Source organism: Rhodohalobacter sp. SW132, assembly GCF_003390325.1.
In the GTDB taxonomy this organism is placed as follows: Bacteria; Bacteroidota; Rhodothermia; order Balneolales; family Balneolaceae; genus SW132.
Map to the genome: position 1 here is coordinate 519043 of NZ_QUOK01000002.1, position 41143 is coordinate 560185.

Consider the following 41143-nt stretch of genomic DNA (forward strand, 5'->3'; position numbering starts at 1 on the left):
CGGTTGCATCAAATTCAAACCATAACGGCAGCCTGAATGCCCAATCGTACGCATCTTGATTTGTTACGTGCTCTCCGCTATCAACCTTCTGAATCACGTCTGTTCTGTAGATATAGGCCATTTTTTGAGTTTGAGTGATATAATCCGCCCAAAATCCATCGTATCCTTCGAGGCTGTCCACCAGTGCAAAAAACCGCTGTTCATCGGCAATTTCCTGAAGCGCATACAGGTCCGCATCGATCGTACGAATCACTTCAATCACATTATTCATCTGCAGATCCAGGTCATCCGGTCCGTTTCCGGAGTTACCAAACCACTCAATATTCCAGGTAACAACATCAAAGGTCTGATCTTTAGAAATATCATCTCCAACAGGTTCATACACTTCAATGGCAATATCTTCACTATCGCGGGGTTTCAGCTGATATGTGCCTGAAAAGCGATCAATCACACCGGTAATTTCAATGACTTCCGTTGGAATTGAAGCATTTACAAGATCAGTTGCATTTTGGTCAATTCGCAGTTGTCCGTTATCGGTTGGGTCGGTAATTTCATAATTCTGACCACCCTGGAATACTCCATCGTCAGTAAAACTCACGGCATTAACAGTAACAAGCTGAGATTCGTACCCTCCGGCATTCATATCTGCAAGGGTGATCACTTGTGGTTCTATTTCAACGGGATCTGTGTCAATAATATCAAACGAGATATCAGAGTCCCCATCATGGGCAGCAATTTGCATTAAAAAAGTGCCTTGATTTGAACCGGTAGGATTAAATTCCGTAACAGGACCTGTTACGACTACAGAGTCTCCTCTTTGGACAGCAGAGTGCATCGGTACATAATAAACAGCAATTCCTGCAGTTTGATCCTGGATAAACACGGGGCCTGAAAACTCATCAGCAACCGTAACACGTCCTGAAACCGTAACACGGGTTCCAAAATCAAGTTCACGCGCAGAAGCAATTGTGGAGATATCATCTTCTGAAACCGATGTACCGCTTACATGAATTGTAAATTCAGGTGTGCTGGGATCATTCGTAGAGATCGTTAACGCATCCACGAAATCACCAACAGATTGTGGTTCAAAAGCAATGGTAAAGGTTTCAGTTTCGCGTGATGCGATTGATCCTTCAAGGCTTGAAACGGAAAATGCCTGCCCGTCAGATAACGTAACCTCTTCAATTTCAAGGTCAGGAACTCCGTTATTGGTAATTTGCAGTTCAACGGAGCGGGAAGATCCGATCGCGGTAGATGAAAACTGAATCTCTTCGTTATCCGATACGGTATCATTTCCTCTGCGCACAGAAATGGTTGGGTCGTCAGATAACTCAATAAATGGCTCGATCAATATATCATCGACATTGACCCGGTTGCCCTCTTTTTTTTCAATTCTAAATCGAATATCTCCTGTCTCCTCAACCAGAACATTGTACTCCTCAAGCGTATCAGAAAGGGTAAACTCATCACCAATTGCAGACCAGTTCCCGCCTGAATCAGTTGAATAGTAAACTTGTAATACACCACCAACATCATTAGAAAAACCGGAATTAGAAGCTAAAAACTGGAAACCTGAAGCTCCATCCGGGAAATCAAAATTCATTTGAATATACCCTCGAATACGGACAGACTGATTTCCATTTTTTCGATCTCTTTCATCGGTTCCAATCAGAGCATCATCTAAATACCAGGTACCTGAAGCAAAATCTGTAGTGCCAGCAGCATAACTGTTCTTAGTCCCATCTTCAAAATCCTCAAACAGCTGTCCAAAGGCTAGAGCTGTAAGCGTAAAACTAAATATCGTGAGTAGTAGTAACCTTTTTATCATATTGTGAGCTTATTTTTATAGATCGTGTGCGGCATTTTGTTCACCGTGTGATGTTTTCACCTGCGCACCGCAGTTCTTCGAGACTCGAAACATACGGAATTAAATGTCAAATGGTGTGACTTCTGTGTTAACAGGCTGCGCATAATTACCAAAACTTCTCTTTTTCTTTTAGCTGTTGAGGGGATATATTCCACGCATAATTTGATCTGATTGGATACAATACGTTTACTATGATAAATGAGCCATGGTTTGTGCCCGCCAACGTCGGCTGGATTGAAGTTGTTTGTGGCGGAATGTTCAGCGGTAAAACTGAAGAGCTGATCCGAAGGGCTAAACGCGCCCATATTGCCGGACAAAAAGTGGTAATTGTGAAACCTGCCATGGATAACCGGTATAGCGAAACCGATATCGTATCTCATAACGAATCTGCCCTTCCCGGAATCCAGGTGGATACCGCCGACCAGATCATCCTTCTCACATCGTCCGCCAAAGTGGTCTGTGTATTGATGAAGCCCAGTTTTTTGATGACCGCATTATTGAGGTAGCCAACACCCTGGCCAACGACGGCAAACGGGTGATTATCGCCGGACTCGACATGGATTTTGAAGGCAAACCGTTTGAACCGATGCCCCAGCTCCTGGCCATTGCCGAATATGTAACCAAACTGCACGCCATCTGCGCCGAAAGCGGCGTGATGGCAAACTACTCCCAGCGTATTGTTCAAAACGAAGACCAGGTGCTCGTTGGCGAAAAAGATGCCTATGAACCCCGTGCACGACACTGTTTCCGTCCGCCATCAGATAAAAAACGCGGAACGACTCTCCCTCCTCTTGTACCGGCAGAATCCAAACAAATCACAGAACAAGATAAATAATCGTCTATGAATATTATTCACGGCATTTTTGGGATGATCGGTCTGATCGGTATAGCCTGGCTGTTCAGCAACAATAAAAGAAATGTAAACTGGAACCTGGTGGCCCGGGGGATGGCACTGCAGATTGGGCTCGGTATTTTTATCATTAAGGGATCTGACATGGGAGAGTTTTTTGCCCCGCTCGGATGGCCTCAATGGGTTTTCAGCCAGATCAGTTCATTTTTTGTGCTGCTGCTGGGGTACACAACCGAGGGAGCTCGCTTTATTTTTGGTGATCTCGCTCTGAGTCCCGGCATGGAAGGCAGCATGGGTTCATTTTTTGCGTTCCAGGTTCTGCCGACAATCGTATTTTTTGCTTCCATCACCACCATATTATATCACTACGGCATCCTGCAGAAAATTGTGGCCCTCATGGCCAAAGGGATGCGAAAACTGATGGGCGTTTCCGGTGCGGAATCTCTGTCGGTAACGGGTAACATTTTTGTGGGACAAACGGAATCGCCCCTGCTGATTAAACCATTTATCGAAGGGATGACCCGCTCGGAGCTTCTGGCGGTGATGACCGGCGGAATGGCTACCATTGCGGGTGGTATCATGGCCGTATACATTCAGATGCTCGGCGATACCTACGCTATGGTAAATGAAGTAAGTATTGAATACGCCCGGCAGATGTTTGCTGAACAGCTTTTGGGCGCAAGTATTATGGCAGCCCCGGGAGCCCTCGTTATCGCTAAAATATTCTATCCGGAAGATAAAACTCCCGAAACGATGGGAGATATTGAGGCGGACGTCGAACGCCCGGATGAAAATGGAATCGAGGCGGCCGCTTCGGGTGCTACCGAAGGTTTGAAACTGGCCCTGAATGTTGGTGCTATGCTGCTCGCTTTTATAGCCATCATTGCGATGATCAACTCCTTTTTGAGCTGGTTTGGTGATGCAACCACACTGAGTTCCATCATTCCAGCTGATGACTTTACGCTGGATACCATCCTGGGGTGGCTTTTTGCCCCGGTTGCACTGCTGATTGGAATTCCGCTGGAGGATGTTTTAGCGACTGGCGGTTTGATGGGAATCAAAATCGTATCCACTGAATTTATCGCCTACCTGGGTCTGCTCGAACTGATTGAACAGCAGGCGATCGAACCAAAAACCATTGCGATGGCCACTTTTGCCCTGTGCGGATTTGCCAACTTCGCATCTATTGCCATTCAGATTGGCGGTATTGGCGGACTGGCTCCCGGAAGAAAAGCCGAACTGGCGGAATTTGGTATTAAAGCAGTTATCGCCGGTTCCATCGTGAACCTGATGAATGCAGCGATAGCGGGAATTTTATTCTGATCCTGCCTTTCTGAAACATTTCCCGTACATTCATGATTCATGTTTTTGACCTGATGCACATAATCAACAGGAACTCTGTACGTTTAGCATCACAATTAAATTTTGCTGACAACGGGTTCTTAAAAAATGTCGGATGTGGCATCAAAACTGAAACGTAGGTTGGGGTGTCATCAGATAAGTTTTAAGAAAACTCGTTTTGGCAAAATCATAGTACTTACTTTTTTTTATTCGTCATTTAACCTTAATCAACCGTTTCGAATCAAGCTCTAATGAATCGAATCCATTTATTCGCACTTCTTCTGGCGGCTGCATTCTTGAGTTCAGCCTGTTCTTCTACATCAAACACTTCCTCCTCCCAGCAACCTGACCCTGAGGATATCGTAGCTACGATCGGGAATCAGCCGGTTTTAATTGATGATCTCATCAGTTACTACGAACGGAACAACATGGAAACTGACTATACGGTGAAAGACCTCCGGGAATTCTTACCCTATTATGTAGAATATAAACTGAAACTGGCATACGGTGAAAAAAACGGAATGCTGGAGGATCCTGAAATACTGAGCGAATATGAGACCTATTCACGGCAGGCAGCACTATCCTACTGGCTCGAAAATGAAATCCGTCAATCGATGGTCGATCAGTTTATTGAGCGAAGCCGGTATGAATTAAAATCCAGCCACGTGCTGATTCAGCTCAATGAAAACAGCAGGCCGCACGAGGTTGAAGAAGCGCTGGTGAATATTACAGAAGCCCGTGACAAATTTTTGAATGGAGAAGCCACAATGGAGGAGCTGGATGCCGATTACTCCAGCCGTGTACAAGGCCGTTCTGTTGGGGGTGATCTGCCGTGGTTTTCTGCCGGAGTGACCGTAAAACCCTTTGAAGACGTTCTTTTTTCACTGGAACCCGGAGAACTCTCAGAACCGGTACGAACACAATTTGGCTACCACATTATCTACCTGGAAGAGAAACGGGAACGAACTCCCGACCGAATGACGAGCCACATCTTCTTCCGCAGCAATCGTGATAATCTATCTGCAGAGGAACTCTCAAACCAGGCGTATGAAGCACTTCAGGCAGATGAGTCGTGGAATGATGTTGTCACGGAATACAGTCAGGACGGAGCCTCCGCGAACCGGGGCGGTGAGATCGGATGGGTCGGTTACGGGAGCCAGTTTGCACAAGATTTTGTTGAAACGGTAATTGCCATTAATCCGGATCTGCCTTTTTCCGAACCGATTCAGACCGATTACGGCTACCATATTTTTAAAATAGATTCGGTTCGCACATTTGATAGTGAAGAGCAGCTGCGGGATGAGTTTACAGAGCGATTCCGTGACCTGCCGCGTGCTTCAGCCAGCCGTGAACAGGTATTTGAACACCTTGCAGACATTGGTCAGTTTACCCTGAACGATGATACATCCGATCAGCTGCGCAGCTCATTTTCTGCAGCGGATACCACCTCGCTTACTCAAATGAATCTGTCCGGCGACCTCCGGCAGGCACCCCTCGTATCTTTTGAAGGTCAAACCTACACTACCGGAGATTTTCTGAACTGGCTGATCGAAACGGATTCAAACCGACGGGCAAACAATTTTTCAGCAATCTGGTTTGATCTCTATGAAAACCACATCATTGAGGAGCACCTGGTGAAGATGACCCGTGAACATTTTGAGGATTTTGATGATGAAATTGCCGGTTTCCTGAACGGGCTTGTTGTTTTCCAAATCAGTGACGATAACATATGGAACGCACAAACTGCAGATACGACTGCACTCCAGGCGTATTTTGAAGAAAACCGTGAAAATTATCAATTTGGCGAGCGTTACGATTATACCATGGTGTCATCAACATCAGACAGTACACTGCAGGTTGCAATGGACCGGATCCGTTCGGGAGAAAACCCTCTCGACCTTACCGAAGAGTTCGAAAGACTTTTTGTTGCTCGTGATTCCGTTGCCTCGCCTGCAGAAGAAATTATTGAGCAGATTGATCAGCTCAGTCCGGGTGAAATCTCCGAAGCATTTCGATACAGAAACCGGAATTCTCACCTTATCTTTAACCAGATGCTGGAACCGCGTCAAATGGCGTTTGATGAAGCATTCTATCGTGTAAGCAGCGATTATCAGCCGGTACGCGAGGAGCAGTTCCTGGCAAAGCTCCGGGATGAATTTCCAGTTGAAACGTTCCCGCAACGAATCCGTTTATCTCATACGCAATGAAACCGTTTCACAGCATACTATTCGCAATATTTATAACGGCTGTATTTGTCGGCGGCTGTCTTCCGGACAGCGAAACGGATGAATCTGCCGTTATTGCATCCGTGGGCGGAGAAGAGCTTACCCTGGAATCGGCCCTTCGTCAGATTCCGGAAATTGCACTTCGTGAAGATACGCTTCAGGCAATTGAATCATTTAAAAGCCAATGGATCAATTCAAAAGTCACCGAAAAAGAGGCACGCAGACTTCAGCTACAAAATAATGCTGAATTCAGGGAGCAACTGAATAGAATGGAGCGTCAGCTTATGGAAGATATGCTCAAACAATATGTACTTTCCGAGCATGAAGAGGAGCTGAATGTTTCGCGTGATGAAGCTCAGGACTATTTCCAGGCCAACAGGGATCGTTTTGTTCTGGATGAGAGGCACATTCGGTTTCGGCACATCACCACAAATACCCGCACAGAAATAGATAATGCCAGAAGTGATTTGATGAGAGGGGTAGAATGGGAACGGGTTTTGGAAAGTTACAGCGTCAATCCCGACCTTCAATTGCGGGAATCCACACAATTCTGGCCTTATTCCATGGCCGTTGCTGATATACCGATGTTAAATCGTTATCTTGGCGTGATTGGGATCTCTGAGATCTCCCCGATTCACCTGTACCGCGGTCAATATCACTTTGTTCAGCTTCGGGAAGTGCGAAACGAAGGCGATCATCCTGATTTCGAATGGCTGATTCCTCAAATACAGCAATGGCTGAAGCTCGAAAAATCGCAAAGAATAACCAACGCTTTTATACGTAATCTTTACCTGCAGGCAGAATCGAATAACGAAATTGAACGACTTGGCAGTAACGAAACCCGATCTGCATTGATGGACTTTTACTCTAATACCGAATCCAATTAAACTCATGAAATTACTCAAATCTTCACTCCTGCTTATCATTGTTTCAGCAATAACCGCAGGCAGTGCCCTTTCGCAGCAACAGGTGGCAGACAAAATCGTAGCGATCGTCAACGACCGGATCATTCTGAAATCTGATGTTGACAACGAAATACGCCAGTATATGCAGCAGGCCCAGCTTGATGACCAGGAAGTTAACTTTTCTGAAGAACTCTGGTACTCCGCTCTCGAGTCGATGGTTGATAATTATGTAATGCTCGAAAAAGCTGAACTCGACTCCGTTGTAGTTTCGGATGATATGGTGAACCGGGCGATGGACGACCGCATTCAGCAAATGGTCCGCCAGGCAGGAAGTGAGGAGGCGCTCGAACGCGCTTTGGGAAACAGCATTATTCAAATCCGTGAGGAATACCGGGAGATGTTCCGGGAGCAGATGGTAACCCAGGAACTCCAGCGCCAGAAGATGGCGGGCGTTGAGATTACACGGCCGGAAGTTCGGGAATTTTTTGAAGCTATTCCGGAGGATCAGCTTCCAACCATTCCTGAACAAGTAGAGCTCTCACAAATTGTAGTCGTCCCCCCGGAGCTTGACGATGCCAGGAATGTGGCTCTGCAAAAAGCTGAAGCACTTCGCGATTCAGTTGTGAATCACGGCCGCGATTTTGAAGAGATGGCACGCCTCTACAGCGACGGACCCTCTGCCCCGCGCGGCGGTTTGCTGCCTATGATGCCGCTGGGTGACCTGGTATCCAACTACTCTGCCGCAGCTGCTGCGCTCGATCCGGGTGAGATTTCCGAAGTGGTTCGTACCGAATTCGGATATCACGTTATTCGTCTCAATCAGCGACAAGGCGACCGGATTGAAACCAACCATATTCTCATTGAAATTGATGATTCAAGTGTTGATGAAGAGTTTGCCATCAACAAACTGGAAACATTACGCGACAGTGTGATAAACCACGGAAAGAGATTCAGAGATCTCGCCCGTGTGCACTCCGATGATGACGCCACCGGCTCTATGGGCGGACGTATTATCAACCAGCAAACCGGTGAGCGGCGTATGGCCATCAGTCAGCTTGAGCCTTCACTCTATAGAATTGTTTTGTTACTGGATGAAGAGGGGCAAATTTCAGAACCCCGCCCGTTCACGATGCCGAGAAACAATCAGCGGGCGTATCGTATTGTGCGTCTCGACCGGCATATCCCAGAGCATATCGCAAATTTAGATGATGATTACGAGCAGATTCGTAATATCGCTCTTCAGCAAAAACAGATGCGCGAACTAAGCAAATGGCTGGAGGAGATGCGTGAAGAAGTGTATGTTGAATACAAAATTGAGATGCCCGACGATATCGAGCCGGAAAGGGATATGATGCTCCCTGATGAAGCACCAGTGGGGGCTGAATGAGCAGTAACGTTCCCCAGGATCCAAAAGCAGCAGCAGAATTTTTCGAGACATCATTTAACCGGATAAAAACAGAGATCGCTAAAACCGTTGTCGGGCAGCATGACGTCGTTGAACAACTGCTCATAGCGCTCTTTTCACGGGGTCACTGTGTTCTCGTTGGTGTGCCGGGGCTGGCTAAAACGCTGCTTATTCAGACCGTAGCCCAAACGATGAACCTCTCCTTCAACCGCGTGCAGTTTACTCCCGATCTGATGCCGGGCGATATCACCGGTACGGAAGTGATTGAGGATAACAAGAATACCGGCCAGAAATCATTTCGTTTTATCAAAGGACCGATTTTTGCGAACATTGTGCTGGCGGATGAGATTAACCGAACCCCTCCTAAAACGCAGGCTGCTCTACTTGAAGGGATGCAGGAAGCGACGATAACTGCATCAGGCAACCGGTACGATCTGGATCTCCCCTTTTTCGTACTGGCCACACAAAACCCGATTGAACAGGAAGGAACCTATCCCCTGCCGGAAGCACAGCTTGATCGCTTCATGTTTAATATCTGGCTCGATTATCCCTCTTTTGATGAGGAGATCCAGATCGTATCGCAAACCACAGCACCGCGTAAATCGGAGATTCTGTCGATTCTGGATAAAACACAGATCCTTGAACTGCAGGACCTGGTTCGCCAGGTTCCGGTACCAGATCATGTTCTCAAACAGGCCGTAAAGCTGGTCACGATGACCCGGCCGGGACGTGATGAGTCTTCCGATTTTGTAAACCAGTATCTCGGCTGGGGAGCCGGGCCGAGGGCTTCGCAATACATCATCCTCGGTGCAAAAACCCGCGCACTTTCCCGCGGCCGGTACAATGTTGAAATGGAAGATCTTAAAGCGCTGGCCGTTCCCGTGCTGCGTCACCGTATCGTAACCAACTACGCCGCAGAAGCAGAGGGAATTTCTACCGTTGATGTGATACATAAACTACTCGAATCTTTGTAAACGATCAGGGTTAAGGCATGGCCACCTTTTTATTCCAGGGATTTAACCCGATCATCCCACTCTTCATTTGGGTGCTGATTCTCCTCGTCTGTTTTGGGGTTTCCTGGTGGAGTTACTCCTATCTTGAATCAGTGAAACCCGTTAAAAAGTGGAGTTTGATCGCGCTTCGGGGAACCGTGTTTGCAATCCTTGCGATGATCTTGCTGAACCCGTTTTTCATCGACAGAACCGTTGACCGGTCCAGCCCGCTAATCAACATCTACCTCGATAACAGCCAGAGCCTTACCGTCGAACGGGGTGAGTATGCCGGGGAAGAGTCCTACGAACAGATACGAGAAGAGATCTTTAACCAGCTGGATGATTCCTTCGACTATAATCTCTACCTGTTCGATAGAACCGTATACGAAGGTTCCGAAGTTACGGCCGATGGTGCTGTAACCAACCTTCAATCGGTTGTTGACCATAAACTGGAAAATCAGCAGTCTGCCGTCGCTTCCCTCCTGTTCAGTGATGGAATCTACACCCAGGACCGAAACCCGATTTTTTCCGCACAAAATCTCTCATCCCCCATTTTCACCATTCCTGTTGGAGATACCACAGAAGTACAGGATGTTTTGATCGCAGATATTGAGTACAACTCCGTTTCATACACCCAAACCGAACAGCAGTTCAGAGTTCAGGTTCAGCAGGAAGGGTTTGAGGGAGAGTCAGTCACAGTACAGTTTCTGAAAGATGGAAATCTTATAGATAGCGAAGAAGTTGCATTTCCGGAGTCGGTATCCAGCCACACCGTAAGGTTTTCAGACCGGCATGAAGAAGAAGGGTTTTTTGATTATGAGATCAACATCCCGGGGCTTGAAGGAGAATTTACCCTGCAGAACAACCGGGAACGGTTTACGGTTGAAGTGATCGATGAAAAAACGAAAATCGTTTCGCTTTCTTTTGAAATCCATCCGGATGTGGGTTCATTCCGGCGGCTGATTGCCACAGATTCGCAGAATGAGCTCATTTCTGCCACCCGTCTCGGCGGGGGAAACCTTACGGGTCAGGACCCCGCAGACCTCGATTCCGATCCCGATTTGATCATTCTTCACGGGCTGCCTGAACCGGGCGATCCGCTACTGGAGTGGGTAGAATCAATGGATAACGTTCCGGTGATATACTTTCTGTTGCCGGCTTCCCAGCAGCGTCATGTTAGACTGGACGAGAGAAATTTCTTAACCTTTAGCTATGAAAATGCGCGTCAGGCACTGCTTGACATACATCTTATGCAGGAACTTGAGCCGTACAGCCATCCGCTGCTTGAATTCTCTGCCCAGGATTATCGTCGGTTTCCAACTCTTAAAACCCACCGTTCTGATCTATCTACATCACCACTTTCAGAAACCCTTTTTACAGGTGAATTTCAGCGGGAAGCGACCGGCATCCCGGTCATTGTAACCGAAGCGGCCGGATCAAGACGACTCGCCGGCGTTCACGCATTTGGATGGCACCGTTTCGAAACCACAGCGAACGAAACCGTCTCCGCTTTTTATACACAATTCTTCACCGATCTCTTCTCATGGACTGCCACCTCTCCTGATCATCGAAACCTTAACATTGAACCTGTAAAACCATCGTTTACAGAAACCGAGGACGTTGAAATCAGGGCTACTCTGGTAAATGAACGTCAGGATCCGGAAACCGATGCTACTATTGAAATTCAGATTACATCAGCCCAGGATGATGAGACCCGAAACTTTATTATGCGTCATACCGGCGGCGGCAATTACCGTGTAAATGCCGGAACACTTCCAGAAGGAGTTTACCAGATTAATGGTGAGGCGGTAAAAGGCGATCGCAATATGGGAGAAGATCAGGCACGGTTTGATGTGAGCCGATCGATGGTGGAATTTGTAAATACGCAAAGAGATGATCAGCTTCTTCAGCAGCTTGCCGTTCGATCAGGCGGGGAATTTCTTCAGGACTTATCTCTTGAACCCCTCTACAACTATTTACGTGAAAACGAGCTCGATCAAGCCGTAGAAACCACCCGGGAAGAGACCCGATACCTGAGCAACCACCCGTTTTGGTTTATTCTTGCTATTCTGCTGCTTGCCGTTGAGTGGATTTTACGCCGGACGATCTCGCTGCCGTAATAGCTGTTTGATATTTGGTGAAAACAAACCGACGACTCTGGACTGATGACGGACGATTTCCAACTCTAATCAAAAATCAAACTTTGGACGTGCCATGATGCGGCATCTTTCGTCCAGGTTCAAAACTTTAAGCTCACGCCAGTGATAAAATGCTGTTTTATGCGAAGTCGGGAGATCACGGATTTGGATCCGCGATGACGTGTGAGTAGAACGTGCCATTGTAATAACTTCTGGCCTTATCGGTTCGTTTTTTTGGATGGTTAGGTTTACCGGTTCGGTGAACTGGGGTACTGAGTAAGGCACGGTACTAAGTGCTCTCGGTTCGGCGAACCGAGGTACGTAGTCTCGCACGGTTCGGCGAACCGGGGTACATCAATAATTAAATCGCTGCCGGGTATAGGATCTCACATTTTCGCCATCCTGGCGGGCTGGGCGAAATCTCCATTGAAGAGCGGCGCGCAGTACAGCATCCATCAAACCGTGTTCGATGAATGGCAGAACTTCGTAATCGTCTCCATTCGAGTATTTTCGAATTTCAACGATAGACGCTTCCTCCACCGTACCGTTTTCATCCACGAGGAAATTAACAATCATTTCGATATTTCCACGAAGTTCGGCCGGAACTCCTGCCGGGGTACTTGCTTCAACAATTCTGACCACCGTTGGCGGAATTTGCGGATTTGATACTATGGTTGCTTCTTCCCCTTCAAACGCCGTACCCTGTCCCGGTTCAAGATCAGGCATTTCCGGTACGTCCAGGTCGAGGTCAATATCCAGTTCAATCTCGATGATTTCATCACTGGGAACAGGCTGGGGCACCTGCGGACGCGGTGGCGGCGGAGGTGATGATCGCTGCTGGGTGATCTGAATTTCATCAATCAATACCTGTTCACGCGGAGCATCCAGGAAGAGTATTTCAGGCTCGTATTCAAACTGTGGCCAGAACCTGATCAGCAGAATAAAAAAAAGCTGTACTACAACCACAGCCATCAGGAAGCGGTTTACGTACCCCGATTCAGTTAATTTTTTTTGTGCTTGTTTTTGTCGCAAATCTGCGTGATCGTTTAGGTGTGCGTGAGCTGGGAACGTCTGAAACAATTGGCCTTAGCGACCATACTTGCTGTGATTATTTATATTGAAATCGGGCAATGGGTGACAAAAGTAATAAACGTATCATCCTCGATACAATTATCATAAAATACGGAGAATTAAACAGAAGCCCTTACAAAACCATTGTTCTCTGCCAGTCTGTTTTCCGCTTCTGCCCGTGTGCTATTAGTCAGGATCATAACCAGTGCGGTTTTCACATGTCCGTCTGTTTCCATCAGAATATTTTCGGCTGTTTCGTACGTACAATCCGTCAGAAGCATAACGATTCGTTTGGCTCTTTCTTCTAATTTTTTATTACTCAGCTGAAGATCCACCATCACATTTTCATAAACTTTCCCCAGACGGATCATCGCACCTGTACTCAGCATATTCAGAACCATTTTCTGTGCCGTTCCGCTCTTCATTCGCGTACTGCCCATGATCACTTCAGGCCCCACAGGCACGTCGATCATGAAATCGATCTCATCCCGGATATCAACCTGGTCTGCTGATACTGTCGTAATAAACGCAGTAATTGCACCTCTCTCTTTGGCCTCCAGTACTGCTCCGTGAACGTATGGTGTTCTGCCGCTTGCCGCAAGCCCGACAACAACATCTTTATCTGTAACTTTCGCTTTTTTCACCTCCTCCCTTCCAGTAGACAGGCTATCTTCGGCCCCCTCCTGAGATACAAAAACTGCTTCTTTGCCGCCTGCAATAAATCCCTGAACAATGTCCGGGGCGGTTCCGAATGTAGGCGGACATTCCGATGCATCCAGAATCCCAAGCCGGCCGCTTGTACCCGCACCAAAATAGAGCAGGCGTCCGCCCTCCTTAATTTTCAAAGCGATGGTTTCAACAGCTTCGGCAATTACGGGAAGTTTATACTCCACCTGTTCCGCAACTTTTTTATCCTCTCTATTGATCTGTTTAACAATCTCGTAGCTGCCGGCCATATCGATCCTCATCGTCTCCGGATTGCGCTGCTCCGTGAGCAGTACACTTAACTTATCAAACAGGTCACGGTCTAATCTATTCATTTTTTTAACCGGGTTTTATCGTCTGTTACTCCACCACTGATTTACATCCGTGCCGGTCTGTTTAAGATTTCCGTTTTTACCGCTGCCCTGCGAATCTTCGTGCAGTGCAGCTACGAGTGATGCAGCAAGTGCATCCAGCTCATTCACTTTTTCAAACATAGTCTCTTTTACAGGATCGAAATGATCCTTCACAAAATGAGTATCATACTGACCGCTCGAAAATGCATCGTGTTTCAGCGTAAATTCGCAGAATGGAATTGTGGTTCGGCAGCCGCTGATCTCATACTCGTGAAGAGCGCGAAGCATTTTTTTGATGGCCAGTTTTCGCGTTGCAGAGTGTACAGAAAGTTTAGAGATCATCGGGTCGTAGTTGATGGTTACCTCGCCGCCCTCTTCAACTCCGGAATCCACACGCACTCCCGCACCGGCCGGAATTCTGTGGCGCGTAAGCGTTCCTGTACTCGGCAAAAACTGATCTGATGGATCTTCGGCGTAGACCCGGCATTCGATTGCGTGACCGTTTTTTTGAATATCATTCTGCTGAAACGGGAGCGGTTTTCCCTCCGCAATTTCAATCTGCGCCCTCACCAGATCTATTCCGGTAATCATTTCTGTAACGGGATGCTCCACCTGCAGACGTGTATTCATCTCGAGGAAATAGAATTTCTGATGTTTATCCACAAGAAATTCGATCGTCCCGGCCCCTTCGTAATTACACGCTTTGGCCGCTTTTACGGCAGCATCCGCCATCTCATCTCTGAGTTTTGACGTCAGAAGTGAACTGGGCGCCTCTTCAATCACTTTTTGATGCCTTCGCTGCACAGAACATTCCCGTTCAAACAGATGGACTGTATTTCCGTCACGATCGGCCAGAATCTGGAACTCAATATGACGCGGCTCCTCCAGGTATTTTTCAACATACACCCGGTCATCGCCAAACGCATTTCGAGCTTCAGACTGTGCCGATTTTACGCTGGCTGTAAAATCTTTCTCATCGTGCACTATTCTCATCCCTTTACCGCCCCCGCCGGCTGCCGCTTTTATCAAAACCGGAAAACCCACATTCCGGGCTACGGAAAGAGCCTTTTCCACGTCTTCCATTGCATCTTTTGTTCCCGGCGGACACGGAACGCCAGCTTTGCCCATCAGGTCACGGGCCGCCGTTTTATCCCCCATGAGGCGCATCGATTCAGCGCTCGGGCCGATGAAGATTATTCCCTCATCTTTCACACGGTTGGAAAACTCACCGTTTTCACTCAAAAACCCGTACCCGGGATGGATGGCATCCGCATCCGTCTGCTTTGCCGCACCGATTACTTTATCCATATCGAGGTAGCTCTCTGAAGACGCCGCTTCGCCTACCCAGACCGATTCATCGGCAAATTTCACATGCGGAGCTTTTGCATCCGGCGTGGAGTAGATCGCTACAGTTCGAATTCCCATCTCATAGCAGGTTCGCATAACCCGGAGTGCAATTTCACCCCGGTTCGCCACAAGAACCTTCTTAATCGTTTGCTTCATTTAGAATATGTTTGATTGTAAAGTGATGTGACCGATGAACGGTTGATTGTAAAGTGATGTGACCGATGAACGGTTCGACAGATCGCTGACGCGGCTACAAATATAAAAATTGTAACGACCATTCGTTGCGTAAATATTTGAAATGATACCCGGAATGAAAAACAACCAGCTTCTGATGAACAGTCCGAAGCAGGGTGATTGGAGAGATTATCTAAGAACCATTAAGTATCTGGCCGTTGATAAATTTTATATGGGAATCGATTCGTGTTCAAAAAATGAGCGCATTAAGTGCGGGATGATGCCCATTTTAGAGATTCGAAATTCTACGAATTCCTAAAATAAATGCTCGATGAACATGGAATCGACCAGTTTCCAGGGGTCAGAAACTTTCTCATCCCATACATAAAACTTGTGGTTGATGTTTTTCGACCAAAGCAGGTCGCTGATCTTTTCAGAGCAACCCCGAAGCGGATCATTGGAGTAGCTCAGAAGTCTGAAATCAACATCTTCAAACTGCTTTAGAATCGCCCGGTCGTTTAGATTTGGCAGAAAATCGATCGGGTTGCTAAAGTATGCAGAGTCGTCGTAGTGGCCATCCAGATAGGATTTGATATCATACATTCCGCTGATGCCGATCACTTTGTGCACCAGCTCAGGATGTTTGAGCCCGATCAGGAATGCGTAGTAGGCTCCGAGAAATGCACCGGAGAGTATCAGGTAGGAACTGCTGTTCTGTTTTCTCACAAAAGGGATCACCTCATCTGTGATGTATTGCTCGTACTGCATTTGCCGGCGAATTCTCAGCGAAGGATCTGCCTCTTTGTTCAAAAGACTTTCTTCTGCAATAGAGTCCACACAAAAGAACTGATTGTACCCCTCGTTTATCTGAACCTGGAGCGATTCAATCATACCGGTTTCTTCCCACTCACTGCAGGTACCCTCTTCGGAAGGAAAAATAATGACGGGTGCCCCGCTCGTGCCATACTTCAGAAGTTTCATCTTTTTACCGAGACTTGGACTTTTCCAGCTGTGCTCTTCCCGTTTCATACTTGATTAGTTTTTTATGATGATTTGAGTCAAGTGTTTGTTATTCATCATAAAATAGCAGAAACAAACTTCTATTGGAAGCGCTTTTCATTTATTAATGCTTAGTTATTGAATTCTAACCACAAGATGGTGAGAGCGGACTTTGGTTCAGCCGAAATCATATAATCTTAATTCAGGTAAGCTTTCGGCTAATGAACTATCTCGGGGCCGAGCCCACGAGGTATCAATTTGGGTACCATACCATTTTGATCGATATGGAGTTTATTCTGGAGTATGCCTCTTAGAGAGGCTGTGAGGAAATACACAGTCAAATATATGAGCCATTTATTTTTACCACGAAGGCACAAAGTCGCGAAGACACACGAAGTTTAATAAAATCATGCAAATCCACTTCGTGAATCTTCGAGTCCTCGTGGCTTCGTGGTGAATTTTATAATTCTCAATAAGTATTGATACGTTATTTTCTCATAGCCTCTCAAAGGAGCACTTTTATCCTTTCCGACTCAAAGGGTCGGGGAATTATAGCACTCATAAATTAATGTTTTGCACCGTTTGTGTAGCCGTTACCGTTTGTTGGGTGAACCTGTTTTTTAGGAGAGTTTTGGCTTTGCCCGATTTTTGAATAGCTAAATTGAGTTTCATCCGGTAATGAGTAATGATTGTTATAATCATCGCTTGAATCCAGCCTGTTTTTCTTTTCGAAATTCTCATCGGCAGAACAGTTCACACGCTGCCGTAATTCGCGGATAATTCCCTCAATGACGTGCACCTGGCTTTGAAGCTCTTCCGCGGTGGCTGCATTTTTTTCTGCGGTGCCGGCTGTTTGATCTGCATTTCGTGAGATATCACCAATGGCCTGTTTTAAATCTTCAAGATTATCTGCCTGGCTCCCGGTAGCTTCGTGGACTTCATTCATCCATTCCATCAGATGACTCACCTGACCGGTAATCTCTTCTGAAATACTTTTGCCCTGCTCTGCTTTCACCGAGTTATCTTCGATAAGTACTGCAATATCACTTGCCGCTTTAGCCGTTTTTTGGGCCAAAACCCGCACTTCATCAGTCACCACCGCGAATCCTTTTCCGGCTTCCCCGGCACGTGCTGCTTCTACTGCCGCATTAAGAGCAAGCAGATTTGTCTGAGATGCAATGCTGTCAATCGTTTTAATGATAGATGTGATATTGTCACTGGATGCTTTCAGATCCTTCATCGATTGATTCATCCGTTCAGAATTATCTGTCACTCGAACAACCTGGTTCCTCGCCGATGAGGTTTTCTCATTCAACTGCTGAATTTGCCGGTTCATTTCATCAATACTGCTGTTTGATGCCGATACGGCCTCACTGCTGCTGGATGCCGTAAGGGCAAGTTCCTGTCCGGATTCGGAGATCTCATCTGCGGCGTCGCTGGTATACTGTACCGATTCATTCAGGTGATCGATCATGCTGTAAACTGCCGCATTTTTCAAAAACTCACGGGTTAAATTTACAATGATACTGCTGTAAACAAGCATTGCCACAATCACAAACCCTGCATGAATAGCTACGATATCCCATCCACAACCGTAATCAAATATCATAATGGGTGTGCCTGCAACAGATAGTTCAGCATCCTGAGCCATATTAAAAATCGCATGGTGCAATGCAGTTGTTACTGTTGCGGCAAGAACTGGTGAGATATCTTTATAGCGAATCAGGAATGCGAGAGAGATAAAAATATGAAAATGCATTTCGATCTGTCCCAAATGCTGCTGAATAAACAGCATGGAAAACGCCATAAACGAAGCTCCGATTGTAATCCGACTCATTAAAGTGCCCGGATTGAAACTGAATACCATGTAGGCAATTCCATATATCAATCCGCCTCCCATGAAACCCAGCAGATACGTGCTGTAACTAAATGCCATCACGGTGGTTGCAACGGCCCAGTGAACAAGCAGCAATTTTAGCATGAACCGATCGGTTTCTACATAACTGGTTTGAAGTTGTTGCTCCACAGCTGGGGATAAATCATTCCTGAAAGATGGAAAGAAGCGTGAAAATGAGCTGTACTCTGACATGATTTTAATCCTATACGATTCGTTAAATTTTATACAGAAGTTTTTTCTTTTGCATTGAGAATTGCGTTTAACAGAACCTCTCTGCTGCTTCCATTTCTCAATACTTCGGCAATCTGCCAACCGCCATTATGTCTTTTTAAAATGTAAAAATGGTCGGTGTGAGTAATCAGCCGATTTTCCTGTCGATTATTCGTAACACGGGCTGAAAATTCCTTCAATATTTGATCAAGCCTCTCCTTACCGGGATGTACACCCCGTATAGAGTTCGAGAAAAGTTTTGAATAATTGTCAGCCTCTCTACTGCCCGTTTTTCCTGAGAGATCCACTTCAACAAATATGCCGCCGGCCTTCAGACCGGTATTCTGAATTTCATCTGATTCAAGAACTTCAGAGAGTTTTAAAAGTGAAGTAGGACAGATAGAAGCGCAGCCCACAAAACCAAAAAACAGAACCTCAACCTCATTATCAGACGACTCCAAAAACGTAAATTCTGATATAGCAGTAGATTTCACTGGATGGGAATCATCCAAATATCTACCGCCTACAACCAATATGAATGGAAGTAAGATGAGAACACCCAATAAAATAACAGAGCCAACGCCATTCATAAGTATAACAGCCAATGATTATTCCCATATACTTATCGTCTTTTTTACATCCCTCTTAATTCAATTCATGTCCCGGAGAAATGAATAACAGATTATGATTTATGTATTTAAATTCAATGTGAGGCGCTCTTCACCATAATTCATATCATCATGTACGACAATGAATTAAGGGTTATAAAAACAGGTTTCTTCGCCATGGAGAGATAATTCCTGATAAACTCTCAAACACAGAAGGGCATATTTTTATTAAGGATAGGATAACTAAATTTGCGCGTGGTTATCCAAAAAAAAAAGCGCAGACCGTAAGATCTGCGCTTTTAATAGGGTTTGTATTCACAAAACATCGGGTTACACCCGCCTTCGACCACCAATCACATCAATTAAAATTGAAATGACGGCAATCACGAGAAGTATGTGAATCAATCCACCGAGAGAATACCCGATAAATCCAATTAGCCAGCCTATGACCATGATGACAGCGATTAAATATAATAATGATCTCATAATAGAATTCTCCGTTTTGGTTGAATTTAAAAATTGAGACTACTCAGAATTAACGTTAATGATTACAGGTCGTCGTAACGATCCTGCAGGCGATTAGTCCAGTCATTGAATCTTGAGGATACATCATCGTACAGATTTTCGGTCTCTGATTTAACTGAGTCCCAGGTATCTTCAGAAGCATCCCTCACATCGTCAAGTGCCCGCTCAACATCTGATCGATCATCGGTGAGTTCATCACGTGCCTCCTCGAGTTCATCGGAAGCATCATCTCCGGCCTCTTCAATTCTGGAGTTCAGATCATCGATACGGTCATCCAGATCATCTCTTAAATCTTCGAGATTAGAAACAAGCTCCTCCCGCTCTTCTTCAAAATTTGAACTGGTCTCCCGATCCCTGTCGCCGCACTGAATAAACAGCAGAGATGCGACAAGTAAAAAGAGCACAGTGGTGGTTATATTTATGAATTTATTAAACATTATTATATCGTATTTTTTAGTGATTACAGTTTTAATGAATTAAAAATATCAGGAGTCTTTCATGCCTTCAATTTCATCTATAACTTCTTGTCTTGTTTTGCCAAGTTTTTTCTGAAGCTTTCCCACAAGCTGATCTTCCTTGCCTTCCGCATAGGTCAGATCATCATCTGTAAGATCCCCATATTTTTCTTTCAGTTTCCCCTTTACTTCGTTCCAGTTACCTTTAATTCTCAGATTACTCATGACTGTCTCCTAATTATTGATGGTTTATTTTTAATTGTTGATTACTTCAGTGGTATATATTTACCCTGAAATAGAATGTTCCCCAAACCATTTCATCTCAGCGTGATACACTTAAATAACAAAAAAGCTAATCAATATCATAGTCACTAAATCAAACTATCGTTAACCTAATCATGTATTTTGATAACTGAAATATTGGCGAATAAAGAATTCTAAGGTAGATTCTACTTCAGGTTTGAATTTTTTTGTAGTAGTTTTCACTACACGTAATACCTGACTCAAGAATATATTTTAAAGTATGTTATAATTTTTTAATCACATGAATTATCATATCAAAACTGCCCAAATAGATAAGCTTGAATAATTAAATTAATAAGCGTGACTCTCATCTGTTCTGTTTTCATGGATTATAAGGGATAGAAACCAGCCCAGATTCGGAGCGGCATATCCGTAGCTGCAGAGGTGCTCAGAGTGAATCTCTGGGGTGCAAGGAGACCGAGTTTAAAAGAAGCGTCTTAAGTGCGGCATAATTCGAACTCTGAATTCATTGAAATACGTTCCGGATAAAAATGGGTTCGTTGTCTTGCAAGATTACCGATATATCGCACCTACGCCGCTACCATTTTTCATGCTCGTTCTTTAACCCAAGGCCACCGCTGCACGGTGACTTTGGGCTACGGATATGACGCACCTAAGGTGCTTGGTTATTAGCCTTTGACACAGATATATTCACTTACCGTTTTTTAGGCAACCCATCGTAAAGAGTTATTTTTAGATTACAAATTATTCGATTCAATGAATGGCATTCACCTTTTCAGGGATGAAACCAGCCTCGTATCGGGGTGGTATCCTTTGAACTCCGAATTAAATCTCAGTCATAAAATTCAAACAAATAGAACGACTCAAATTCAGGCCAACTTACCTTTTTTAAGACTATGAGTGGGCTTTGAATAAACAGGGAATTTGTTCAATGTCAAGGCCAAAGTGAGGTTGAAACTGCAGCATATAGCCGGTATTTAAGGATTTTAACCAATCGATAACGCCAACACTGGGCAAAAGACCGGTTTTGTAAAACCCTCTATGAATGTATCCCGAAACTCCCTTAGGGCGCGATAGGATGGGTATGTGGATGGGTCAGAAAGACTGGCAGCACTGAATGTACAAGAAGCCTTTACTTACTTAAATACAATTTCTTTGGTAATCAATTTTTTCACAGGACACATCCTGAAGAATTAGAAATGAATATTAATCGAGCTGAGGTTTACTGTATAAATTTAACGAAAAAAATACGGCAGGGACGGTTCAACATCCCTGCCGTAACGTCTGTGTTACCCTAACTTAGAATTGTGAAAAGTCGTCTGCTATGGATGCATTCTGATTTGATGATCCACTGCCTGGACGCTGGTTGCGTTTTTTATTTTCGTAAAAATCTCCTGTTTCTCCGGAGTTCCAGTTAAAATCATCCGCATCGTAGTTTTCCCCATGGAAATCATTGGCGTGATCAAGCGAACCCTTGCTATTCATATTTCCACCAATGATAACCCGAAGACCATCTACCATTCGCTCGAGTTCCGCACCGAGCGATGAGAGCTCCTCAGATGCACTTGCTGTCTCTTCGGAATTTGCGGCGTTTGATTGAACCACTTTATCCATTTCTGACATGGCGATGCTTACCTGGTTAATCCCCTCGGTTTGTTCACTGGAGGCAGCCGCAATTTCTGAAATCAACGTTTCAATAGCATCCGTACTTTCATTTATGCTCTTAAGTTGTAATGCTACTTCGTCGGCCACAGCCACCCCATTTTTAGCATTTTCCTGGGATTTCTCGATAAGTGTTGATGTATTCTGTGCCGCTTCTGCACTTCTTTGAGCCAGGTTTCGAACCTCTTCAGCCACCACAGCAAATCCTTTACCAGCCTCTCCTGCGCGGGCAGCTTCTACTGCTGCATTGAGCGCCAATAAATTGGTTTGAAACGCGATTTCATCGATGGTTTTTACAATCTTGGATGTTTCATTGGAAGATTCCATGATTTCATTGATTGCAGAGCTCATACGTTTCATCGAATCTACTCCTTTACCAACAATCTGAGAACTATCCTTCACCGACCGATTGGCCTGATTTGCATTCGCAGAATTTTGTTTTGTCTGAGCCGCTATTTGTTCCAGTGACGAGCTTGTCTGCTCCAAACTTGCCGCCTGTTCACTGGACCCCTCAGCAAGTGTCTGACTTGATGACGATACTTCTGTTGAAGCAGATGAAACCTGTTCACTGGCAGCAGATAAACTGTCAATAGCGGCTTGAAGCGGTTTGGTGATACTGGTTTTAACCAAAAGCACAATAATAAATCCTGCAGCAAGCAGAATAAATGCCGACACCATAATGATTTGCCATAAGACCGTGCGAACTTCCGCCAGTGCTATGCTTTCATTTGCTTCTGTAATCATCCCCCATCCAAGCAGCGGAATATAGTTATAGCTTCCAATTACAGATTGTCCTGCGGCATTCGCATATCGCCCGTGACCACTTGTTTCTCTGCTTATATTTTCTGCGGCACGTGTGCTTATGCTCTCTCCCGCACCCTGAAGAGATTGAGCTGACGTCACTGCCTCCCCGTCTCTGTTAATAATATAGAGCTCCGTTCCTTCCGCAAGCTGTATATCAGCCAGTGTTTCAGTTAATATATCAAGCCTTACAGCTGCACGAACCACACCGATGATCTGCCCATTATTCCGGACCGGAATAACTACGTTACTCACACGGTTTCCGGTTGCTCGCGAAACAAGAGGTTGCGAAAATACATCCTCTCCCCGGATGGCTTCCTGAAACCATGCCCGGTCGCCAACCTGGAACTGAGCCGCTTCTTCTGATGTCAGTACGGTTGCAGAACCGTCAAAACTTACCCCTACAACACCGTTACCGTTTGTGTCCACAAAATAGATTGTGTCATAGTGACCATTATTGGCAGCAAGCCGTTCCAGGATATGTGACAGCCGCTCTTCATCAACTTGTTCCGCTGCATCCAGTGAAGCTACTAAACGTATCTCATCCTGACGAGCATCCAGCCATTCCAGGAAAATGTCTGTATTTGCGGTGCCTGTTGCAACCAGCCGGTCCTGAACACCCTCCGTAAATGAAGAATTAAATACCGAATACACGATCCCTGTTGTCGTAACAATAGCTATTAAAAAAAGCGAAAGCATCGCGATTGTCATCCTTTGCCCTATGCTTGAAGAACTCCATAATTGTTTAACCGAATCCATCCTATATCACCTAAATGTTTATTAGTAGTTGTGTATTTATGTGACTTCTGTCACCACTGACGCATACTGATATTATATTTATGCCAAAGCTAAACCCGGCGGGGCAACCTGAGTATTCATTAAAAGTTCAGCTATAGTCACTTTCTGTTTCTCGACCGTTTTGAATTAAACTTTAAGATTTTCTAATCATATTTCGGGTAGTACATCAAGACAGATTAGAAATTGAAATTTGCAATCTGAATATGAAATTCCGTGCAGCAAACTCTTATTTTTCAATGGTATCCTTTTAAAGAAATGGTTAAGTGGTTTTTTTACCTATGAGTTGCAGAACGAATCATTTCAGGCTGGAGATTATGGCTACTTGAACCTTTCCTTACTGTCCCCATAAAAAATTGGGTGTGGCATAAATATGAGATGTTCAATAAATCTAACTTATTTAGTATCCTAATTACTTATTTATCAATAGATTAGGCAGATAATAACAATGCAGGATCACTGTAGAATGGGCGTTGTAATTTTGTGACCAACAAAAAGGCCTGGTTTGACTGAAATTTAAAATTTACAGCATCATAATTTTATAGATGATTGAATAATTTAAGAATTACGATTTTTTGGAATAGGTATAACTATCAAATCACCCCATATTCCAACTACGTAATTCCGCCTATCTTTTTCGAATCAGAATCAATACTCTGGTTTTTTGAAGCGTATTTTAACGTAGACATTATTACTAAAGAAAGTTTTTATTACATACTGCAGGTATAATACCCATCCCGAAACTCTATTTATTAAAATTTTCTAATTTTATTTCTCCTTTCTCTTATGGCTTACCGGAATTATGCCGAAAACAAGTAATAGTTCAATCAGGTATAATTTCATATTAATACGTGGCTTACATCATCATTTTTATGCTCCTGCTCCCTGTAGCGGATTTATCCTCACTGAATAGTGAATATTCGGTACAAAATGAGTATCCCGGACAGGAGTCACCCTACTACTTGCTCGATTTAAACGACCAGGGTTTTCAAACAATACCAAAGACAGAGGCATCGGTGGATAGTTTGCTACGTCTTGGATTTGATCAAAGAGACAGAGATTCCCGCCTCTCTTTTGAAGTTGCCAGGCAGGCTCTTTCCATCGCGTATGATATCGACTATAAAGAAGGGATGGCCGGCTCACACAACCTGATCGGAATAAAATATATCGATTTTGGCGACCATGAACTGGCACATCAAAATTATCTTCTGGCACTCGCCATTGAAGAAAAGCTGGGGAATGACAGCGAAATCGCCAATATTCTGAACAATCTGTCCAGAATATATGTGGAACAAGGAAATTTTGATGAAGCTGTAAAGTATCTTGAAGCAAGTATTGAGCGTTGGAATGCCGTCGGGGAAAATCGGCGTGTTCTCTCCACAACAAACAATCTTGGGGTGATCTACCGAAGAGAGGGAAACTACGACCGTGCACTGGATTATTTTTGGGAAACCGTCAATCGAACAATTGAGCAGCCGGAACCCGATAGTCTGCTTTATATTGTTGCTACACTGAATATTGGCAATACCTATCGGAACAAGGGAGATCTTCAGCGTGCAAAAATTCATCTTTTTGCAGCAAGGGATTTTATAGTACGAAATGAATATAAATCTCATCAGATCTTTACAGATCTTGTATTAGGTGAGCTCTACAAAGACCTCGGTGAGTACGATTATGCACTTGCTTACGCATCTACAGCATTTGAACTTGCCCGTGAGGAAAATTACCGCGAAAACCTTAAAGATGCCCACCTTCTTCTTGCACAAATTTATGAGGATACCGAAAATTATCAATCCGCTTTTGATCATTTTAAACAGTATCACCAGATTCATGATACGCTCCAGACCATGCAGCGGGGTGAGCGTATTGAAGAGATGCAGGTGCGTTTTGATATTGAAAAAAAGGACCGGGAAATCGATCTGCTGAATAAAGAAGCCGCACTTCAGGAAGCGAGGATTGCTCAACAACAGCAATCCCGAACATTTTTGATTTTCGGGATGATCCTTCTGCTCATCATTGTGGTTCTGCTCTATCGTGCAAATCTTCAGCGTAAAAAGAATAACAGAGAGTTAAATCAGAGTCGTCTTGAGATTCAGAAGCAAAACATAAAGTTATGTAACCTGAATAAAGAAAAAGATGAATTTATGAGTGTTGCTGCACACGATCTCCGAAATCCCATTACATCGATTTCTATGGCTGCGGACCTTATTTCTAGTTCACCCGAAATAGACCGCAATACCGTACATGAATACACAGGAATGATTAAGGTCTCGGCTAACCGAATGCTGACACTCATCAACAGCCTTCTTGATATACAGTCCATTTCAGCAAGCAGGGGTGGGAACAATAAGGTCCGGGAAGTTAATATGAATACACTGGTTGAAGAGTCCGTTCAGCATTTTCACCGTCCCGCATCCAGTAAGGAAATTGAGCTCAAATTAATACTGCAACGTGAACTAACGGAAATCATGGGCGATCCGGATAATATTCTTCGGATATTAGATAACCTTATTTCGAATGCGATAAAATACTCACCAGCCAAGACATCAGTCTCCATCGTTACGGAACAGAAAGGTAGACACGTTCGGATATCTGTCAGAGATCAGGGTCCCGGGATCACACCGGAAGATCAGCAGAAGTTATTTGGTAAGTTTACAAGGTTATCAAACAGGCCTACCGGTAACGAATCTTCAACCGGGCTTGGGCTTTTTATCGTTAAGAAAATCGCGGAATCTATGGACGGAAAAGTCTGGTGTGAAAGTGAACAGGGCTGTGGATCTGTCTTTTTCGTGGAACTGCCACTCAATCAAAATTCCAGGCAACACGATGCCCGTTCACGACGAAAAAAAGTGACTGCGAAGCTTTAATACCTCAGTTCGATTCATAAATAAGGAGGTTCTGCAACCCCTAAGTTTTTTACCACGAGGTCACGAAAACACGAAGGTATCACGAAGATTATTCAATTGATTTTTAAACTCGTTGTGATCCTTCGAGTCCTTATTCATCGTGAAATGAACTACCTCCGGGCAGAGCCCACAAGGTATCAACTTGAATCCCATAACTTTTTTTAATCGATATGGAGATTATTCTGGAGTGTCCCCCTTCGAAGGGGCAATGGGGGATGACTTGTAGAGTTTTGAGCCCATAAAAATTGTTAATTTGCTTGAATCAACGCCTACTCGATCATCCCCCAGCTCTCCCGACAGCTGTCGGGATCGCTTCCCCCTTAAAAGGGGGACTTTTATCTTTTTCCGACTCAGAGAGTCGGGGAATTAAACCACTTATGATTAAAAACAATTCCCCATAAAATTCATTGAAAGCAGGTTTTACGCTTTAAATACCTGTTTTCCATTTTGAGAGGCTTCCTTCATCGCGTTTCGCGTGTCGATAATGCAATCCGACCATTTCGCAAGTTCACGGTAGTTGGTCTCATTATGGTTCGTAGCGATGACAACCGCATCATACGATTTGATCCTCTCTTCACTCCACTCTTCGGATTCTTTGCCCGCATATTCCGCATGTTCTCTTGTAGGTTTGATGACCGGAATATATGGGTCATAATAGGACACTTCTGCTCCCATCTCTTCGTAGAGTTCCATCAGTTTATAGGTAGGTGATTCACGATCGTCATCTACATTCGGTTTGTAAGCAAGTCCGATCAGCAGAACTTTGCTCCCGTTGAGTGCTTTTTTCTTCGTATTCAGAGCTTCGAGCGTTCGCTGAATAACGTATTTTGGCATATTTGTGTTGATCTCACCTGCAAGCTCAATAAAACGCGTGGGTTGATTCACTTCACGTGCTTTCCAGGTCAGGTAAAACGGATCAATCGGAATACAGTGACCGCCAAGACCGGGACCCGGTGTAAATTTCATAAAACCGAACGGTTTTGTGCCGGCGGCATCCAGAACCTCGTGAACGTCAATTCCCATCGCCGCATAAATGACTTTCAGCTCATTCACCATCGCGATATTCACTGAGCGAAATATGTTTTCAGTCAGTTTTACGGCTTCTGCAGTTTTTGTATCGCTTACCGGTACGGTTTGAACGATAGCCGTATCGTAAAGTGCACATGCCAGCATCAGGGCATCGTTACCGTGGCCGCCCACAACTTTAGGTATTTTTGAAGTGTTGAAATCAGGATTTCCGGGATCTTCCCGCTCCGGACTGTAGGCGACGTAAAAATCTTCCCCGGCTTTCAGTCCGCTTCCTTTCTCCAGAATTGGAATAATCAGATCTTCCGTGGTTCCCGGATAGGTTGTTGATTCGAGAATTACAAGCTGATCTTTTCTAAGCTGTTCAGATACGGTTTTTGTGGTCTCTTCCACATACGTCATATCCGGCTCCCGGTGGTGATTAAGCGGGGTAGGCACACACATCAACAGAGCGTCGGCTTCATCGAGCCGTTCAAAATTTGATGTTGCTTCGCAGATATCGCTGTTTGCCAGTTTCTCCATCATCTCTTTCCCAAGATGTTTGATATATGGCTTTCCGGAATTGATGTTATCCACCTTATCCTGGTCAATATCATATCCGATAACCGGCATTCCTTTTTTGTGAAACGTCCACATCAGAGGCAGCCCGACATACCCCAAACCAATGATTCCAACTTTAAATGTTTTTTTGTTAATCCGGTCCAGCTGGTCTGATAAACTCATTTAATGAAATTTTAGTAATTAAATAGTATTTCTATACTCACATCATTTTACGTGCTGAATATAAGCTATTTAGATGCATATAGAAACAGGATTTTGTTTGGAAACAGGGCTTGGAAGATCATCTGTAAAAGTGAGATGTGAAAAGTCAAAAGTGAGAAGTGAGAAATGAGAAGTGAGAAGCTATCAATCCCTGAATTTACTAACCTTTGAGTTTTCGTGTCTTCGCGGTAAAAAAACACTTGATGTTTTTAGGCCCTGAATTCTGAATTTTTTTCAGAATTTAAGTTGGAGAACATAAGGCTGAGCAACTCAACCAGATTCTACTCCAGAAGTTCGGGTTTCTCTTTTTCGAGCCGCTGAAAGACCGCTTTTACGGACTGTGACTGATTTTTAGGGAGGATGAGAATAGCATCATCCTTTTCTACAACAACCATATCCTCAAGGCCGATAATTTCCACATGTTTGTTACTGAATACAAGATTGGTACCCTGTACCACGGAACTTGTATCATCGGATGAGAAATAGTCATAAAGAGATTCATACGATCCCAGGTCAGACCACCCGAAATCAGACGGCACAACACGGATATTTTCAGACTTCTCCATCACAGCATAATCAATCGATTCGGATGGGATCAATGCCGACTCCTCACTTGGCAGCACACTGCCGGACCTGCGGCTAAATGCTTTTTCAGCAGCATGGTAAATATCAGGCCGGTGCTTCTTCAGTTCGTTCAGGTACACGCCTGCTTTCATGCAAAATATTCCGCTGTTCCAGAGAAATCTCCCCTCCAGCAGATAGTTTTTTGCCGTTACGACGTTCGGTTTCTCCTTGAACGAGAGTACGGTCTCCCCTTCGTACTCAATATAACCGTAGCCGGTTTCCGGACGGGTTGGTTTTAGTCCGAAAGTAACAAGTGCACCCTCCGATGCAAGTTCAAAGGCACGATTGACAGCACGTTCGTAAGCTGCCAGATCATCAATAATGTGATCGGCCGGTGTGACCAGCATCAGATCATCATTTGCACATGCAAATGCGCCAAAAGCAACAGCCGCAGCTGTATTCCGTGCTTCCGACTCGATTACATATTCATCGGCAGACAGTTCAGCATCAGAGAGGTTTTCCCTGGATAATTTCGAATTTCCTTCGTTGCATACCACCACAAGCCGATCCGTAAGCGGCACATTTCGCAGAGCCGAAAGCTGAAATAGTGTGCGGTCCCCAAATATGGGTACATATTGTTTTGGCCTCGATTTTTTGGAAAGCGGCCACAGCCTGCTGCCTACCCCGCCGGTTAACAAGATATTTACTCTGTTCATATAAACGTACTTATTCAATCAGCTTTTTATCTTCTTCGACCATTTCCTTAATTAAATCGTCGACTGAATAGGTGGGTTCCCAGCCAAGCTTTTCTTTTGCTTTGCTTGGATCGCCGATCAGCAGGTCAACTTCTGTGGGCCGGAAATAGGTTGGATCCACTTCTACTAAAATATTACCTGTATTTTTGTTAATACCGGTTTCATTCACCCCTTCTCCTTTCCACTCCAGCTCAATCCCGGCATGATGAAATGATCGTTCACAAAATTCCCGTACAGTTGTAGTTTTACCGGTAGCAAGCACATAATCTTCCGGCACATCCTGCTGAAGCATTCTCCACATCCCCTCTACATAATCTTTGGCATGTCCCCAGTCTCTTTTCGCGTTGAGATTTCCAAGGAATAGTTTCGGTTGTTCACCTGCCGCTATCCGTACAGCTGCGCGGGTGATTTTTCGTGTAACAAATGTTTCTCCCCTGTTGGGTGATTCGTGGTTAAACAGAATACCGTTCACGGCAAACATGTCATACGCTTCCCGATAGTTCACACAGATCCAGAATGCGTATAGTTTTGCGACTCCGTAAGGCGACCTTGGATAAAACGGTGTTTTTTCAGTTTGCGGAACTTCCTGGACTTTGCCGTACAGCTCACTTGTGGATGCCTGGTAAAATTTGGTCTTTTTTGTCATTCCGAGAATACGGATCGCTTCCAGGATTCTCAGCGTTCCAAGTGCATCACTGTTTGCCGTGTATTCCGGTGCTTCAAAGGATACCTGAACATGACTCTGGGCAGCGAGATTATAAATTTCATCCGGCTGAACCTCCTGTATAATACGTATCAGGTTTGTGGCATCGGTGAGATCACCGTAGTGCATGTAGAACGGCAACCCTTTAAAATGCGGGTCGGTGTAGAGATGGTCTACCCTGCCTGTGTTGAAGGAACTGGATCTTCTCTTAATACCATGAACTTCATATCCTTTATCCAGAAGCAACTCAGCCAGGTACGCTCCATCCTGACCTGTAATTCCGGTAATCAGTGCCGTCTTATTTTTTGAACTCAAAATAGCTGTATATTTTAGCGTTAGTTATATGGTTATAATCACTTATCGTCAAATTTCGAAAAGAATAAAGAATATAGAGTTGATTTTGAAAAGTTACAGCGATATATCGATTAGAATATATTATGTTTTACCTGTTCGAAATCATGAGAAAAAGCTTTATTAAAAAAATAGAGGGGCAAACAATCCTCACATCTTAACTTCTTTAATTTCATCCCTGTTTTCGAGAAACCACCGGTATGTTTTTTGGATCCCCTCTTTTAAATCGTGAGTATAAGTCCACCCTTCATTTTTCATTCTTGAGACATCCATCAGTTTTCTCGGTGTTCCATCCGGCTTGCTGCTATCCCAGTTGATCTCTCCTTCATGGCCGGTAATTCTCTGAATCGTTTCCGCTAATTCTTTGATTGTGATATCTTTTCCGGTTCCAATATTATAGAGTGATTTTTCAAGATTGTTTTCCATGGCAAAACAGACCGCTTCGGCCAGATCATCCACATATAGAAACTCCCTCATCGGTGTACCTGATCCCCACAAGTTTACCGGGGCATGGCCGTTGGAGGCTGCATCATCAAATTTCCGAATCATGGCCGGAAGCACATGTGATGTCTCCAGGTCAAAATTATCTCTCGGTCCGTACAAATTTGTGGGCATTAGCGAGACATAATTCCGGTCAAACTGACGCCTTAACGCTTCGATAAGCTTGATTCCCGCAATTTTCGCAATCGCGTACCATTGATTGGTCGGTTCCAGGGGGCCTGTCAGCAAGGACTCCTCTTTCAATGGCTGATCAGCCAGTTTGGGATAGATACATGAACTTCCCAGGAAAATAACTTTCCCGACATCATTAGAATGAGAGGCATTTATCAGGTTGTTCTGAATCTGAAGATTTTCGTAGATAAACGGATACGGATAGGTGTCGTTTGCCAAAATCCCGCCAACTTTAGCTGCCGCGATAATCACAACATCCGGTTTTTCAGATCGAATAAACGCTTCGGTAGCTGCCTGATCGGTCAGATCAAGTTCAGAGCTGGTTCGGGAGACGAGATTCGAATAGCCTTCATCCTGAAGCTTAAAGACGATTGCAGAACCGACCATTCCCCTGTGGCCTGCAACATAAATTTTCTTGTTTTTCATATTGTGGTTACGTAAATGCCTTGATTGAGAGATATTTTAAGTGAGAAAATATAAGGAAGAATCTACCGATCGTTAAATAAAATATTTAATGGAATTGTAAGCCAGATATGTGCCCGGTTGGACTGGTGAGAGAAAACTGCGTTTTCGTGGAATCGTTGAGTGAAAACTGCGTTTTCGTTGAATTGTTTTAGTGTGACCCGATTATAGTGTGAAATCAGGAAAGCACGATAGTATTTGCATGGAGCTTATCAATAATGGCGAAGCTTTAATGAAAATCGATATGATATCTAACAAAACTTTACTGAGTGATTATCCGGGAATTGAATGGAAAAAAGTAATGGGGATGCGAGATATTATTTCGCATCACTACTTCGACTGTTTTCAAAACAGTAGATCCTTTATAAAATGAATGGCATTCACCTTTTAAGGAATGAAACCAGCCCCGTTACGGGGCGGGATATCCTTAGGCCCCATGGGAATGCACAGCACTTCCGTGGGGTATGAGGATGCCTCATTAAAAGAAGCACCGTAGTAGGTTCGGCATCATTCAGGCTCTGGAATGAATCAAAAAAAGCTCTCGAAATCAATAAAATAGAGGTTCTACAGGCATTCTTGTGGGTTATTTTTGTCGGCGAAGGAAATCCCCTCTTGAGAGGGGCATGTGAAGACAAATAACCGCCGGCGGCGGAGGATTTGTCAAACGAGGGTGTGTCCCGGAATGCCAGTATTAAGTAACAAGATGAACCAAATAGCGAACACACCCCTCGTCAGTCAACAAATCACGACAAGTCGTGTTTTTGACTAACTTTTCCCCTCTCAAGAGGGGATTCCGTTGCTACTACTTTTGATTTACCCACAAGAATGCCTGTAGAACCAAAATAGATTGTAGGTAAAGATGGGTTGGTCGTCTTGCAAGGGTCTGTATATATCGCACCTACGGCGCTCCCATATTTCATGCTCGCTCTTCACCCAAGGCCACCGCTGCGCAGTGACCCTGGGCTACGGTTATGACGCACCGATGGTGCTTGGGTCGTGTAAATGATAATACGTCGGGTAAAACCCGAAATGTTTTCCATGGCAGCTGAGCATTTTTATCTGAACTTCCATTGAAATATGGAAATCCCGATGCATCGTGGCGAGGTTCTTATGGTGCTTTCGCATGTCAAAGCACTAAGTTTATGCACTTTTCCACAGATCTATGTACAAACAAATTTTCAGGCCAAACATCGTTCAACATTATTTTTGAGTTTCAGATTATTCGATACAAAGGATGGAATTACCCTTTTTAAAGGTATAAACCAGCCCCGTTTCGGAGCGGCATATCCGTAGGCCCCATGGGAATGCGCAGCATTTCCGTGGGGCATGAAGATGCCCCATCAAAAGTATCACCGTAGGTGTGTCATCATTCGATCTCTGAATTCCGTTCCAGTCATAGAGTCCAAAGGAACCAAAAATGACATCAGAAAGCGGGGTAAAATGGATGGCAAAAAAGGAAACGTATCCCGCTACAAAAATAATAGAGATAGAACTACAATGCTTAGTTTAAAAAGTTTTGAGATAGATTTTAAAGATGTTGCGGAAGTTGAGATAAGTTCACCGAGCAATCGCAAGACCCTGTTGAAGATCTTAGTCTAAAATTAAAACTCAGCGAAACTCCGCGTAATACTTTGCGCAACTCTGCGAGTATAAATATCACGGATTCACTCAATTCGCCATCAACACAATATCAACAATCTCGCCGGGCGTAAAGGTGAGCTCTTCTAAATTTTGATCAAGCGCAATCTGTACCGGCAGTCCGCTTTCATAAATGGCTCCCGGTCTCTGCAGATGTTGTTCAATCAGACGCATGTGCCCTCCCAGCCGGGTGATATGTGACCGCACAAAATCACGGCCCGGTTTGCGTGTGCGAATTTCAACTTCCATCCCCACTTCGGGCTCAACCGTGAACGGCTGACGAATATATCCCACAATATAGGCCGGTTCTTTTTCTTCAATTTTGAGAATCGGTACACCTGCATCCACATATTCTCCGGACCGATGGTAAATAAGACTAACAACCCCATTCCCGGGTGCATAGATTCTTCTCGGCTCCAGCTCACGTTCGAGGGATTCAATCCTTCGATTTTGCATTTCAATAGATGCTGCCATCGGGTTACGGTCGGTTTGCGTGCTATACTCCCCAAACTCCCGGATCTCCTGAAGCGACTCCGCGATGTCCTCGATCAGAAGCTCGGTTTGTTCAACACGGGTTTCATCGGTCTCCATTTGCAGAAGAGCCAGTTCATACTCCTGCTCGGATGACAGGCCGCGCTCGTACAGCTGTTCAATTCGGTTAAAATCGGCGGCAGACTGGCGATACTGAAGCTGTGCCTCGGCAAGCTGAATGCGCTGCTGCATCATATCAACTCTGAGATCCTGAACGTTCAGGCGATTTCGCTCCTCATCGATTACAGGCTCCAGGCTCTGACGAATATATTCCACTTCACTCCGGAGTACTTCTATTTGTGCTTCAGCACGGATAGGGTCTGTGGTGATAATCTCCCCGAGAAAATCGCCCTCTCGTACTTCATCAAACTCCAAAAATGAAAAACCCGCCAGCCGCCCTCTCGCAGGGCTGGATACAGTTCGGGTATCTGCAACTACCTCGCCGATCGCACCGGGAGATTGAACCCGATCTTCCCATAAAAAGTATACTGCTGTGGATACACACAAAAAGACGATCAGAGGTAAAAATCGCACCCTGATTTCTCGTAACCGCTGTTTCCAGGGAATCGGTATCGGCTCGTACTGCTGCTTTCTCATCTCTAAATCTCCGATTCATCTTCTGCCCTCAGGCTGCTCACCTGTGAGACGCCTTCAAACTTTTTTACTTCATCCAGAAGCTCGTCCACCCTGTCGGGATCACGCAAACGCAGCCGGTACGACAAATGTGCGGTTTCAAGATTCCCTCCCGAACTTTGGGATGCGAGCTTTAAATTTATCGCGTGACGCTTCAGAAAACTTTCAAACTGTTTGATACGGGAGATCGGCTGGCTCCAGTTCAGGTTCAGAATCAGATCATACCGCTGCCGGGATCCAAAATTTGTATACCAGATATAGGTTAGCGCCACCGATACAATTCCGGTTCCCATAATCGCCGTCGTAAATTTTTGCGTGCCGCACGACATCCCGATCACAATCAGCGACAGGATATAGACCGTATCAAGTGTATCGCGAAGAATATTCCGAAAACGGACAATCGCAAACACAGCCAGCAGACTAAATGCGGTTACAAGGTTGTTATCGAGAACCATCATCACAAGAGCTACCGTTATCGGGATGATAATCAGCGAGCTGACAAACGTTCTCGAGTAGGAAAGGCCGGTGTGCGTAAACATATAGACCCACGCCAGAAGCTGACCGCACAGAAATGCGAGAAGCAGCCCCATCAGCAGGGTTGTCAGGTCCGTGGGCAGCGGAGCCGTATCTCCAAAGTATAGCCAGTCTTGCATCAGGTCACGTTTATTTATTGTAAATGATTTAATTTTTCCGACCATCCAGGCCGGAAAATATACATGTTTCCCTTAGAACCTTTCGTGGTACATATTTTTGTATTCCTTCTATAAAAGCACAAGTACCTTTTATCAGGAGATTTCTCGACTCCGTTCCGGTATAAATCACCGGAACTCTGCTCGAAATGACAATTATCCGCGTATAATCCGGGAAAGACCGGGGCAGCCGCTGGCTGCCCCGGTCTTTCCTTCACTGAATTCTATTTGTCTTTTCGAGCGAATCCCCGATTGGGCTTTTCCAACGTGGATGAGTCGAGAAATCTCCTAATAACGGATACATAAACGGATTTAAAAAAGACAAAAAATGTTTCCTCATCATAGTCTTCGGATGTTGTAAATTTTTGTTTCCACAATCTTCACACAGCAACCAGCTTTCCCGGACCAATTTTGAGTATACCATCCACATATTTCGCCGCGGAATCCTGACGCAGATCGAAACGCTGGGTCAGTTCACGAAACCAGTCAGGAAATCGGTTTGTGAATTTCAATTCCAGGATGACCTTGTTGCCAAAAACATCAGCGCCATCTTTCATTTCAGTAGCCAGGGAGTAGCCCCGCTCCTGTTTTGTTCGAACATCACGATCAAAAGTAACGCGGACCGAGTTGTTATCTTCCAGCTCGTATGCCTCACGCCTGTACGCCACATGAATTTTAGGCCGGGCATGGATTTGGTTCACCAGGAAACAGAAATGTTCCAGTGCCTCCAGCTCTTTCGGTGTCTGTTTAATCAGGTGCTCCATGATCGGCATCTGCCCTGTCAAAAGTTCCTGAACATACCGTCGTTTAACTTTTGCCCGCTTTTTTGCAATCACCTTATCAAACCGTCGCTTGATTTCAAAAAAGACCGGGGCATCCGGCCCGTTTTCATAATAGCGGATCCGCAGTTTATACCGGTTTCGGTTGCCGTTGATTGTATCCTGGTAGGTCTTCATCGATTGCGAATCGATATACAGACTGTGCACCGGGTACGACAGATCGGGCTGCGTCGCCCCAAACGGGTCAATTGCCAAATAACGCTCCACGAAATGCCGAATTTCAAGCGCTTTATATTCGTGTACCCTGAATTTGATTTCAAAACGCTGTTCTTGTAGCCTGTCTTTCATCCACTTTTTACACTTTTGTAATAATGTGGTAACACTAAGGTAATATATAAAATATGAGATAGCAGACGCAATTCAGAGATTTTTGAATCACTCAGAGTTATACATGAGGCTGGTTTCTTCGAATTCATTTCTATTCAGTGCAGGAATCGTGTTGAGAGAAAACTGTGTTTTCGTGGAACTGTAGAGAATTCACCCGGGTGGGTCGGGACCAGAAATGCACTGGCTGTGTGAATGTGGAGTGTTTGCTGCGCAAACGTTAAGGGAATGGACTCACTGGTCGATATTTTAATTAGAACAATCAACGTTACTTGCAGTGTAATCTAAACGCGAGCAAAATGAGCCTTTACGCCTTGTTGTACTGACTAAATGCTATTCACCATCAACCATATCTACAATGCCCCGTTGTGGCATCTCCTGTCTTTATAAGTAACAGTAGATCTCATATAAAATACATGGCGTTCAATTTTTATGAGATTAACCAGCCCCGCTCCGGGGGCGACATATCCGTAGGCCCCATGGGAATGCAAAGCATTTCCGTGAGGAAAAGAATGCTTAATTGGAAAAGAAGCACAATAGTAGGTGCGGCATAATCGAACTCTGAATTCAATCTCAAACTTAAAATTCAACCTGATTGTCCGAATCGCACTCAATATTTCTCAAGAGATCAGAGATTAACGTAGAAAGTTTTTGCCCGCTGATTGCTTGGCATTCTCAAGATTATTTCAAAGCAATATTTTTCACTCCATCACTCCATCAATCCATCAATCCATCAATCCATCAATCCATCAATCCTTCTAACTTTACACACCCACCCTCTCATTAGCCAATCCCTTTACCACGTCACGTCATTTTGACATAAAAATATCACTCGCAAAACACCCCTGATTTTAGCCCTGAAAATTCCATACCATTTTCAAAATTTCGGGGAGTTGGTACGGACTTGGTATGGACTTGGTACGGAGCTGGCAGTGGCCTGGTTTTTGGTGGTTCGCCCCTATTCAGCATGTCATTTTGGCTGAATAATTTAGGGCTTGAAACGGACCAATGGTTTGCAGAAAATTCACCCGATGGGCCGGTACAGAAATTCACTGGCTGTGTAAATGTAGAGTATTCGCTTTGCGAGTGTTGCGGGGATACCTAATGAGAGATGGGGAGATAGACAGATGGGGAGATGGAATTTTTGAATTGAAAGGTTCGAGGTCCAAATACATATATATTTTTTATTTTTTGAGAAAGCCATTCTCTCTTTCACTCTTTCTCTCCATCACAAAATGAGTCCACTTGTTCAAAAGCTGAAACTGCAAAGCTCACTCGGACGTAGTGCCAGGTCGTTTTATTTACTTTTCCTGTTCAAGTATCTTTAAGACTTTTTTCTGCAGATCAGGAATTTTATTTATAACAACATCCCACACGATATCATAATCTATACCAAAATAACCATGGATAAGCCGATCTCTCATTCCAGCCATCATTCGCCATTCTACTTTTGAATGATTTTTCCGGAACTCATCCGGAATCTGTTTAGAGGCTTCACCAATAATCTCAATACTTCGTACAAATGCCCGTTTCCGGGTCTCATCAGCCAAAAACTGACTCTTATCAAGATCCTGGCTTTCCTTTAATAGATAAGTCGCTTCATCCAGAATATGTGATAAATATTCAGTCGGAATTTGTGACATATTCAACCTCATGTAGAATTTTAGGGGCTAAATAAGGGCTAAGCGATTCTTTCGTCACCAGTTCAACCGGATAGGGAAGAGCTTCATCCAATACAAATGATAGCTGCATAAAATTATCAAATGATTTTTTACCCTGGTCAAACTCAACCAAAATATCGATATCACTATTTGGAGTTTGAGAATTACGGACAAAAGAACCAAACAATCCTATCCTCTTCACGCCAAACTTATTAAACTCAGACCGTAACTGTTGAAGCTTCTGTAAAATATCCTTTTTCTCCAGTATTGCAGTTTCCATTGAGGCTTCGTTTTGTATTCAAAGTAATCATAGAAGATTACACATTTTATATTTAATTAGAAAACGCCTAACCTGGCTTTTCCTGCACAGACTTCAAAGGGGAACACACATCTTACGCTATAGCGTATTCAGCGCTTTGCACAATGGTCAGTATTCTGCATTCGCAGAATGGTGAGTATTCACCCCGATGAGTCGAAACCAGAAATTCACCGGCAGTGTGAATATAAATGTAGAGTATTCGCTTTGCGAATGATGCGGGGATACTTAATGAGAGATGGAGAGATGGAGAGATGGAATTTTCGAACTGAATGGTGAAGAAGCAACAATTTTGATAAACCGGCCTTTTTGCCCCACCCCCGGCCCAATAAAATATTCATAGTCCGCTTAAGGTATTTGGGTTCTGAGAATTCAGTTAATACTTTTTGGATCTACAGGAAAGTTTGTGGGTACTCATAGATTCTTAAGAGCCTGAATTTCCTGCGTAATTCAGTTTGCTGAACCGAAAAGACCAGAAGTTGTAACAAGTGCACACTCTATTGACACGTCATCGCGGACCCTGATCCGCGATCTCCAGTCTTTGCATAAAACAACAGTATATCACTGGCGGAATTTAAAGTTTCGAAGCAGAATGGGAGATGCCGCATCAGAGTGCGGCATGACCGGGAATCTTAATAAACCGCACAAATTTTTTCACCCACAAACTTTCCTGTAGATCCTACTTTTTTGGACAACCTCGGAATTAAACCGCTTTTCCATTAAAGTGCGATTTTCACACGCAACAATCTTTAATTAAAGACATTTTGCTATGTCGGTTTTCATCATTATTTCCATTTGTAAATCATTAATTAAATGCTATAATTGATCAAAATCTTATAAAGAGTGCTTTGCAAAACCAGGGATTTTGTCATAGTTCAAGACCAGAGTGGAATCGGAACCGGAGCGTATGTACAATACGTGAGGATTTCGATTCCGCGATAACACCGAAATTTGACGAAAGCACGGTTTTGCAAAGCACTCTAAAACCAAATCAGCCGTATAAATTGATATGAATTCAGACCGATACGTAATCTCGAGACTGAGTCTTATGATGTTTCTCCAGTTTTTTATCTGGGGTGGATTTTTTGTGGTTATGGGCGTGTATCTGCTCGAAATTTTCCAGGGAGAAGAGGGGTTAAACACTATTATTGGCCAGGCGTATGCCACGCATAATTGGGCGGGACTGCTTGCCCCCGTTCTTGTAGGGCTCTTGGCTGACCGCTACTTCAATGCGGAAAGAGTGAATGCAATCTGCCATATTTTGGGTGCAGGTTTACTCTGGTATGCTGCAGGCGTTACTGATCCGGGAGTATTTATCTGGGTAATGCTTGCCTATTTTATGCTTTACATGCCGACGCTGGCTCTTGTAAACGCCATTTCCTTTGCCAATATCGGTGATCCCGATAAAGAGTTTCCAAAAATACGTGTATGGGGAACGGTTGGTTGGATTCTGTCAGGTTTTATTGTGGCACAAACAGTTCTGGGGTTCGTTGAAATTCCACTTTTAACGGCCATTACCGGGATTGAGAGCAACATTCAGAGTACAAATATTCCACTCTACATGAGTGCTATTATTTCGTTGATCTATGGTGTTTATAGCTTTACTCTTCCGCCAACTCCGCCTTCCGAAAAAGGAAAGAAATTTAGTTTGAAAGAAGCTCTTGGTCTCGATGCTCTGAAACTGCTTACGAACAAAAATTTCGCGGTCTTCTCTATCAGTAGTTTTGCCATTAGTATACCGCTTGCTTTCTACTATGCACGGACAAACGATTTTATTGCTGCCGTTGCTTTTGGTGAACAGTCGGCATCCTTTATGGCAATTGGTCAGATGAGTGAGGTCCTTTTTATGGTGCTCATTCCATTTTTTATTGTCCGTTTGGGAATAAAATGGATGCTGCTGGTTGGAATGTTGGCATGGACCGCCCGCTATTTTCTCTTTGGAGCATTCCCTGATTCTGTCTCATTGATTATCCTGGGTATTGCGCTGCACGGAATCTGTTACGATTTCTTTTTTGTAACCGGACAGCTTTATGTAGATAAAAAAGCTCCCAAAAATCTTCGTGCCAGTGCTCAGGGATTTTTCAATCTGCTGACGTATGGTGCAGGTATGTTAATCGGGAACTACCTGCTTGGATGGTGGGGAGACAGCATTAATCTAGATGGAGCTACCGAGGCCGGCTGGCTTGCCGGTGCCATGCAATTCTGGATGATGCCGGCAATTTTAGCTCTTGGTGTCGCCATCATGTTTTTCCTCTTTTTCTGGGATGATGAGGTGGAGGCTGAGACGCTCGACACAAACGTTTCTCCTCTGCCGGAAACCGGACCAGACTCAGAAGAGATCAGCCCGGGAATGGTTGGCTGACCCGGAGAAATGACGGAGAGACGGAGAGACGGAGTGGAGTTTCTACATTTGAGTGGACATGGAGTTAAGGTATATTGAGGTGTCTAAATTATACAACAACTAATGGGTAAAAAGAAAACACGAAAAAGCTACACCAAACAATACAAGCTTGATGTAATCCAGCAGAGTTACCAGCGGGAAAACATCAGTGAACTGGCTTCTGAGCTTGGAATAAAACCAGCGCTCATCTATAAATGGAGAGCGGCCTATGGGGCCGGATCCACGGAGAGTTTTCCAGGAAAGGGAGTGGAGTCGCTAACTCCCCAGCAAGAAGAACTGCGTCGCTTAAAGAATGAACTGGCGGAGACACGTATGGAGCGT

30 protein-coding genes and 1 pseudogene (1 of these 31 cut by a window edge) are annotated in these 41143 nt (G+C 44.5%); 11 read left to right on the top strand and 20 right to left on the bottom strand.

The window, feature by feature from the left end:
- A protein-coding gene (locus DYD21_RS06860; RefSeq protein ID WP_116034485.1) for a DUF5689 domain-containing protein crosses the window boundary here: on the bottom strand, positions 1 to 1828 show its 5' portion. It extends 758 nt beyond the left edge of the window; 1828 of the gene's 2586 nt are visible here — the first part of the coding sequence; its start codon is at positions 1826 to 1828; its stop codon lies off the left edge, out of view.
- 230 nt (positions 1829 to 2058) lie between these two features.
- Here DYD21_RS06860 and DYD21_RS06865 point away from each other — a divergent pair.
- The 7 genes and pseudogenes from DYD21_RS06865 to DYD21_RS06895 all read left to right on the top strand — a co-directional run bounded on the left by DYD21_RS06865 (position 2059) and on the right by DYD21_RS06895 (position 11705).
- Positions 2059 to 2702: pseudogene (locus DYD21_RS06865) on the top strand (thymidine kinase).
- 6 nt (positions 2703 to 2708) lie between these two features.
- Positions 2709 to 4040 (top strand): NupC/NupG family nucleoside CNT transporter, encoded by a 1332-nt coding sequence (locus DYD21_RS06870; protein ID WP_116034488.1) that lies wholly within the window; start codon positions 2709 to 2711, stop codon positions 4038 to 4040.
- 269 nt (positions 4041 to 4309) lie between these two features.
- Positions 4310 to 6265, top strand: a complete 1956-nt coding sequence (locus tag DYD21_RS06875; RefSeq protein WP_116034491.1) for a peptidylprolyl isomerase — start codon at positions 4310 to 4312, stop codon at positions 6263 to 6265.
- On the top strand, positions 6262 to 7170 hold the full coding sequence (locus DYD21_RS06880; protein WP_116034493.1) for a hypothetical protein: 909 nt from the start codon (positions 6262 to 6264) through the stop codon (positions 7168 to 7170). The genes DYD21_RS06875 and DYD21_RS06880 overlap by 4 nt, the downstream gene beginning before the upstream one ends.
- A 4-nt stretch (positions 7171 to 7174) precedes the next feature.
- Positions 7175 to 8575, top strand: a complete 1401-nt coding sequence (locus DYD21_RS06885; protein WP_116034496.1) for a peptidylprolyl isomerase — start codon at positions 7175 to 7177, stop codon at positions 8573 to 8575.
- Entirely contained in the window at positions 8572 to 9567 is a 996-nt protein-coding gene (locus DYD21_RS06890) for a MoxR family ATPase (RefSeq protein ID WP_116034499.1), read from the top strand. Before DYD21_RS06885 ends, DYD21_RS06890 begins: the two co-directional genes overlap by 4 nt.
- Before the next feature lie 17 nt (positions 9568 to 9584).
- The gene (locus DYD21_RS06895; protein WP_116034500.1) at positions 9585 to 11705 is read left to right on the top strand and encodes a hypothetical protein; all 2121 of its coding nucleotides are present in this window, start codon (positions 9585 to 9587) and stop codon (positions 11703 to 11705) included.
- A 372-nt stretch (positions 11706 to 12077) separates the two neighbouring features.
- Here DYD21_RS06895 and DYD21_RS06900 read toward each other — a convergent pair whose 3' ends face one another.
- The 10 genes from DYD21_RS06900 to DYD21_RS20990 all read right to left on the bottom strand — a co-directional run bounded on the left by DYD21_RS06900 (position 12078) and on the right by DYD21_RS20990 (position 23505).
- Positions 12078 to 12755 carry a hypothetical protein gene (locus DYD21_RS06900; RefSeq protein WP_147303513.1) on the bottom strand — a complete coding sequence of 226 codons (678 nt, stop codon included), beginning with the start codon at positions 12753 to 12755 and terminating at the stop codon, positions 12078 to 12080.
- A gap of 158 nt (positions 12756 to 12913) precedes the next feature.
- Positions 12914 to 13834 carry an N-acetylmuramic acid 6-phosphate etherase gene (murQ, locus tag DYD21_RS06905; RefSeq protein WP_116034507.1) on the bottom strand — a complete coding sequence of 307 codons (921 nt, stop codon included), beginning with the start codon at positions 13832 to 13834 and terminating at the stop codon, positions 12914 to 12916.
- 15 nt (positions 13835 to 13849) lie between these two features.
- Complete coding sequence (gene accC, locus DYD21_RS06910; RefSeq protein WP_116034510.1) at positions 13850 to 15355, bottom strand: acetyl-CoA carboxylase biotin carboxylase subunit; 1506 nt, start codon at positions 15353 to 15355, stop codon at positions 13850 to 13852.
- Positions 15356 to 15688: 333 nt separating this feature from the next.
- On the bottom strand, positions 15689 to 16402 hold the full coding sequence (locus DYD21_RS06920; RefSeq protein WP_116034514.1) for an esterase family protein: 714 nt from the start codon (positions 16400 to 16402) through the stop codon (positions 15689 to 15691).
- A gap of 535 nt (positions 16403 to 16937) precedes the next feature.
- On the bottom strand, positions 16938 to 18461 hold the full coding sequence (locus tag DYD21_RS06925) for a methyl-accepting chemotaxis protein (RefSeq protein ID WP_116034516.1): 1524 nt from the start codon (positions 18459 to 18461) through the stop codon (positions 16938 to 16940).
- A 29-nt stretch (positions 18462 to 18490) separates the two neighbouring features.
- Entirely contained in the window at positions 18491 to 19069 is a 579-nt protein-coding gene (locus tag DYD21_RS06930) for an SCO family protein (RefSeq protein ID WP_116034518.1), read from the bottom strand.
- 348 nt (positions 19070 to 19417) lie between these two features.
- Positions 19418 to 19573, bottom strand: a complete 156-nt coding sequence (locus DYD21_RS06935; RefSeq protein ID WP_116034521.1) for a lmo0937 family membrane protein — start codon at positions 19571 to 19573, stop codon at positions 19418 to 19420.
- Between the two features lie 62 nt (positions 19574 to 19635).
- Positions 19636 to 20049, bottom strand: coding sequence for a hypothetical protein (locus DYD21_RS06940; protein WP_116034523.1), 414 nt, complete (start codon positions 20047 to 20049; stop codon positions 19636 to 19638).
- A gap of 48 nt (positions 20050 to 20097) precedes the next feature.
- Positions 20098 to 20292, bottom strand: coding sequence for a CsbD family protein (locus tag DYD21_RS06945; protein ID WP_116034526.1), 195 nt, complete (start codon positions 20290 to 20292; stop codon positions 20098 to 20100).
- Between the two features lie 1338 nt (positions 20293 to 21630).
- Positions 21631 to 23505, bottom strand: a complete 1875-nt coding sequence (locus tag DYD21_RS20990) for a methyl-accepting chemotaxis protein (protein WP_158551443.1) — start codon at positions 23503 to 23505, stop codon at positions 21631 to 21633.
- 935 nt (positions 23506 to 24440) lie between these two features.
- On the opposite strand from DYD21_RS20990, the gene DYD21_RS06955 reads away from it, so the two are divergent.
- Positions 24441 to 26456 carry a tetratricopeptide repeat-containing sensor histidine kinase gene (locus DYD21_RS06955; protein ID WP_147303514.1) on the top strand — a complete coding sequence of 672 codons (2016 nt, stop codon included), beginning with the start codon at positions 24441 to 24443 and terminating at the stop codon, positions 26454 to 26456.
- Between the two features lie 459 nt (positions 26457 to 26915).
- Here DYD21_RS06955 and DYD21_RS06960 read toward each other — a convergent pair whose 3' ends face one another.
- The 4 genes from DYD21_RS06960 to DYD21_RS06975 form a co-directional block, all read right to left on the bottom strand.
- On the bottom strand, positions 26916 to 28244 hold the full coding sequence (locus DYD21_RS06960; protein ID WP_116034531.1) for a nucleotide sugar dehydrogenase: 1329 nt from the start codon (positions 28242 to 28244) through the stop codon (positions 26916 to 26918).
- Between the two features lie 320 nt (positions 28245 to 28564).
- The gene (locus tag DYD21_RS06965) at positions 28565 to 29563 is read right to left on the bottom strand and encodes a mannose-1-phosphate guanylyltransferase (RefSeq protein WP_116034533.1); all 999 of its coding nucleotides are present in this window, start codon (positions 29561 to 29563) and stop codon (positions 28565 to 28567) included.
- Positions 29564 to 29573: 10 nt separating this feature from the next.
- Complete coding sequence (gmd, locus tag DYD21_RS06970; RefSeq protein ID WP_116034536.1) at positions 29574 to 30620, bottom strand: GDP-mannose 4,6-dehydratase; 1047 nt, start codon at positions 30618 to 30620, stop codon at positions 29574 to 29576.
- 186 nt (positions 30621 to 30806) lie between these two features.
- Positions 30807 to 31754 (bottom strand): GDP-L-fucose synthase, encoded by a 948-nt coding sequence (locus DYD21_RS06975; protein WP_116034538.1) that lies wholly within the window; start codon positions 31752 to 31754, stop codon positions 30807 to 30809.
- 208 nt (positions 31755 to 31962) lie between these two features.
- Here DYD21_RS06975 and DYD21_RS21475 point away from each other — a divergent pair, with 208 nt between their 5' ends.
- A complete protein-coding gene (locus DYD21_RS21475) occupies positions 31963 to 32163 on the top strand; it encodes a HepT-like ribonuclease domain-containing protein (RefSeq protein WP_199535478.1) in 201 nt (66 codons plus the stop codon).
- 1295 nt (positions 32164 to 33458) lie between these two features.
- On the opposite strand, the gene DYD21_RS06995 is transcribed toward DYD21_RS21475, so the two are convergent.
- The 5 genes from DYD21_RS06995 to DYD21_RS07015 form a co-directional block, all read right to left on the bottom strand.
- On the bottom strand, positions 33459 to 34556 hold the full coding sequence (locus DYD21_RS06995) for an HlyD family secretion protein (protein ID WP_116034548.1): 1098 nt from the start codon (positions 34554 to 34556) through the stop codon (positions 33459 to 33461).
- A 2-nt stretch (positions 34557 to 34558) separates the two neighbouring features.
- Complete coding sequence (locus tag DYD21_RS07000; protein ID WP_158551444.1) at positions 34559 to 35245, bottom strand: DUF4956 domain-containing protein; 687 nt, start codon at positions 35243 to 35245, stop codon at positions 34559 to 34561.
- 416 nt (positions 35246 to 35661) lie between these two features.
- Positions 35662 to 36408, bottom strand: a complete 747-nt coding sequence (locus DYD21_RS07005; protein WP_116034553.1) for a polyphosphate polymerase domain-containing protein — start codon at positions 36406 to 36408, stop codon at positions 35662 to 35664.
- Positions 36409 to 37745: 1337 nt separating this feature from the next.
- Positions 37746 to 38087, bottom strand: a complete 342-nt coding sequence (locus DYD21_RS07010) for a DUF86 domain-containing protein (RefSeq protein ID WP_116034556.1) — start codon at positions 38085 to 38087, stop codon at positions 37746 to 37748.
- The gene (locus tag DYD21_RS07015; protein WP_116034558.1) at positions 38068 to 38385 is read right to left on the bottom strand and encodes a nucleotidyltransferase family protein; all 318 of its coding nucleotides are present in this window, start codon (positions 38383 to 38385) and stop codon (positions 38068 to 38070) included. Before DYD21_RS07015 ends, DYD21_RS07010 begins: the two co-directional genes overlap by 20 nt.
- 1045 nt (positions 38386 to 39430) lie before the next feature.
- On the opposite strand from DYD21_RS07015, the gene DYD21_RS07020 reads away from it, so the two are divergent.
- Positions 39431 to 40783, top strand: coding sequence for an MFS transporter (locus DYD21_RS07020; protein ID WP_116034561.1), 1353 nt, complete (start codon positions 39431 to 39433; stop codon positions 40781 to 40783).
- Positions 40784 to 40885: 102 nt separating this feature from the next.
- Positions 40886 to 41143, top strand: a 258-nt coding sequence (locus DYD21_RS07025; protein ID WP_147303515.1) for a transposase, incomplete at its 3' end; no start/stop codon positions are given.

Coding starts and splice junctions, on each gene's coding strand:
- DYD21_RS06870 (WP_116034488.1), top strand. CDS start 2,709: ATGAATATTATTCACGGCATTTTTGGGATGATCGGTCTGATCGGTATA.
- DYD21_RS06875 (WP_116034491.1), top strand. CDS start 4,310: ATGAATCGAATCCATTTATTCGCACTTCTTCTGGCGGCTGCATTCTTG.
- DYD21_RS06880 (WP_116034493.1), top strand. CDS start 6,262: ATGAAACCGTTTCACAGCATACTATTCGCAATATTTATAACGGCTGTA.
- DYD21_RS06885 (WP_116034496.1), top strand. CDS start 7,175: ATGAAATTACTCAAATCTTCACTCCTGCTTATCATTGTTTCAGCAATA.
- DYD21_RS06890 (WP_116034499.1), top strand. CDS start 8,572: ATGAGCAGTAACGTTCCCCAGGATCCAAAAGCAGCAGCAGAATTTTTC.
- DYD21_RS06895 (WP_116034500.1), top strand. CDS start 9,585: ATGGCCACCTTTTTATTCCAGGGATTTAACCCGATCATCCCACTCTTC.
- murQ (WP_116034507.1), bottom strand. CDS start 13,834: ATGAATAGATTAGACCGTGACCTGTTTGATAAGTTAAGTGTACTGCTC.
- accC (WP_116034510.1), bottom strand. CDS start 15,355: ATGAAGCAAACGATTAAGAAGGTTCTTGTGGCGAACCGGGGTGAAATT.
- DYD21_RS06920 (WP_116034514.1), bottom strand. CDS start 16,402: ATGAAACGGGAAGAGCACAGCTGGAAAAGTCCAAGTCTCGGTAAAAAG.
- DYD21_RS06925 (WP_116034516.1), bottom strand. CDS start 18,461: ATGTCAGAGTACAGCTCATTTTCACGCTTCTTTCCATCTTTCAGGAAT.
- DYD21_RS06930 (WP_116034518.1), bottom strand. CDS start 19,069: ATGAATGGCGTTGGCTCTGTTATTTTATTGGGTGTTCTCATCTTACTT.
- DYD21_RS06935 (WP_116034521.1), bottom strand. CDS start 19,573: ATGAGATCATTATTATATTTAATCGCTGTCATCATGGTCATAGGCTGG.
- DYD21_RS06940 (WP_116034523.1), bottom strand. CDS start 20,049: ATGTTTAATAAATTCATAAATATAACCACCACTGTGCTCTTTTTACTT.
- DYD21_RS06945 (WP_116034526.1), bottom strand. CDS start 20,292: ATGAGTAATCTGAGAATTAAAGGTAACTGGAACGAAGTAAAGGGGAAA.
- DYD21_RS20990 (WP_158551443.1), bottom strand. CDS start 23,505: ATGACAATCGCGATGCTTTCGCTTTTTTTAATAGCTATTGTTACGACA.
- DYD21_RS06960 (WP_116034531.1), bottom strand. CDS start 28,244: ATGAGTTTATCAGACCAGCTGGACCGGATTAACAAAAAAACATTTAAA.
- DYD21_RS06965 (WP_116034533.1), bottom strand. CDS start 29,563: ATGAACAGAGTAAATATCTTGTTAACCGGCGGGGTAGGCAGCAGGCTG.
- DYD21_RS06975 (WP_116034538.1), bottom strand. CDS start 31,754: ATGAAAAACAAGAAAATTTATGTTGCAGGCCACAGGGGAATGGTCGGT.
- DYD21_RS06995 (WP_116034548.1), bottom strand. CDS start 34,556: ATGAGAAAGCAGCAGTACGAGCCGATACCGATTCCCTGGAAACAGCGG.
- DYD21_RS07000 (WP_158551444.1), bottom strand. CDS start 35,245: ATGCAAGACTGGCTATACTTTGGAGATACGGCTCCGCTGCCCACGGAC.
- DYD21_RS07005 (WP_116034553.1), bottom strand. CDS start 36,408: ATGAAAGACAGGCTACAAGAACAGCGTTTTGAAATCAAATTCAGGGTA.
- DYD21_RS07010 (WP_116034556.1), bottom strand. CDS start 38,087: ATGTCACAAATTCCGACTGAATATTTATCACATATTCTGGATGAAGCG.
- DYD21_RS07015 (WP_116034558.1), bottom strand. CDS start 38,385: ATGGAAACTGCAATACTGGAGAAAAAGGATATTTTACAGAAGCTTCAA.
- DYD21_RS07020 (WP_116034561.1), top strand. CDS start 39,431: ATGAATTCAGACCGATACGTAATCTCGAGACTGAGTCTTATGATGTTT.